The sequence below is a fragment of the Streptomyces sp. NPDC023541 genome, from assembly GCF_055559995.1.
Genome location: NZ_JBVHJO010000011.1, coordinates 82,659 through 139,666 on the forward strand (window position 1 = coordinate 82,659; position 57,008 = coordinate 139,666).

Below are 57,008 nucleotides of genomic sequence, written 5' to 3' on the forward strand. Positions count from 1 at the left end.
CACGACGCGGCCCTGGCGGCCGGCCGGTACCTGTGCGCGGGAACCCGGGACCTGCGCGTCGACGCGGACCTGGACCGGGCCGTGCTCTCCTACAACCGGTCGACGGAGTACCTGCGGACGGTGCGCTCCTGGTTCGCGTACTACCTCAAGGGCGCGCACGGAGTCCCGGACACGGGCGGCACGGCGCCGACCCCGCCGGCGAAGCCGAACCCGAGGCCCACGCCGACGCCGATGCCCACCCCGACGCCGAAGCCCACCCCGTCTCCGACGCCGGACCCGAAGCCCACCCCGACGCCGACGCCGGACCCGAAGCCCACCCCGACGCCGACGCCGGACCCGAAGCCCACCCCGACGCCGACGCCTACACCCACTCCCACGCCGGATCCGAAGCCGACCCCGACGCCGGCCCCCACCCCCACCCCGACGGGAAGTCCGGCGCCGACGCCGACCCCGAAGCCCTCCCCGAGCCCGACCACCGGTGCCCGGCCCACTCCCACGCCCAGCCCCACGGCTTCCGCGAAGCCCGGGTCCGCTCCCGGGCCGAGCCCGACGGCGACGCGCGCCGCGTCCGCCGTCCCACTGGGGTGATGACCGACAGCGGCGACCCCGCCGCGTGCGAGACACCCCTCATGCGTCGGCCGGTCCTTCCCGACCTGGCCGCCGCGCGCCTGCTCGGACGGGCGGAGTTCGTCGAGGCGAGCTGGTAGGCGCTGTTGCTGGGCCGGCGGGCGGCCCGGGACCACTACCAGGTGCGTCGCCCCGACCGCCCGTACCCGCCCGTCGGCCCCCTCCTGGAGGCGGCGTACGCGCACCCGCGTCTGCGTCGGCTGTTTCCCTTCACCAGTCACTACAGCCTGAACCTCAGCAGCTGCACGGAGCACCCCTACCTCGTGCAGGTACCTTCCGTGGACCCCATGGCCGACGGGCGGTTCCGCGTCCGCAGCGTCCGCAGCGCCCACGTGATCGGCTGGGCCGACTCCGCCGGGGAAGCGGTCGCCCTCGTCGCCGCGCACATTCCGCCCGGCCTCGGTCGCCCACCGACATCACGCAGGCGGTCGCTTCCGGATCCCGCCGGCCCCCTTCCCCGTAGGGGACGCGAGACGGTTCTCATCTCGGCCTCCCGTTGCTACGGTGCCCCATCCCTGACGCCTCATCAGATTTCGGAGCCCCGGCATGCGCGCATTCGTCGCCGCCGTCATCGGCCTCGCGGCCGCGCTGGCCCTCGTGTTCGCCATCACGGCGTTCGGGGTGCCCGAGGGCGAGACCTCACCCAGGCCCCTGCTCACCACCGCGCCCCCCGCGCCCGGAAAGTAGAGGAGGGCCCGGCCGTGCGACGCAGAGCGAGCCTTGTCCTGCTGGCCCTGGCCGTGTTCTGCGCGGCCCTCGCCCCGCTGCTGCGCTGGTACGCGTACCCGCGCCTCGCGAAGATCCCGCCGAACCAGTACCAGGAGATGGTCCTGGAGGCGAAGGACGCGACCCTCCTCGACTACACCGGCGGTATGCAGCCCAAGAAGGTCGACAAGGTCACGATCGTCCAGACCCTCAAGGGCAACGTCGAGGCGTCGAAGGAGATAGAGGCGAGCGCGGGCAAGGACGTCGTGGTCTGGGACACCCTGTCCTACATCATCGGCCCCGACGGCAAGATGGTCTCCCAGATCCCCGAGCGCTACATCTTCGACGCGCACACCCAGGACCCGGTGCACGCCACCGGCGAGATGGTCGACGGCGACGCGGTCAAGCGCGAGGGCATCGAGTTCAAATGGCCCTTCTTCACCGAACCGCGCGACTACCTCTACTTCGACGCCCAGACCCGTACCTCCTCGCCGATCCACTACGTCGGACCGCGCCGCTTCAAGGGCATTGACGTCTACTACTTCGAGCAGACCGTCCCGTGGACCAAGGTGCCCATGCCGAAGAAGATGCCGATCGAGGGCATCGACCCGGCGACGATCGAGGCGGCGACCGGCACCACCCTCTGGTACACAGCGAAGGTGCGCTTCTGGGTCGACCCCGTGACCGGGGCGCCCGTCAACGCCGAACAGGACATCCAGCAGGAGATGCGCGGCGGCATCGCCTCCGGCGGACCCGACGGCAAGCTCACCGCCTTCGCCGGACACGTGACCATGCGCGAGGACTACTCCGACTACACCGTCGACCTGGTCAAGGCGAACCGTACGAAGGTCCTCGTGCTCCACACCTACGCCCCGGCGGGCCTGGCCGCCGGCGGCCTCGCCCTGCTCGTGCCGGCGCTGTGGCTGGAGGCCCGCGGCCGCCGCGCCCGCGAACCGCGGGACACCCCTTAGATCAGCGGCGCAGCCGGGCGTTGGTGTGGCGGGTGGGCTCGGCGGTGGCCGGGTCCTCCGGCCAGGGGTGCTTGGGGTAGCGCCCCCGCAGCTCCGCGCGGACGGCGCGGTAGCCGCCCTGCCAGAAGGAGGCCAGGTCGGCGGTGACGGCCGCGGGCCGGCCGGCGGGGGACAGCAGGTGCACGAGCACCGGTACACCCGCCACCCGCGGGGTCTCGGCCAGCCCGAACAGCTCCTGGAGCTTCACCGCGAGCACCGGCTGCCCGTGCTCGGCGGAGTAGTCCAGCCGGATACGGGACCCGCTGGGCACTTCCAGCCGTTCCGGAGCCAGCTCGTCCAGCCGGACCGCCTCGCCGGTGGCCCACGGCAGCAGCCGGTTCAGGGCCTGGCCGGCGTCGATCCGGGCGAGGTCCGCGCGCCGCCGGGCCCGGGACAGCTCGGGCTCCAGCCAGTCGTCGGCCCGCTCCAGCAGCACGGCGTCGTCGGCCACGTCCGGCCAGGCGCCGCCGAGCGTGCGGTGCAGGAAGCCGAGACGGGCCCGCAGGGCCCGCGCGTCCGGGGTCCAGCGCAGCAGGGCGAGGCCCTCGGCGCGCAGCCCGTCGAGCAGCGCGGCCCGGACGAGCGCCGGGCCGGGAGCGCGCAGAGGGCGCACGGCGAGCTCGATCGCCCCGAGCCGCTGGACGGCGCGGGCGACCACGTCGCCGTCTTCCCAGTGCACTTCGTCGGCGTCCGCGCGCAGGTGCGCGGCGGCGGTCAGGGCGGTGTCCTCGTCGACGACCGCGGCCAGCCGGATCCGCGCGGCGGCGGAGTGCGGCGGCCGGTCTGCGACGGCCACGGCCAGCCAGGGCGCGTGGCGCAGCGCTGACCCGTCGCCGAGATCGGCCCCCGTCCCGGAGGCCATGAGGAAGGCCCCCGATCCCTTGCTCCTGGCGATCCGCTCGGGGAACGCGAGTGCGGCGATCAGCCCGGCCGCGGCGTCGTCGGGGACCCGCCCCGCGCCCGGGGGCGGAGCCGCCGCCGGGGTCGGGGCGGAACCCGGGACCGGAGAGCCGGAGGCGGAACCCCCGGTGTCGGAAAGGGGCGGTGCGGCGGAGAGCCCCGCAGGGTCCTGGAGAGCCCGCTCCAGGCGGTGGGCCTCCGTGCGCCAGCGGGCGGTGTACGCGTCGCCGCCCGCGCGGGCCCGCCGCCAGGCCGCCGCCAGGTCGTCCCCGTACTCCCGCGGCGGCTCCTCGCTCAGCAGCGCCACCACTTCCGCCGCCCGGCGGGCGCCGAGCGCGGCGCTGCCGTCCAGCAGGGCCCGCGCCAGCCGCGGGTGCAGCCCGAGCCGGGCCATCCGCTGCCCGCGGGGGGTGACCGCGCCGGCCGCGGACACCGCGCCGACGGCCACCAGCACCTCCCGCGCCGCGGCCATCGCACCGGCCGGCGGCGGATCCAGCAGTGCCAGCCCGGCTGCGTCCGGGTCGCCCCAGCAGGCGGCCTGCAGGGCGAACTGCGCCAGGTCGGCGATCCGGATCTCCGGGGAGGGGAACGCGGCCAGCCGGCCGTCCTCCGCCTCGGCCCAGCAGCGGTACACCGTGCCCGGCGCCTCACGCCCGGCCCGGCCCGCCCGCTGGCGCCCGGCCGCGCGGGACGCCCGTACGGTCGCCAGCGCCCCCAGCCCGCGGGCGTGGTCCACCCGGGGCTCGCGCGCCAGCCCCGAATCGACCACCACGCGCACGCCGGGCACGGTCAGGCTCGATTCCGCCACCGCCGTCGCGAGGATCACCCGGCGGTGGTCCGAGGCCGTCAGCGCGGCGTCCTGCACGGCCGCCGGGGCCCGGCCGTGGACCTGCAGCACCTCCGCGTCCACGCCGCCCAGCTGCCCCGCCACCCGGGCGATCTCGCCGACGCCGGGCAGGAAGCACAGCACGTCACCGGAACGTTCCGCCAGCGCCCGCCGCACCACCGAGGCCACGTGTGCGAGCTGCGCCGGATCCACCCGCATCCCGTGCGGGGGCCGCACCGGGCGGGCCGCAGGCGCCCAGACGGTCTCCACCGGGTACGAGACGCCCGCCGCCTCCACCACCGGCGCACCGCCCAGCACGCGCGCCCAGCCGGCGGAGTCCGTCGTCGCCGAGGCCGCCACGAGCCGCAGCTCCGGCCGCAGGGTCTCGCGTACGTCGAGGAGGAACGCGGCGACCGTGTCGGCGTCCAGGTGCCGTTCGTGGCACTCGTCCAGGACGACCACGTCCACGCCGGCCAGCTCCTGGTCGCGCTGGAGCCGCTGGAGCAGCACACCGGTGGTCACCACCTCCACGACGGTGCCGGGGCCGGCCACCCGCTCGCCGCGCACCGTGAACCCGACCGCGCCGCCGACCCGCTCGCCCAGCAGCCAGGCCATCCGGCGCGCCGCCGCCCGGGCGGCGATCCGCCGGGGCTCCGCCACGATCACCCGGCGCCGCGGCCCGCCGCCCACCAGGCCCGCGAGCACCAGCGGGACCAGCGTCGTCTTGCCCGTCCCGGGTGGCGCGCACAGCACCGCGGCGCCGTGTCCGTCGAGCGCGGAGACGAGCTCGGGCAGGGCCTCGTGTACGGGAAGGGCGTCGAGGGCGGCCTGGCGGATCAAGGCGTCAGGCCCTCTCGCAGACGAAGATCGCGGTGCCGGGGATCAGGTTCCCGCGCAGCGGGGACCAGCCGCCCCATTCCTGGCTGTTCCATTCGGGCCACTCGGGTTCGACGAGGTCGACCAGGCGGAAGCCGCCCGCGACGACGTCGCGGACGCGGTCGCCGAGGGTGCGGTGGTGCTCGACGTACACGGCGCGCCCCTCCTCGTCCTGCTCCACGTACGGGGTCCGGTCGAAGTAGGAGGCGGAGACGGACAGGCCCTCGGGGCCGGGCTCGTCGGGGAAGGCCCAGCGCAGGGGGTGGGTGACGGAGAAGACCCAGCGGCCGCCGGGGCGCAGGACGCGGTGCACCTCGCGCATGACGTTGACCGGGTCGGCGACGAAGGGGACGGCGCCGTAGGCGGAGCAGGCGAGGTCGAAGGAGCCGTCGCGGAAGGGGAGCCGGCCGGCGTCGGCCTCGACGAGCCGGACCCCCGGCACGTCACCGCCGCCGATGCGCAGGGCGTGCTGGAGCTGGCGGTGCGAGAGGTCGAGGGCCACCGGGCGGGCGCCCTGGGCGGCCAGCCAGCGGGAGCACTGGGCGGCGCCGGCGCCGATCTCCAGCACGTCCTTGTCCTTGAGGGAGGCGGCGGGGCCGAGCAGGGCCGCGTCCGCTTCGTCCAGCCCCTCGGGCCCCCATACGAAGCGGTCGTCGCCGAGGAAGGTGCCGTGCTCGCTCTGGTACTCGTCGGCGTTGCGGTCCCACCAGCTGCGGCTCGCCCGGCTGCTCTCCGCTTCCCCGGCGTCACGGCGCGTGGCCTGGGCGTCGTCCGAGGAGTCCGGATCGGCCGCGTACGCGTCTTCGGGGGCGTAGTCCTCTTGGTTCATGGGGCCCGTCGTCGTAGTCTGCGAGTGTCTTGGGAATGTGGCAGGAAGCGCCATCAGGGCCTTCCCGCCCATGAATTGTGCCGGTTGTGCGGTGATCCGCCCGGGGTGTGGGGCTTCGCGCATTGACCCTGTCCGGCTGCCCCCGTATGCTACAAGTTGCGCTGCGAGCCTGTGCTCCTCAGACCTAGCAGGCTGCGCTTGCATCTGTTGATGTCCCCTCGGTTTTCGAGGCCCTCTCCGCTTGTGCGGATCATGGGCTTCCTTGGCTGTCCGGCTTCTTCGGCAGATGCCGATAAGGGCTCCCGGCGTAGCAGTACCTACGACTTTCTGTCCGTAACCGGAGCCCTTTCCCACATGACGAGCAGCACCGAGACCACCTCTACCACTCCGCAGGTAGCGGTCAACGACATCGGTAACGAGGAAGCCTTCCTCGCCGCGATCGACGAAACGATCAAGTACTTCAACGACGGCGACATCGTCGACGGCGTCATCGTGAAGGTCGACCGGGACGAGGTCCTGCTCGACATCGGTTACAAGACGGAAGGCGTGATCCCGAGCCGCGAGCTCTCGATCAAGCACGACGTCGACCCGAACGAGGTCGTCAAGGTCGGCGACGAGATCGAGGCCCTGGTTCTCCAGAAGGAGGACAAGGAAGGCCGTCTGATCCTGTCCAAGAAGCGCGCTCAGTACGAGCGTGCCTGGGGCACGATCGAGAAGATCAAGGAAGAAGACGGCATCGTCACCGGTACCGTCATCGAGGTCGTCAAGGGTGGTCTCATCCTCGACATCGGCCTCCGCGGCTTCCTCCCGGCCTCCCTGGTCGAGATGCGCCGTGTCCGCGACCTCCAGCCCTACGTGGGCAAGGAGCTCGAGGCGAAGATCATCGAGCTGGACAAGAACCGCAACAACGTGGTCCTGTCCCGCCGTGCCTGGCTGGAGCAGACCCAGTCCGAGGTCCGCCAGACGTTCCTCACCACCCTGCAGAAGGGTCAGGTCCGCTCCGGCGTCGTTTCCTCGATCGTCAACTTCGGTGCCTTCGTGGACCTGGGTGGCGTCGACGGTCTCGTCCACGTCTCCGAGCTGTCCTGGAAGCACATCGACCACCCGTCCGAGGTTGTCGAGGTCGGCCAGGAAGTCACCGTCGAGGTCCTCGACGTCGACATGGACCGCGAGCGTGTCTCCCTGTCGCTGAAGGCGACGCAGGAGGACCCGTGGCAGCAGTTCGCCCGTACGCACCAGATCGGTCAGGTCGTCCCGGGTAAGGTCACCAAGCTGGTTCCGTTCGGTGCGTTCGTCCGCGTGGACGAGGGCATCGAGGGTCTGGTCCACATCTCCGAGCTGGCCGAGCGCCACGTGGAGATCCCGGAGCAGGTCGTCCAGGTCAACGACGAGATCTTCGTCAAGGTCATCGACATCGACCTCGAGCGTCGCCGGATCTCGCTGTCCCTGAAGCAGGCCAACGAGTCCTTCGGTGCCGACCCGGCGTCGGTCGAGTTCGACCCGACCCTGTACGGCATGGCCGCGTCCTACGACGACCAGGGCAACTACATCTACCCCGAGGGCTTCGACCCCGAGACCAACGACTGGCTCGAGGGCTACGAGAAGCAGCGCGAGGCCTGGGAGAGCCAGTACGCCGAGGCGCAGGCTCGCTTCGAGCAGCACCAGGCTCAGGTCATCAAGAGCCGCGAGGCCGACGAGGCCGCTGCTGCCGAGGGCGCTGCCGCCCCGGCCGCCGGTGGCAACGCCGGTGCGGGCATCTCGGGTGGTTCCTACTCCTCGGAGTCGGACGAGACCTCCGGCGCCCTGGCGTCGGACGAGGCCCTGGCCGCGCTCCGCGAGAAGCTGGCCGGCGGCCAGAGCTGATCGCAGCGCGCATCGCACTCCGGTGTGAGCAGAGCTGACTGAGTACGACGGTGAGGCCCGTCCCCTTCGGGGGGCGGGCCTCACCGCGTTCCCGGCGTTCCCGGTGATCCCGGCGTTCTGGTGTTCGGCACCCGGTGTTCCCGCCCGTCCCGTCCCGTCCCTCCCCACCCGTCCCGCCCGTCGCGACGTGATCCATTGCGGTCCTGTGAAGGGGGCCAACTGGGGAATGACGGCGCCGCCTTGGACGTTCTTGGCAGAGAACGAGGCGAGGAGGAGTGGTGGCGGTGCTTGATCCACAGGGTTTGTACGAATGGGATGCCAAGGGTCTGGCGGTGGCCGACCTGGCGGTCGCCCAGGACTCGGCCGGGCTGGTCATGCTGTACCACTTCGAGGGGTACATCGACGCGGGAGAGGCCGGGGAGCAGATCGTCGAGCGGCTGCTGGACACCCTGCCCCACCAGGTCGTCGCCCGCTTCGACGCGGACCGGCTCGTGGACTACCGGGCGCGCCGTCCGCTGCTGACCTTCCAGCGCGACCACTGGGCGGAGTTCGAGGAGCCCCGGCTGGAGGTCCGGCTGGTCCAGGACGCCACCGGAGCGCCGTTCCTGCTGCTGTCCGGCCCGGAGCCGGACGTGGAGTGGGAGCGCTTCGCCGTCGCCGTCCGGCAGATCGTCGAACGCCTCGGGGTCCGGCTCTCGGTCAACTTCCACGGCATCCCGATGGGCGTCCCGCACACCCGGCCCGTCGGCATCACCCCGCACGGCAACCGGACCGACCTCATGCCGGGCCACCGCAGCCCCTTCGACGAGGCCCAGGTGCCCGGCAGCGCCGAGTCCCTGGTGGAGTTCCGCCTGTCCCAGGCCGGACACGACGTGCTCGGCGTCGCCGCGCACGTCCCGCACTACGTGGCGCGCTCCCCGTACCCGGACGCGGCGCTGACGGTGCTGGAGGCGATCACGGCGGCGACCGGCCTGGTGCTGCCGGCCGTGGCGCACGCGCTGCGGACCGAGGCCCACCGTACGCAGACGGAGATCGACCGGCAGATCCGCGAGGGCGACGAGGAGCTGGTCGGCCTGGTGCAGGGGCTGGAGCACCAGTACGACGCCGCCGCCGGGGCCGAGACCCGGGGCAACATGATCGCCGAGCCGGCGGAACTGCCGTCGGCGGACGAGATCGGCCGCGAGTTCGAGCGGTTCCTGGCGGAGCGCGAGGGCGAGGGCTGAGTCCCCCGTCCCGGGGGCCCGGCCCCGCACGGCTGTGCGGGGGCCTAAGCTGCGGGGCATGTTGAAGGTAGGCCTGACGGGCGGAATCGGTGCCGGCAAGAGCGAGGTCTCGCGCCTGTTGGCGGGGTACGGGGCGATCGTCGTGGACGCCGATCGGATCGCACGCGAGGTCGTGGAGCCCGCTACGCCGGGGCTCGCGGCCGTCGTCGCCGCCTTCGGGGAAGACGTACTGACCCCCGAGGGCACGCTGGACCGGCCGAAGCTGGGATCCATCGTGTTCGCGGACCCGGAGAAACTCCGTACGCTCAACGCGATCGTGCACCCGCTGGTCGGCGCCCGGTCCGCCGAGCTGGAGGCCGCCGCGGGCCCCGACGCCATCGTCGTGCACGACGTACCGCTGCTCACCGAGAACGGCCTGGCACCGCTCTACGACCTGGTCGTCGTGGTCGACGCGGCCCCGTCGACGCAGCTCACCCGGCTGACCGGGCTGCGCGCGATGGCCGAGGAGGAGGCCCGGGCGCGGATGGCCGCCCAGGCCACGCGCGAGCAGCGGCTGGCGGTGGCCACCCTCGTGATCGACAACGACGGGCCGCTGGACGCGCTGGAGCCTCAGGTCCGCAAGGTGTGGGAAGAACTCACGGCGCGGGCGTCGGCGGCGCCGACGGCGGGCGACGGCGCCGCCTGACGTGTGCATGGAATACCGCGCGGGGCTCGGGCGTTGAAGGCGCCGGTAGAGGGAAGGATCCATACCGTGTCCGAGACCACGCGCCCCACGCCGTCCAGCCCGGAAACACACGTCATCGACTTCCGGGCGGCGGAGCAGCTGCTCGCCGCACGCGACCCGCGCGGTGCGGTCAAGCTCCTCGACTCGGTCGTGGCCGCCCACCCGGAGAACACGGCGGCCCGGCTGCTGCGCGCCCGGGCCTTCTTCGCCGCAGCCCAGCTGCGCCCGGCGCAGCTGGAGTTCGAGCTGGTGCTGGAGCGTGAGCCGGACAACGCCTTCGCCCACTTCGCGCTGGCCCGTACGCACGAGCGGGCGGGCCGGCCCGAGCAGGCGCGCAAGCACTTCCGGCTGGCCGCGGCCCTCGACCCGCAGCCGGAGTACCGGGCGGCGGCCCGCTTCGAGGAACAGGCCTGATCCGGAGGGACCCTGATCCGGAGGGACCGGCGCTCCACCCCTCAGCGGCTTTCGGGCGGCTCGTACGGGGGGACGTCCCGGCCGGGCTGGTAGTGCGGGCCCTGCCGGATGTGGCGCACGATCATGAACAGGTCCACGCCGACGACGACCGCCAGCGCACCGCACGCCGCCGCCCATCCGGGACGGCCCGCCAGCGCGAAGGCGGCCGTGCCGGCGGCGGCCCAGACCAGCCCCCAGACGCCCAGCCAGAACCGCAGCCGCAGCGGACTGCGCGCTGTCACCGGCTCGTTTCCGGAACGCATGGCATCGCCTCTCCTGTCCATGGTCCCACTCGGCCGGCCGGTCCCGTCAGGGGTTGAGCCTGTTCACGGCCTTGGCGGTCGACTTCTTGAAGGCGGCGACCGGCGCCTGGGAGAGGTCGCCCATCTGCCCCCACTTGACGACGGTCACGGTGGAGCCGTCGCGCCCGATCCCGTAGAGGTGCACGCCCGGCTCGGACTCCGGGACCGAGGTGTGGACCCCGTAGACGTGCGCGCCCTCCTCGACGGGCAGGGTCCCGTAGTCCTGCCAGGACGCCGTGCCGCCCGGGGCCGTGCGCAGCCAGTCGGCGGCGCAGGAGGCGACCTTGCGCTCCAGCGTGCCGACGAGCTTGGCGGCCGCGGAGGGCGAGGCGGACCGCACGGAGACCTGCACGGCGCCGGTGTCGTACTCGGTGCCGAACGTGCGGTGCCAGCTGCCCGCCGCCGGAAGCACCCCGTCCAGGCAGAACGTCTCCGTCTCGGGCAGTCCCTTGGTGATCTCGCCCGCGTACCAGGCAGACGCGGGGTGCGGGGGCAGGTCGGTGCCGTTCAGGAATCCGGGCGCGGTGGCGGCCGCGGCGGAGGTCGAGGTGGTGAGGACGAGCGCGGCGGCCGCCGCGACCAGTGCGGTGGCCAGGGTGGCGGCGGTGTCGGTACGTCGGAACATGTCGGTTCTCCCCGGGGACGCTGCATCGGTGTGCCTGCCAAAGCTGTTCCCCGGCGGGGGCGCGGGGCCACGGTTCGGGGCGAAATCGGGACACTGGAACGCCCGTACGCCCTGTCACCTGGGGGAACACCCCAGGCATGGAACGGAGCCGTGGGACACGGACGGGGGACACCGTGAGTGAGGCCGAGGATTTCGCGCGGCGGATGCGGGAGCTGAAGGAGCGCGGCGGGCTGAGTTACGGCGTCCTCGCGCGCCGGCTGCACACGAGTACGTCGACCCTGCACCGGTACTGCAAGGGGGAGGCGCTGCCGGTGGAGTTCGCGGTGGTGGACCGCTTCGCGCGGGCCTGCGGGGCCTCGGCGCCGGAGGCGGTGGACCTGCACCGGGCCTGGCTGCTGGCGGACGCCCGGCGGCGCGCGGGGGCGCCCGCGCCGGACCCGCTACCCGCCGCCGGTGAGCCGGAGCCGGCCGTCGTGGAGCCGCAGTCGGCCGTCGTGGTGGGGCCGCCTGCCGTGGCGGGCCGGGGCACGGGGGCCGGACCGACGGCAACGGAATCCGGAGCGCGCTCGTCCTGGTACCGGCGCAGGGCGGTCGTGGTCGCGGCGGCGGGGCTGACGGCCGGGGCGGTGGCCGTGGCGCTGCTGGCGGTGACCGGCCCCGACCGGGGTGCGCCGCACGCCGGAGCGGGGACGCGGGCGGGGGCGGGCGCCGGCACGGGCGGACCCGGGGGCTCCGCCTCCGCCGCGGCGACCCCGTCCGCGCCGGGTGCCGCGCCGACGGATCCGCCGACCGGTCCGGCACGGCCTTCGGCGTCGTCCGGGGGACCGGCCACCGCGCCGGCCCAGACCTCCGCCCCACCGCCCGTGCCGCCCGGCCGGGCACCGGCGGCGCCCCTCAAGGCGGCAGTGCGGTCGCACGTGTGGGCCGCGGGCTGCGACCACGCCTACCTGGCCGCTCGGGGCCCCGGATCGGTGCCCCCGCCGCCCGTGCAGGCGGACGCGTCCGCCTGGGCGACGGCGCAGTCCGCCGTGCACGCCGGGAGCCAGATCGTGGAGGTCACCCTGCACGGCACGGGCGCGGGCGCGGTGGTCCTGGAGGGGCTGGAGGTGCGGGTGGGGGCGCGACGCTCACCGCCCGCCTGGAACGTCTACCAGATGTCGCAGGGGTGCGGCGGGGGTCTCACCCCGGCCGTCTTCGCCGTCAACCTGGACGCGCCGCGCCCGCTGGCCCGCCCCGTCGCCGGGAACGACGCCGGGAACCGGCTTCCGGCCCCGGCCTTCCCGATGCGGGTCACGGCCGACGAGCCGGTCGTCCTGAGGGTGGAGGCCGTCACCACGGGCTGCGACTGTGACTGGTCCCTCGATCTGCGGTGGACCTCTCCGGCCGGGTCGGGCACCCTGCGCGTCGACGACGGCGGCCGCCCGCTGCGCACGAGCGCCGCCACCGGCCGGCCCGTCTACGGGTACGCCCTGGAACAGGGCCGCTGGGCCCGCTGAAACCACAGGCCAGGGGCGATGTCAGTGGCCGCACCTAAACTCGTGGGCAAGGGGCCGGCAGGTCCGGGAGGACGAGCGTGAGGGAGGGGGACACCATGACAGCACAGGCCCAGACACAGGCGCAGACACAGTCACAGGGGCAGACGCAGCCGCTGCGGCAGCCGGAGTCGCTGAGACAGCTGCAGCCGCAGCCGCAGGCATCCGCGCTCCTGCGCCATGCCGCCGTCTTCCTGCCCGCCGCAGTCCCCCGGGAGGGGCGGGTCGCCTTCTGGTCGCCCGACGGCGACGCTCTGCCCGAAGCGGGCACGCCCGGTCCGCTCACCGTCGTACGGCCGCACGGCAGCGGGGTCCGCAGCCGGCCCGTGCCCGCGGTGACCTTCTCCGTCACCGACGCCCTGCCCCTGCTCGCGCGGGCCCCCCGCAGCCCCGTCGCGCACCCCGCCACCCGGGCCTGGGGCACCGCCGCCACGCAGGCCCTCACCCTGGCCGCACGCGGCCGGCTGCTCCCCGGGCTCACCCCCGAGGGCGTCGACGCCTGGCGCGTGGGTCCGCTCGACGCCGACGACATCGCCCACCTCCGGGCGGTCGCCGCCGCCCTGCCCCACGAGGGGCACGCGACGCCCCTCGCCGGGCGCCGCCCGCTCCAGCTGCCCGAACCGGAGGCGCTGGTCCGCGCGTTCCTCGACGCCGTCGCCGACAGCCTGCCCCGCACCCCGGCGGCGCCCGTGGCGGCCGGGCGGCCGTTCGCCGCGCGGGAACCGCAGCAGGTGCCCGGGATACAGGAGTGGGCCGCCCAGGTCGCGGCCGGGGCCGACACCGGAGTCGGGCTCTCGCTCCGGCTCGACCTGTCCTCCTTCCGCCTCTTCGACGAGGCCGAGGGGGAGGAGACCCGGCGCGCCGGCGCCGCCGTCGTCCAGGTGCACAGCCTCGCCGATCCCACGCTCGTCACCGACGCCGGACAGCTGTGGGCCGGCACGGCGGGGGCCGGCTTCGGTCCCCGAGCCCGGATCGACGCCGTGCTCGCGCTGCGCCGGGCAGCGCGCGTCTGGCCGCCGCTGCTGCGGCTGCTGGACCAGCCCGTCCCCGACGCCCTCGCCCTGTCCGACCCGGAGCTGGAAGACCTGCTGGGGGTCGCCGCGAACCGGCTGGCCGCCGCCGGGGTCGTCGTCCACTGGCCGCGCGACCTGGCCCGTACGCTGTCCGCGACCGCCGTCGTACGGTCCACCGCGCCCGGGTCGGCCACCGACGGGACCGCCTTCTTCGACGCGGAACACCTCTTCGCCTTCTCCTGGGAACTGGCCCTCGGCGGTGACCGGCTCACCCCGGGGGAGATGGACGCCCTGGCACAGGCCCACCGGCCCGTCGTACGGCTGCGGGACCAGTGGGTGCGGGTCGACCCCGAGCTGGTGCGCAAGGCGCGCAAACGGGAGCTGGGCCTGCTGGACCCGGTGGACGCGCTGGCCACCGCCCTTTCGGGGACGGCCGAGGTCGACGGCGAGCCGGTCGAAGCGGTACCGGTGGGGGCGCTGGCCGCCCTGCGGGAACGGCTGACGGGCGAGTTCGCCCCGCTCCCGCAGCCCGCCGCGCTCCGGGCCACCCTGCGCGACTACCAGGCGCGCGGCCTGGCCTGGCTCGACCTGATGACCTCCCTCGGGCTCGGCGGCTGCCTCGCCGACGACATGGGCCTGGGCAAGACCGTCACGCTGATCGCGCTGCACCTGCACCGGGACCGCCGCGAGCCGACGCTCGTGGTGTGCCCCGCGTCCCTCCTGGGCAACTGGCAGCGGGAGATCGAGAAGTTCGCGCCCGGCACGCCCGTGCGCCGCTTCCACGGCGGCGGCCGCAGCACCGAGGACCTGACGTCCTGCGCGGGCGGGTTCGTGCTCACGACCTACGGGACGATGCGGGCCAGCGCCGCCCTCCTCGCCGAACAGCACTGGGGCATGGTCGTCGCCGACGAGGCGCAGCACGTCAAGAACCCCCACTCGGCGACCGCGAAGGCCCTGCGCACGATCCCGGCCCCGGCCAGGGTGGCGCTGACCGGCACCCCGGTGGAGAACAACCTCTCCGAGCTGTGGGCGCTGCTCGACTGGACCACGCCGGGGCTGCTGGGGCCGCTGACCACCTTCCGGGCCCGCCACGCCCGCCCCGTGGAGCACCAGCAGGAGGAGGACGGCGGCAACGAGGCGGCGGTCGCCCGGCTGGCCGCGCTCGTCCGGCCGTTCCTGCTGCGGCGCAAGAAGTCCGACCCTGGCATCGCGCCCGAGCTGCCGCCGAAGACCGAGACCGACCACCCGGTGTCCCTCACCCGGGAGCAGGCCTCCCTCTACCAGGCCGCGGTGGACGAGGCGATGGCCGTCATCGGGGAGAGCGAGGGCATCGAGAGACGCGGCATGATCATGAAGCTGCTGGCCTCGCTCAAGCAGATCTGCAACCACCCCGCGCAGTACCTGAAGGAGGAGCAGCCCCGCCTCCCGCACCGCTCGGGCAAGCTCGCCCTGCTCGACGAGCTGCTGGACACCATCGTCGCCGAGGGCGGTTCGGTGCTCGTGTTCACGCAGTACGTGACGATGGCCCGGCTCATCGAGCGGCACCTGGCGGCGAGGGGGATCGCCACACAACTCCTGCACGGCGGGACCCCGGTGGCGCGCCGCGAAGAGCTCGTGGACCGCTTCCAGGCCGGCGAGGTCCCCGTCTTCCTGCTGTCCCTCAAAGCGGCCGGCACCGGCCTGAACCTCACCCGCGCCGGACACGTCGTCCACTTCGACCGCTGGTGGAACCCGGCCGTCGAGGAACAGGCCACCGACCGCGCCTACCGGATCGGCCAGACCCAGCCCGTACAGGTCCACCGGATCATCGCCGAAGGCACCGTCGAGGACCGCATCGCCGAAATGCTGGAGGCGAAGCGGGCGTTGGCCGACGCGGTCCTCGGCTCCGGCGAGGCGGCGCTGACCGAGCTGACCGACCGCGAGCTCGCCGACCTCGTCTCGCTGCGGAGGCCCACATGATCACCGCGCGGGACGACCGCCGCCGCACCTTCGAGACCGTGCCCGCCGGGGCGGCGGCGGTGAGCTGGTGGGGCCGGGCCTGGGTGTCGGCCCTGGAAGAGGTCTCCGGCGATCCGGCCCGCCTGGCCCGGGGCCGCACCTACGCCACCGCCGGGCACGTCGACGCCGTGACCGTCACCCCCGGCCGCATCGTCGCGTACGTCCGGGGCAGCAGGCCGCGCCCGTACCGCACCGAGCTGACCCTGCCGGCTTTCGCGGACGCGGAGTGGGGCGAGCTGCTGGAAGACGTCGCCGCCGACCCGGCGGCGCTCGGCGCGCTCCTGGAGCGGGAGGTCCCGCGGTCGCTGGCGGGGACCGTCCTGCCCGGCGCGGGCGAGCTCGTCCCGCACTGCTCCTGCCCGGACGTCGGGCGTCCGCCGTGCAAGCACGCCGCCGCCCTCTGCTACCGCGCGGCCCGCCTCCTCGACGAGGACCCCTTCGTCCTGCTGCTCCTGCGCGGCCGCGGCGAGCGGGAACTCCTCGAAGACCTCACCCGCCGCAACGCCGCCCACGCCGCACGTGAACAGCCAGGTACGGCACCGGACTTCCCCGCAGTCGCCGCCCGGGCAGCGCTCGCCCGCACGGTCCTGCCGCCGCTGCCCGCGCCGCTCGCCCCACCCGCGGCGGCCGGCCTTCCGCCCGCCTACCCGGCCGACCCGGCGGCACCGGACCCGCTCGCCCTCGACCAGCTCGCCTCCGACGCGGCCGCCCGCGCCCTCACCCTGCTCACCACAGGCGAGGACCCGATCGCCGGGCTCTCCCTCTGGCACGACGCCGTACGGCTGGCCTCCGCGCACCCCACGGCCGGCCTGACGGGCGCCGCCCGCACCCTCTACCGGGAGCTGGCCCGCGCCACCGGGCGCACCACCACCGACCTCGCGCGGGCAGCGGCGGCCTGGCGCCAGGGCGGCCGCCCGGCCCTCGCCGCGCTCGAAGAGGCCTGGGATCCGCCGGCCGGCCCCTTCGACCGGGCCCGCCCGGCGCTCCTCGCCGCGTCCCAGGGTGCCTTCCGCCCCGACCGCAACCGCCTGACCGCCCACACCCGCCAGCTGCGGCTCGGCCGCGACGCCCTCTGGTACGCCTACGAGTCCCGCCCGGGCGACGACGACTGGTGGCCCACGGGCCGCCCCTCACCGGACCCGGTCACCGCCCTGCGGGGCTGAGACCCTCCGCCCAGCGCGTCAACGCGGTGAAGTCGCGGTCCCTCAGGCCGTGGCGCGGGTGGATGCGCAGCAGGAGGGCCGGTGCCGGATGGTGGGCGGCGATCCAGGCCCGGTCACGGGGGGTGATCATGTCGTCGACCCAGGCGAACGGGCGGCCGGCCGCCCAGTCCCGCAGATGGCGGGTCTTCCAGGAGAGACCGTCGGGGTCCTCGGCGAACAGGTCGGGCCATTCGACGACGGACAGGTCGCCCGGCAGCCCGATGTGAGGCGAGATCAGGGTGTTGGCCTGGTGCGTCCAGGCGGTTGCCCAGGCGAGCTCGAAGGGCAGGGCCAGCAGCCGGGAGCCGTGGGACGGATGGAGGCGGATCCGCGCGCCGCGCCGGGCCCTGCGGGATTCCGGGTCGCGGTAGGAGAGCCAGACTTCCGGCCACATGCGGTGGCTCTTGTAACCGCGCAACCCGGCGAAGGGCGCACGGAAGGGGTTCAGCGGACCGTCCACGTCGAGGAGGAGCAGCGGGCGTTCAGTCATGAAGTAGCCAGTACCCAGCACACGATTGAGTGAAATGCGTACCGCCTCTATAACCCGTACGGGTTTGGAGGCGTTGTTTCCGGTGCGGGGCAAGGCCTCGAAATCCACCGGAAGGCAGGAAAGTGATGCGTCACAGTCGTCGAAATGGCTTGATCGCGGCGGTCGTCGCGGGCGGCGGTCTGGCGGTCGCGGGCGTGAGCGGGCTCGCCCACGCCGATGCGGACGCGGGCGGCAGGGCCGAGCGCTCGCCGGGTCTGCTGTCCGGGAACCTCGTGCAGCTGCCGGTGAACGTGCCGGTCAACGCGTGCGGCAACACCGTGAGCGTCGTCGGCCTGCTCAACCCGGCCGCCGGCAACCGCTGTACGAACGTGTCGCAGGGCGGTGGCGCGCACTCCGGCCAGAGCACCTCACACCGGTCGGCGCCGGCGGCGGGCAACGGCGGCGGAGCGGTCGCGAGCGGTCAGACGAAGGATTCCCCCGGAGTGCTCTCCGGCAACGGTCTCCAGCTCCCCGTCGACCTGCCGGTCAACATCAGCGGCAACTCCGTCAACGTGGTCGGCATCGGAAACCCCTCGCACGGCAACACGTCCGTCAACGTCGAGCAGCCCGGCCCCGGCAAGCCCGTTCAGCCGCCCGTCGTCGAGAAGCCGGTCACCCCGGTCACCCCGGTCGTCCCGGCCGTCCCGACCCCGCCGACCTCACCCGTCACCAGGGTCACCCCGCCCGAGCCCCCGCGGCACAGCGAGGCCCTCGCCCACACCGGGGCGGACGGCGTCGGCTACCTGCTGCCCAGCGGCGGCGCCCTGCTGCTCGGCGGCCTCATGCTCTACCGCCGCTTCCGGGTCAACTAGCCTGATCCCGGTTCATGGTGCGCCATCCATCCAGGATGGCGTCGATCCGCGGGGCCAGCCGGGCGCGGGCCGCGAAACGGGGAACGCCCGCCATCAGCAGGGCGTCGTACTCGGTGTCGGTGTGCCGGACCGCCGCCCGCACCGCCACCGAGACCGCCGTCTCGTCCAGGGCCCGACCGGCCGCGGTGCGCCCCACCCGGCCGCTGCCGCGCACCGAGGCATGGGTGGCGATCGCCACGGCCCGGTCGGCCGGGCAGCCGGGGAACAGCCGCACTATCTCGGCGGCGAAGGCCGCCGTGAAGCGGACGTCCTCCGCCGCACGACGCAGCCGGTCGCGCTCCCGGCGACGCGCCCGCGCCTCGGAGTCCGCGAGACAGGCGCGTTCCGCGCCGGCCAGGGCGGCATCCTCCACGAACAGCCCCAGGCGCTCGTACCGGCGGCGCCGCTTGTGGAAGCGGACCAGGACGGCGGACAGCGAACTGGCCTCACGGGCACGGCGCGTCAGCGCGGCGTCCCCGCGCGGAAGGTAGACGAGGTGCCCCAGGTCCGCACAGTCCAGGCAGCGGGGCACACCGGCCTCGCGCACCAGGTGCGGGAGCGGGCCGCGCCGGCACTCCGCGCAGTGGATCCGCTTCACGGACTCGAAGACGACCAGGCTCATACAGGTGTGATACCGCCCTCCACCCCTCATATCACCTGATGGGGAAGGCAGGTTGGGGTTTCACCGACTCTTCCTGGATCGGCCTGATCGCTCCTACGGTGGGCCGTGGACCCCATGGACCGCGGGGCCGGTCCACGGAGGAGGAGAACATGGGCGTACGGCGGACGGCGACGGCACGGCCGCAGGTGACCGGCTTCGGCTTCGGGATCGGCACCGGCAGAGCACGCGTCACCACGATCCCCGCGGGCCGGGAGATAGTCATCCCGCCGGGCGGCTGCACCGGCTGGCACTTCCACCGGGTGCGGCTCGAAGCCGTCGTCCTCTCGGGCACCCTGACCCGGGTCCTGCACGACCTCACCGTCGAGGTGCACCGGCCGGGGACCACCTTCGTGGAGCCCGCCGGCATCGGGCACATACACCTGGGCCACAACCTCGGCACCGAGCCGGTCGTGCTCCACGTGACCCCCCGGCTGCCCGAAGGGACCCCCTTCTCCATACCCACGCCCGCCCCCGCCGGTGCCGGCCCGCAGGTGTGCCGGCAGCACACCACGGAGCCGCAGCCAGAGCCCGTCGGCAGTACTCACACCAGTCGGCGTATCTCCCCGCGGACCCGGTAGAAGCCCCCGGAGGCCGCGTGCAGGCCGTCCACCACGTACCGGGCGCCGGCCTCCCGGATCCCCCGCGGGAACTGCACGTTCCAGGACGGCTCGAAGCCGCTCGACACCACCTGCACCCGCATCCGGCCACCCTGCTGGACGCACTCCACCACCACACCGCCCGCCGGATCCGAGGCCACCGCGGCCATCGAGACCGTCGCCACCGCCGAAGCCGACGCGGCCGGCGTGAACACGGGCAGCGCGGCCGCCGACTTCACGTCCATCGGCGCGGGCACCGAACCCTGCTGGGCCGCCGCGATCGCCTGCTCGCTCGCGTCCACGCACACCAGGGAGCCGTCCGTGGTGACGAGGTACAGCCGCCCGTCCAGGTACTGCATCGACAGCGCCGAACCGCCGCCCGTCCCCAGCTTCCACAGCCGGTGCCCGTCCGCGTCGAAGCAGTAGACCGACGAGGAGGAATCGCCGGCGAAGACGTGGCGGCCGTCGGGGGAGGTCGCGCACGAATACACCGCCGCGTCACACAGGTAGGCGGCCTCCGTCGCCCCCGAGGCCTTCGACAGCCGTTGCACGGTGTTGCGGACCGTACCCGCGTACACCGAGTGCTCCTCCTGCCAGCCGAACAGGACACCGCCGGGGGTCGCGCTGTGCCACAACTGCCCGGTGCCGTCGGCCGCGTAGGCCGTCACTCCGCCGCTGTGCCCGTGGTAGACCGCCCGCTCGTCGGCCCGGACCATCCACGCACCCGTCCCGGCGGACTTCCGCGACCACTGGTGCTCGTCCTCGTGGTCGATGACCGTCAGGCCGCCGTTCGCGTCCGAGACGTCGAGCACGCCCTCGTGGATGTCCAGCCAGTAGATGTCCACGTCCGGGGCGATGGTGTAGGCGCCGAACGGGACCTTCGAGGACAGGTCGTACACCGTGCCGTCGTCGCAGCCGGCATATATCCAGAACTCGTCCGCCACCAGGCACTTCACCCCGTCCGGCAGCGAATAGTGCGCCAGCACCTCACCGCCGTGGCTCAGCGTGTAGACGTCACCGGCCTGGTTGCCGACCCAGCAGCGGTCCTCGTCGACATGGATCCCGAAGGCCGAGGAACCGGTACGGAAACGCCACAGCACCGGCGCGACGGCACGCGCCGTCGACGGCGCCGACGTCACCTGGCGGCGCGTCACCGCACGGGAGGCGCGCTGCCCCTGCACCGCCGGGGCGTACCCCTTGCGGACCTTCTCCCCGATCTTCTTCGCGGCGGCCGCGCGGGCCTTCTCGACGGTCGGGAACGAGGAGCTCTGCAACTGGCCCGGCGCGCCGATGCGTCCGTAGCGCACGGAGACGGCGGTGCCGTCCACGATCACCTCGTAGAACTTGTGCGCCCCGCCGCCGTCCTGGGACAGCTCCAGATACGTCGTCTCCCGAGCCATGACAGACCCCTCCCCGAAAGCCGGGCCACCCGCGCCCTTTCCGCGGTGATCCCTCGTGAAAAAAGCTACGGCCGACCACTGACAATGGGCCGGTGCAGTGGGAAGCGATCACATGGCAGCGGATGGCCGAGCGTCTCGCCGGTCACCTCGACGACCCCGGCAACGCCCCCGGGCCCGGCGGCCGGCAGCGCGTGGGCATCGACGGCGCGCCCGCGGCGGACACCGGCACCCTCGCCGGGCGGCTCGCGGAGGAGCTGCGGCTGCGCGGACGCTCGGTCCTGGTGGTCCCGACCGCCGGCTTCCTGCGGCCGGCCTCCCTCCGCTTCGAGTTCGGCCGGCAGGACGTGGACGCGTACCTGGACGGCTGGTACGACACGGCCGCGCTCTGGCGGGAGGTGTTCGGCCCGACCGACCCCGGCGGCACGGGGCGGGTGCTGCCGGACCTCTGGGATCCGGTGACCGACCGGGCGACCCGCAGCCCCTACGCCCAACTCCCGGCCGGAGGTGTGCTGCTGGTGCACGGACCGCTGCTGCTGGGGCGGTGGTTCCCCTTCGACCTGAGCGTCCACGTCCGGCTGTCGGCGGGGGCGCTCGCACGGCGGACCGAGGAGTCAGAGCGGTGGACGGGGGCGGCGTTCGCCCGGTACGAGGCCGAGGTGGACCCGGCTTCCGCCGCCGATGTGGTGGTGCGGGCGGATGATCCCAGGCATCCCGCCTGGACGGGGATCCGGGGGAGCTGACCCCCGGGCGGGGCCCGGCATGGCATGGGTGCCGCTGCCCGGAGCCCTCTCCCCGCCCCGCCCCTTCTCCGGTTCCCGGGCCCTGCCCGGCTCTGTGCTGCGGACGCCGGCGGGGCCGGGTGGGGCGTTGCCCGGACCCGCGGCTCCAGCGACGGGCGTTGGCCCGGACCCGGACCTGCGCCTCGGACGTCGGTGGGGGCGGGGCCAGGTCGTGTCGTCAAGGCCCCGCCTGACCGGCGGGGCCCGCCCTTCGGGCGGACGACGCCACTTTGACGACACTCCCGCTAGGGGCGGCCGCCTGTTCGCGTTATGGCCCGGGCTGCCGCCCGGGAGCCCGCTCGGGTGGATTCCGTCGGGTCCGCGCCCTCCAGGCGGGAGGCGAGGAAGGCACCGGTGAAGGCATCGCCGGCGCCCGTGGAGTCCACCACCGGTTCGGCCGGCTGCGCGGCCGCCACCTCCGCCGTGAGCCGGCCCCGCTCGGCCACCAGTGCCCCCGCCGGGCCCCGGGTCACCACCACGAGCGGCACCCGCCGGCTCAGCGCCATCGCCGCCCGGGCCGCCCCCGACCCTTCCGGCAGCCCCGCCAGCAGCCGGGCCTCGTCCTCGTTCGGCAGCAGCAGGCCCGCGCCCGCCACGGCGTCCAGGAAGCGCTGCGGGCCCAGTGCCGCCAGGAATCCGGCCGACGCGGGATCCACGCTCACCGGCACCCCCCGCGTCCGCGCCGCCCGCAGCGCGACCAGCGCCAGCTCCCGGCTGCTGTCGGCGAAGAACAGATAACCCGACAGGTGCAGGTGCGCCGCACCGTCCAGCAGGGACGGAGCCCAGTCGGCCGGGCACAGCCGCAGCGAGGCCCCGCTGTCGGTCAGGAAGGTCCGCTCCGCGTCCTTTCCGACGAGGGCCACCACCGTCCCGGTCGGCTCCTGCGGATCGATCACCAGCCGGGGCCGCACCCCCGCGTCCACGAGCGCCCGTTCGTGCCACCGCGCCGATTCCGTGCCCACCCGCGCGAGGAGGCGCACCTCCGCGCTCCCCGTACGGGCGGCCCAGCACGCCGCGTTGGCCCCCGCGCCGCCCGGCAGGGTGCGGATGCGGGCCGCGGTGTCGGTGGCCGGAGCCAACGGCTCCGTGTGGACGGCCACCACGTCCGTCACCACGTCCCCGACGACGAGCAGCGCCCCCGCCGCCGTCATGCCCGCGCCGCCCAGGCCCCGGCGATCCGGGCACCGAGCCGCACGTTGCCGCGTACCGCCGCCAGGTTCGCCTCCAGCGAGGCCCCGCCCGTCGCCCGTACCAGGAACCCCAGAAGGAACGGCGTCACCGCCTGCCCCGTGATGCCCTGCTCGCGGCACTCGGCGAGCGCCTCGGCCAGGACCCGGTCGTGCAGCTGCGGATCCAGCTGCTCCGCGGCAGCCACCGGATTGGCCACGAGCAGCGCCGCCTCAGGTCCGCCGAGTGCGTCCTGAGCGGCCATCACCGCCGCGACCTCCTCCGGCCGGTGCACGGTCCAGTCCACCGCCTCACCGGAGTCGGCCAGGTAGAACCCGGGGAAGCGGTCCGTCCCGTAGCCGAGCACCCCGACGCCCAGCGTCTCCAGCCGCTGCAGCGTGGCCGGCACGTCAAGGATCGACTTCACCCCCGCGCAGACCACCGTGATCCGGGTGCGGGCCAGCAGGGAGAGGTCCGCCGACTCGTCCTGCGTCTGGACCCATTCACGGTGTACGCCGCCCAGGCCGCCCGTCGCGAAGACGCGCAGGCCCGCCCTGGCCGCGAGGAACGCCGTCGCGGAAACCGTCGTCGCGCCGGTCGCGCCCGTCGCCAGCGCGGGTGCCAGATCCCGGTGCCCGAGCTTGCGCACGCCGTCGCCGGCCGCGATCCGCTCCAGCTGCTCCTTGTCCAGGCCCGCGTGCGCGACGCCGTCCAGGACCGCGACCGTCGCCGGAACCGCCCCCTCCGCGCGGACCAGCTCCTCCAGTTCCAGGCCCACCTCCAGGTTGCGGGGGCGGGGCAGGCCGTGCGCGACGATCGTCGACTCCAGGGCCACCACGGGCCTGCCCCGGTCGAGCGCCTCGCGCACCTCGGCCGACAGGACCGGCCCACCGGACGGGGATTCAGTTGCTCTGTGCTGTGACATGTCCCCATCCATGGCACGGGATCGGCGGCCCCAAACGCACTCCTGTCACACCCGTCCCGAGCTGTCCGAGTAGCGTTCCCCCTGGACACGCGCGGCTACTACGACGGCTCGCCGACCGCTACGACCTCGTCCACGCGGACCGGGACGCGTCCGTCACCCGGCAGGCCGGGCCCTCTACACCCTGCTCACCGCAGCATCGGGCCCGGACCGCACAAGTCCTCGACAACGCCGGCGCCACCGGCGCCCACGCCCTCGGCGACGACGTCACGGGATCGACCTGAGCCCCCCCTGCGCCGCCCGCACCGCGAGGGAGGCCGCCGGCCGCGGACTCGCCCTGCCCGTCGCCGCGGCGCGCTGCCCCACCTGCTGACCGCACGGGACGTGCGCGTCGAACTGGCCGAAACCCTGCGGGTCCCGCGCCCCGGCCCGACTGGACAGGGTGACTCGTAGGCCGGTCCGTTCCTGGACGCTGTGGTCACCGCGCCGCGCGGGCGGGCCGATCTAGGCTGGCGGGCCATGAGCACCAGTGATCACTCCGCCGCCCCCGCAGCCGCCCCCGCCTCGTTCGCCGTCGACGTGGCGGACGTGGAGCTGGAGCCCGACGACCTCGACCCCGCGCAGATCGTCTCCGGGGATCCGGTCGTCACGGGCAAGGTCCTGTGGGAGTCGGCCGACGGCAAGCAGGTGCGCGGGATCTGGCAGATCACCCCGGGCGTCGTCACCGACGTCGAGGCGAACGAGCTGTTCGTGGTGGTCAGCGGCCGCGCCACCGTCGAGGTCGAGGGCGGCGGGACGCTGGAGGTGGGTCCGGGCTCGGCATGCGTCCTGCGCGAGGGCGACAAGACCGTATGGACCGTCCACGAGACCCTGCGCAAGGCCTACCACATCAGCTACTGACCCCCGGCGGGGGCGTCTTGGCGTCCACGGGGTGGCGGCGGGCGGTGAACAGGGCGAGCGCCGCCATCGGCAGCAGCAGCGAGGCACCGACGGCGTTCAGCCAGCCGTAGCCCGCCTGGGACATGATCACGCCGGCGGCGGCCCCGCCCACGCCCGCGGCCGTGTTCATCGTGAGGTCGCTCAGACCCTGTACGGCGGCCCGCGCGGGCTGCGGAACCGAGTCGGTCAGCAGGGCCGAGCCGGACACCATCCCCGCCGACCAGCCGAGGCCGAGCAGGAAGAGCCCGAGCGCGCTCTGGCCGTGGCTCGGCCCGGCCGTCCCGGCGAGCAGCGCGGCGGCCGACAGCAGTCCTGCGGCGAGGCCGATCACGGAGAGCCGTCCGAGACGGTCCGCGAGCCAGCCCATGAGCGGGGAGAAGGCGAACATCCCCGCGATGTGACCGCTGATCACAAGACCGACGAGCTCCAGCCCGGCACCGTGGTGGCCGAGGTCCATCGGCGTCATGACCATGATCGAGACCATGGTGGTGTGGGACACGGCGACGGTGAGGAGGGCGAGCCGGGCCCGCGGCGAGGCCCGCACGGCGGCGATCCCGGCGCGGATCGAGCGGCCCTCACGGCTCCGCTCCTCGGGTGCCGCGAGCGCCCGCGCCGTCAGCAGGGGGTCCGGGCGCAGGAGTACGGCGATCAGCGCGCCGGTCAGCACGAACACGACGGCGGCCCACACGAAGGGGCCCGCCGTCTCGGGTATGGAGGTCCCGGCGAAGCTGCGGCTCGCCGGAGCGGACAGGTTGGGGCCGAGCACCGCGCCGAGGGTGGACGCCCACACGACGACCGAGATGGCCCGGGCCCGGTGGTCCGGGGCGGCGAGGTCCGCGGCGGCGAACCGGGCCTGGAGGTTGGCGGAGGAGGCGGCGCCGAAGGCGGCCATGCCGAGCAGCAGCAGCGGGAAGCTCCTGATGGTGGCGGCGAGGACGACGAGGCCCGCCCCGACGGCGCCGATCCCGTAGGCCAGGACCAGCCCGGGGCGCCGGCCGCGCGCGGTCATCAGGGCGGCGAGCGGCAGCGAGACGAGGGCGGTGCCGATCACCGAGGCGGTGGAGGCGAAGCCGGACAGCGCCTCGGTGCCGCTGACCTCGGTGGCGAGTACGGGGGCCAGGGCGATGCTGATGGGCACGCCGAGGCCGCCGAGTATCTGGCCGGCCATGAGCACCCGGGAGGTGCGCTTGCGCAGCCGCGCGAGCTCCGGGAGGCCGAGCGGCGGGGCGGGCCGGTCCGTGCCGGGCGAGGCGGTCACGCCGTACCCCGCACTCGCGGGTGCGCGGCGCGGGGCGCGGGGGAGGCGATGGGGCCGGGTGCAGCGGCTGCAGTAGTCACCGCCGCAGTGTGCCACCCCTTACCGTCGGGCGGAACCGCGCCGTCGGCGCGGTCGGACCCGCAGGTCACAGCCGTCACAGCCGCCCGACCCGGCGGGTGCGCCCCGCACGGCGCGGGGCGGGGCGCACCCGGGGCACGCGGCGCTCAGAACAGCGGCTGCGGGAGCACTCCCTCCAGCGCGAGCAGCTGCCGCTTGGTCTCCACGCCGCCGCCGAACCCCCCGATGCCGCCGTCGTTCTCCACGACCCGGTGGCAGGGCACCACCACCGGCAGCGGGTTCGAGCCCATGGCGTTGCCCACGGCCTGGGCGGCGCCGGGCTGTCCGGCGCGGGCGGCCAGCTCCCCGTAGCCGACGACCGACCCGTAGGGCACGGAACGGTCCAGCTCCTGGAGCACCTGCCGGTTGAAGCCGGAGCTGAGGCGCCAGTCCAGCGGCAGGTCGAAGCGCCGCAGCGAACCGGCGAAGTAGGCGGCCACCTGGCGCACCGGCTCGGCCAGCAGCACCTCCTCGCCCGGCGCGGGCCTGCGGGCGTCGGCGCCCAGCCGGGAGACCAGCGGGCCCATCATCCGGTCGACCCGGTCCGGCCCGGCATGGAACTCGACCCGGACCAGCCCCTCCGGGGTCGCGGCCAGGAGCAGGGGGCCGATGTCGCTGGCGACGACGGTCCATTCGAGGTGCGGCCCGCGGGGCCGCTCGGTGCTGTCCACGCGTCCACGGTACGACCCGCCTCCGACAGACCGCTCAGAAGCCCCCGACCGCCTCCCGGACCACGTCCGGGGCGTTCGTGATGATCCCGTCCACGCCCATCTCCTGCACCTTCCGGGCGGTCGCGGCGTCGTCCACGATCCAGGTGTCCACCTCCATCGCCCTGCCGTGGGCTCCCAGCAGGCCGTGCACCGCCGCGACCCAGTCGGCCGAGATGGTGGTGTGCCACGGGTTGATCCGGTCGGTGAACTCCGCGTACCGCGGCAGGTCCGCCACGGGAGGGGTGCCCAGGAAGGCCGTCACCAGGTCGGGGCGCAGCCCGTGCACGACGCGCACGCAGTCGGCGCTGAAGCTCTGCACCACGAGGCGCCGCGCGACGTGGCGCGGGTCGAGCCAGCCCGCCTCGCCCAGCACCTTCAGGGTCTGCTCCTCGATCCCCGGGTACAGCTCCGGCCTCTTGATCTCCAGCAGCAGCCGCTGTCGGTTGCGCTGCACACGGTCGAGGTACTGCCGCAGGGTCGGCACAGCGGCGCCCGCGTACTCCTCGCCGAACCAGCTGCCCGCGTCCAGCCGGGCGATCTCGGCCGCCGTGAAGTCCTTGACCTTCCAGGGCCCCCGGTCGGGGAAGAGCTGTTCGACGTCCGTGGTCCGGGCCAGGGTGTCGTCGTGGATCACGACCAGCTCGCCGTCCTTGGTGCGCTGCACGTCGTTCTCGACCCAGGCGAAGCCCAGGCGCATCGCCAGGTCGACCGCTGCGAGGGTGTTCTCCGGGGCGTACGCCGAGGCCCCCCGGTGGGCGTACACGACGGGACCCCCCAGGCCCAGCGGTCCGGCGGCGGATCCGGGGCCGGTGGCGGCGTACGACGCCGTCCCGCCCAGCAGGGTGAGGGTGAAGCCCAGGAATGCGGCGGCGGCCGCGGCGGCGGGTCGTACGTGCATGTGCGTTCTCCTCGGGTCGTGAGCCCTGTTCCTGCGTCAGACGGGTGCGGAGCGGCAGACGTTGCGGCGATGCACTTCACCGCGATCATGGGGTTGAAGATCACAGAGCCGCCACCGAACTACGACAAACGGACCAGAACGGATGACGCCGGCCGGGCCCGGCGGGGCAGCCCGGAGCGTGCCGGGGCCCGGCGGGGAGACGTGAGTGTCGGTGGAGGGTCGTACGGTGGACTCATGCGGCCCGTATCGAAGATCGAACGCACGGTGGCGCCTTTCGAGGTCGTCAGCCCCTACCAGCCCAGCGGCGACCAGCCGGCGGCCATCGCCGAGCTGGAGAAGCGCATCCGTGCAGGTGAGAAGGATGTCGTCCTGCTGGGTGCGACCGGCACCGGCAAGTCGGCGACCACCGCCTGGATGATCGAGAAGCTCCAGCGCCCAACGCTGGTCATGGCGCCGAACAAGACGCTGGCCGCCCAGCTGGCGAACGAGTTCCGCGAGCTCCTGCCGAACAACGCCGTCGAGTACTTCGTCTCGTACTACGACTACTACCAGCCCGAGGCCTACGTACCGCAGTCGGACACGTACATCGAGAAGGACTCCTCGATCAACGAGGAGGTGGAGCGGCTGCGCCACTCCGCCACCAATTCGCTGCTGACCAGGCGGGACGTGATCGTCGTCGCCTCCGTGTCCTGCATCTACGGCCTCGGCACCCCGCAGGAGTACGTCGACCGGATGGTCGCGCTCAAGGTGGGCGAGGAGATCGACCGGGACCAGCTGCTGCGCCGCTTCGTCGACATCCAGTACACGCGCAACGACGTCGCCTTCACCCGCGGCACCTTCCGGGTCCGCGGCGACACCATCGAGATCTTCCCGGTCTACGAGGAACTGGCCGTCCGCATCGAGATGTTCGGCGACGAGATCGAGGCCCTCTCCACCCTGCACCCGCTGACCGGCGAGGTCATCAGCGAGGACCGCGAGCTCTACGTCTTCCCCGCCAGCCACTACGTCGCCGGCCCGGAGCGCATGGAGAAGGCGATCGCCGGCATCGAGGCCGAGCTGGCCGAGCGCCTCGCCGAGCTGGAGAAGCAGGGCAAGATGCTGGAGGCGCAGCGCCTGCGCATGCGCACCACCTACGACCTGGAGATGATGCGCCAGATCGGGTCCTGCTCCGGCATCGAGAACTACTCCCTGCACATGGACGACCGCGAGCGGGGATCGGCGCCCAACACCCTCATCGACTACTTCCCGGAGGACTTCCTCCTGGTCATCGACGAGTCGCACGTCACCGTGCCGCAGATCGGCGCCATGTACGAGGGCGACGCCTCCCGCAAGCGGACCCTGGTCGACCACGGCTTCCGGCTGCCGTCCGCGCTGGACAACCGGCCGCTGAAGTGGGAGGAGTTCCAGGAGCGCATCGGCCAGACCGTCTACCTGTCGGCCACCCCCGGGAAGTACGAGCTCTCCCGCGGCGACGGCTTCGTCGAACAGATCATCCGCCCCACCGGCCTCATCGACCCCGAGGTCGTGGTCAAGCCCACCGAGGGCCAGATCGACGACCTGGTGCACGAGATCCGCCAGCGCGTCGAGAAGGACGAGCGGGTCCTGGTCACCACCCTCACCAAGAAGATGGCCGAGGACCTCACGGACTACTTCCTGGAGCTCGGCATCCAGGTCCGCTACCTGCACAGCGACGTCGACACCCTGCGCCGCATCGAGCTGCTGCGCGAGCTGCGGTCCGGCGAGTTCGACGTCCTGGTCGGCATCAACCTGCTGCGCGAGGGCCTGGACCTGCCCGAGGTCTCCCTGGTGGCGATCCTCGACGCCGACAAGCAGGGCTTCCTGCGCTCGGGCACCTCCCTGATCCAGACCATCGGCCGCGCGGCGCGCAACGTCTCCGGCCAGGTCCACATGTACGCGGACATCATCACCCCGGCGATGGCCCAGGCGATCGACGAGACGAACCGGCGCCGCGAGAAGCAGGTCGCCTACAACACGGCCAACGGCATCGACCCGCAGCCGCTCCGCAAGAAGATCAACGACATCGTCGCCACCATCGCCCGCGAGGAACTGGACACCGAGCAGCTCCTCGGCACCGGATACCGGCAGGCGAAGGAGGGCAAGGGCGCCAAGGCGCCCGTGCCGGCGCTCGGCGGTCTCGCGGGCCACGCCCCGGCGGGCGCCAAGGGCGGCAGGGGCGGCAAGGGTGCGAAAGCGGCCAAGGGGGCCACGGGCACCGAGGTGCTCACCGACCGGCCGGCCGCCGAACTCGCCTCGCTCATCGAGCAGATGACCGAACGCATGCGCGCCGCCGCGGCGGAGCTCCAGTTCGAGGTCGCGGCCCGGATCCGGGACGAGGTCGGCGAGCTGAAGAAGGAGCTCCGGCAGATGAAGGAAGCGGGCCTCGCCTGAGCCGGGGGCTGTCAGTAGGGTTGGGTCACAGCCGCAGGAACACGCTGCGCACCAGTCAGCTGGGGCGGGCTATGGAGAGGGGACGCGCGTGACGGTCAACATGACCAAGGGTCAGGCCATCAGTCTGCAGAAGTCGGACGGAGGGACGCTGACCGCGGTCCGGATGGGCCTGGGCTGGCAGGCGGCCAAGCGCCGCGGACTGTTCGGCTCGCGGACGCGGGAGATCGACCTCGACGCGTCGGCGGTGCTCTTCGCCGACAAGCAGCCGGTCGACGTGGTCTTCTTCCGCCACCTGCAGAGCGACGACGGCTCGGTGCGCCACACCGGCGACAACCTCGTCGGCGGCGTCGGCCAGGGCGGGGACGACGAGGCGATCCTCGTCGACCTCCAGCGCGTGCCGGTCCACATCGACCAGATCGTCTTCACGGTGAACTCCTTCACCGGCCAGACGTTCCAGGAGGTGCAGAACGCCTTCTGCCGCATCGTCGACGAGACCAACGGCCAGGAGCTGGCCCGCTACACCCTCGACGGCGGCGGCGCGTACACCGCCCAGATCATGGCGAAGGTGTCCCGCGCGGGCACCGGCTGGCAGATGACGGCCCTGGGCAACCCGGCCAACGGCCGGACCTTCCAGGACCTGATGCCGGCGATCCTGCCGCACCTGTAGCAGTACCGGAAGAAGAGAAGAAGGCACGGGGGAGGGGCTGCACGATGACGGCCGAACTGGTCCGGGGGCAGAACCACCCCGTGTCCCAGAGCCGGGTGGAGATCAGGGTATCGGCGGGCACGCCCGTGCTGGCCCTGGCCTCACTCGCCGACGAACAGGGCCGGTTCTCCGGCAGCGAGGTCCTGGCCCACCCGGGCGCCAGGTCCCTCCCCGGCGTCCGGGCGCCGGCGGAACCCGCCGACCGGCACACCTTCGCCGTGGACCTCGAAGCCGTCGCGGCGGACGTCCACCGCGTCGGCGTGCTGCTCGTACTGCCGCCCGGCGGCCCGGTCCGCTTCGGCGCGGTCCCGGCCTCCCACGTGGCCGTGGCCGCCCCCGACGGCGGCACCGAGATCGCCGGCTACACCCTGACCGGGCTGGACGCCGAGACCGCCGTGATCGCCCTGGAGCTCTACCGCCGCCAGGGCGCATGGAAGGTCCGCGCCGTCGGCCAGGGCTACGCCGCCGGCCTCGGCGCGCTGCTCGCCGACGGCGGACTGCCCGCACCGGCCGCCGGGGAGCTGGCCGCCGCCGCGCTGCGCACCGCCGCCCCGGTGAAGGAGACGGACGCGACGCTCGCGGCCCTGCCCACCCTCGTCGGCGACCTGCGCGCCCCGCAGACCCCGCCGGCCGAGGCCCCTGCGGCCGCCCCGGAACCGGCGGACCCGCTCCCGGTCTCCGCCGTCCCGTACGCCGGCACGCCCGGCCCCGCGCCCGCCGGCGACGGCTCCCCTCCCACGATCAGCTACACCCACCCGCGCCGCCGGCGCACCAGCAGCGAGCCGCCCGAGCCGGCCCCCCGGCCCGCCGCCGCGGCGGAGCCCGGGCAGCCCCCGCGGCCGGTCGCCGGCGACGCCGGCGGCTGGTCCATGGACGAACGGCTCTACAACCAGGTGTGGGGCATGTTCGAGGACCTGGCCCGCACGGTCGCCGCCTACCGCAGCGCCGTGGAGTTCGCCGACTCCCGCATGGACCGAGAGCTCGACGACGCCCTCTCGGACCCACGCCACCGCCTCGGCGGCTCCGGCAACGGCGCCCGCGACACCGCCCGGGCCCGCCGCGAAGAACTGGTCGCCCAGGCCCAGGCCGTCCTCGACCGGGACCTCGCCCAGCTGATCGCCGAGTCGGAGGTCGTCGAGCCCGCGCTGCCGGCCCCGTACGCCCGCTGGGACAACCCGGTCTGGCACGGCCACCGCACGCCCGAGGAGGGCCCGCTGGCCCTGCGCCTGGGCGACCTGCACCTGCCCGAGCGGCCCGACCTGCGCATCCCCATGCTGGTCCGGCTCCCTCTGGAGCGCGGCCTGTGGATCGACAACGGCCGTACCGGGTCCGAGGCCGCGATGGCCATGGACACCGACCGGCTGCGCCGTGCCGCCATGGACATGGCCGTCGCCCACGCGGTCCGGCTTCTCGCGGTCCATCCCGCCGACCGGTTCTCCGTCCACGTCATCGACGCGGCCGGGGCCGCCGCCGCCTCCCTGGCGCCGCTGGTACGGGCCGGGGTGCTGGCAGCGCCGCCCGCCGCCGGGGCCGCGGGAGTCACCCGGACGCTGGCCGAGCTGACCCGGCGGGTGGACCTCGTACAGATGGCGCTGCGGGCCGGGGCCCCCCAGGACCTGCCGCCGGACGTGGACACGGCCGAGCAGCTGCTCATCGTGCACGACTTCCCGCACGGCTTCGACGACCGGGCCGTCACGCAGCTGCGCTACCTCGCCGACGAGGGCGCGGCCGTCGGCGTGCACCTGCTGATGGTCGCGGACCGCGACGAGGCCTCCGCCTACGGGCCGCTGCTGGACCCGTTGTGGCGCTCCCTGATGCGGCTGTCGCCGGTCCCGGACAACCACCTCGCCGACCCCTGGGTGCAGCACGCCTGGACCTTCGAACCGAACCTCCCGCCGCAGGGCAGCCGGGTCCTCGACCAGGCACTCGACCGGGTGGCGGAGGCCCGGCGCACTACCCGTCCGTGACCATCCTTTGGCATTCCCTTTACCTTTTCCGCCTTCGGCGGGTAAGCTCGTCAGCGCGGAGGGGAGTATTCCTGCTTTCCTGCTACGGCGTACCCGTCAATACGGACCACTGCGACACCACGAGCGCGGTCGGTCCCGGGGCGCCGGCCCACGGCCTCCAGGCCGCCCGGGTGGAAGAGACCTCCGGCAGCGATGACGCTGACGAAGTGCTGAGCCATCCGCCGGAGGCGTGTTCACCATGGAAGTTTCCTGGGCCCTTTGGGTCGCGACCATTCTCGGTCTGTCCCTCCTCATCGGTGCCGACTTCTTCATCGGCCGCAAGCCCCACGACGTGTCGATCAAGGAAGCCGGCACCTGGACGGTCGTCTGGATCGTCCTCGCCGCACTCTTCGGCCTCGGCCTGTGGTTCTTCGGGACGCCGCAGGCGTCGCAGGAGTTCTTCGCGGGCTTCATCACCGAGAAGTCCCTGAGCGTCGACAACCTCTTCGTCTTCGTCCTGATCATGGCGAAGTTCGCGGTGCCCTCCCACCTCCAGCAGCGGGTGCTGCTCGTGGGCGTGCTGATCGCGCTCGTCCTGCGCGCGATCTTCATCGCCGCCGGCGCCGCGATCATCGCCAGCTTCAGCTGGGTCTTCTACATCTTCGGCGCGTTCCTGATCTACACCGCCTGGAAGCTGATCCAGGAGGCCCGCAAGGACGAGGACGACGAGGAGTTCGAGGAGAACCGCCTCCTCAAGTCCGTCGAGAAGAAGTTCGGCGTCGCCGACCAGTACCACGGCACCAAGCTCTTCATCATCAACAACGGCAAGCGCGTGCTGACGCCGCTGATGATCGTCATGCTGGCCATCGGCACCACCGACGTGCTGTTCGCGCTGGACTCGATCCCCGCCATCTTCGGCCTCACCCAGGACCCCTACATCGTCTTCACGGCCAACGCCTTCGCGCTCATGGGTCTGCGCCAGCTGTACTTCCTCATCGGCGGCCTGCTGGAGAAGCTGGTCCACCTCAGCTACGGCCTGTCGATCATCCTGGGCTTCATCGGCGTCAAGCTGGTGCTGCACGCCCTGCACGAGTCCGGGGTGCACGTCCCGGAGATCTCGATCCCCGTCTCCCTCGGCGTCATCTGCGGTGTCCTGGTCATCACCACCATCACCAGCCTGATCGCCTCGAAGAAGCAGGCGGCGGCCGAGGCCGCCGCCCGCACCGAGAGCATCGACGCCTGACCCGGCCCGCGGAGCTCTCCGCGGGGCTACACGGGGGCGGCCGAAGCGGCCGCCCCCGTTTCCGTCTCCATTCCGTCGAAGCCCGTGCCCGTCCGCTTCTGCACCACCAGCGGGCTGGTCTCGGGCAGCAGCGCGAAGCACGCGAGGCTGACCAGGGCGATCGCGGTGAGGTACGTCGCGACGCCCCACGGCGGACCGGAGCCGTCCGCCAGCGCCGTCGCCACGATCGGGGTCAGCGCCCCGCCCAGCACCCCGCCCAGGTTGTAGCCGACGGCCGCACCCGTGCACCGGATCCGCGGGGCGTACAGCTCCGGCAGGTACGCGCCCACCACGGCGAACATCGTCACCATGCCCAGCAGCGCCACCGCGAAGCCCAGCGTCATCAGCAGCGGGTCGGCCGTCCGCATCAGCGCCACCAGCGGGAACATCCACGCGGCGCTGGCCGCGCACCCCGCCAGGCACAGCGGCCGCCGACCGTAACGGTCGCCGAGCATCGCCATCAGGGGGGTCATCAGGCCCTTGAACGCGACGGCCGCCATGATGCAGGCCAGCATCGTCGTGCGGCTCACCGAGAGGTGCTCGGTGGCGTAGGCGAGGGACCAGGTGGTGACCGCGTAGAAGACGGCGTAGCCGACGGCGAGGGCCCCGCCGGTCAGCAGGAGCAGCCGCCAGTGGCCCCGGAACACCTCGGCGAGCGGGGCGTCGGCCCGCCGCCCGGTCGCCGCGAGCGCGCGGAACTGCGGGGTCTCCTCCACCGAGCGGCGCAGCCACAGGCCCGCCAGGGCCAGCAGGCCGGCCGCCCAGAACGGCACGCGCCACCCCCAGGAAGTGAACTGGGCGTCGGTCAGCGAGGCGGAGAGCCCCAGCATCAGGCCGTTGGCCAACAGGAATCCCACCGCCGGGCCGATCTGCGGGAAACTCGCCCACAGTCCGCGCCGGCGTTCCGGCGCGTGCTCGGCGGTCAGCAGCACCGCACCACCCCACTCCCCGCCGAGCCCGAGGCCCTGGAGGAAGCGCAGCAGGAGCAGCAGCACCGGCGCGGCAATGCCGATCGTGCCGTACGTCGGTACGCAGCCGACGGCGACCGTGGCGAGGCCGGTCAGCAGCAGTGAGGCCAGCAGGACCGGGCGCCGGCCGTAGCGGTCGCCGATGTGGCCGAAGAGGGCGGATCCCAGCGGGCGGGCGAGGAAGCCGACGCCGAAGGTGCCGAAGGCGGCGAGGGTCCCGGCGAGCGGGGAGAAGGACGGGAAGAAGAGCGGCCCGAGCACGAGCGCCGCGGCCGTGCCGTAGACGAAGAAGTCGTAGAACTCGATGGCGGTCCCGGCGAGCGCGGCGGAGGCGAGCCGCAGTATGCCGGGCCGCCGGGCGGGGCCGCCGTCGTCAGCGGCCCGCGGGGCCGGAGCGGGGGCGGCGGCGGGGGCGAGGGGCGGGGAGGGGTCCTGTTGCATGCCGCACCAGATACCGCCTCCCCGTCCGCCGGGACAGGAGTTCGGCCGTCAACGACCGGAAGGAGTGCTCCGCGTCGGGAAGTTGACGCGTTGCGGTCCCTACCAGCCGCGCTCGCGCCACTCCGCCAGGTGCGGACGCTCCGCGCCGAGCGTGGTGTCGTCGCCGTGGCCCGGGTAGACCCAGGTCTCGTCCGACAGCTGCTCGAAGAGCTTGTGCTGGACGTCGTCGAGGAGGCTCTTGAACGCTTCCGGGTCGTCGTGGGTGTTGCCGACGCCGCCCGGGAACAGGCAGTCGCCGGTGAACACGTGCGCGTGGCCGTGCGGGTCGTCGTAGACCAGCGCGATCGAGCCGGGGGTGTGGCCGACCAGGTGCCGTGCGGTCAGCTCGACCCGCCCGACGCGCACGGTGTCCCCATCCGCGACCGGGACGTCGGTCGCGACCGGAATGCCTTCGGCGTCGAGGGCGCCCGCGTAGGTCCTCGCCCCGGTGGCCGCCACGACCTCCGCCAGCGCGCCCCAGTGGTCGCCGTGCCGGTGGGTGGTGACGACGGAGGCGATGCCGTCGTCGCCGATCAGGTTCAGCAGCGTCTGCGGTTCGGCGGCCGCGTCGATGAGCAGCTGCTCGTCGGTGGCCCGGCAGCGCAGCAGGTACGCGTTGTTGTTCATCGAACCCACCGCGACCTTGGAAATCATCAGGTCCGCGAGCTCGTGCACGTCGGCCGGACCGCCGACCTTGACCTCTCCGGTGTACGTCATGTCTTGATCCTAGAGGTGTCTTCCTACAACGGCGGGAGCTCGGGCAGGGGGCCGCCCGCGGTGGTCAGGGAGGCGCCCTTGTCGCCGCGGCCGGCGAGCCAGGCGAGCAGTGCGGCGGGGGAGCCGGAGACGGTCACGACCGGGTCGCCGGCGGAGCCGGTGCGCCAGGTGCGCCCGTCGGCGGTGGCCAGGGCCGTCGCGGGCACCTCCGGACGCCCGGTCCAGCGGTCGGCGAGGAAGGTGATCTCGCGGTCGGTGAACTCCTCCGGGAGGTCGGAGAGCTCGTAGCCGATGTTCAGGTCGACGTGGTGCAGGTCCACCTCGACCCAGCGGCGGAAGGGCACGTTCGCCGCGAGGTCCGTGACGCCGTTGCGCAGCTCGACGGTGCGCGACCAGTCCTGGTCGTGCTCGGTGGTGGCGAGGAAGCGGGCCGCGGAATCACCGAGGTCCGTCAGGTGTTCTTCCAGGGACCGGCCGGCGTCGCGGGCGATGTCCGCGTCGCGCGTCTCGCCGCTCTCGTACATCGGGCGGCCCTCGAAGACGTTGACGAGGGCGTCGGCGTTGCGCGCGAGGTGGGCCAGGATGTGGCCGCGGGTCCAGCCGGGGAGGTGTGACTCCTCGGCGAGGGCGCCGTTGTCCATTTTCGCGACCGCGGTCAGCAGTCGGTCCGTGGCTTCACGTACAGATCGCAGGTCGTGCACATGATCAGTCATGACTTCGAGCCTAGTGGCTCGGGGACGGCGGCCACACGATCGGGTGAAGAGGTTTGCGGAGTGCCGTAAATCGAATGTGCGTGCTATACGCTCGAAGTCCAAGCTCCATCTCCACCGCAGAGGCGCCCCCCATACCCTGGGACGGGGGCCGTGCCCCCCGCTCTCTCAAGAAAGGTGCGGACCGGCGTGACCGACCGTCTCATCGTTCGTGGCGCTCGCGAGCACAACCTGAAGAACGTCTCGCTCGACCTGCCCCGCGACTCTCTCATCGTCTTCACCGGACTCTCCGGGTCGGGCAAGTCCTCCCTGGCCTTCGACACGATCTTCGCCGAGGGGCAGCGCCGCTACGTCGAGTCGCTCTCGTCGTACGCCCGTCAGTTCCTCGGGCAGATGGACAAGCCCGACGTCGACTTCATCGAGGGCCTCTCCCCGGCCGTCTCGATCGACCAGAAGTCCACCTCGCGCAACCCGCGCTCGACCGTCGGCACCATCACCGAGGTCTACGACTACCTCCGCCTGCTCTTCGCCCGCATCGGCAAGCCGCACTGCCCCGAGTGCCGCCGGCCCATCTCGCGCCAGTCGCCGCAGGCGATCGTGGACAAGGTGCTCGCGCTCCCCGAGGGCAACCGCTTCCAGGTGCTCTCGCCGCTGGTGCGCGAGCGCAAGGGCGAGTTCGTCGACCTCTTCGCCGACCTCCAGACCAAGGGCTACAGCCGGGCGCGGGTGGACGGGCAGACCATCCAGCTCTCCGAGCCGCCGACCCTGAAGAAGCAGGAGAAGCACACGATCGAGGTGGTCATCGACCGCCTCACCGTCAAGGACAGCGCCAAGCGCCGGCTCACCGACTCCGTGGAGACGGCCCTCGGTCTCTCCGGCGGCATGGTGATCCTGGACTTCGTCGACCTCGCCGAGGACGACCCCGAGCGTGAGCGGATGTATTCCGAGCACCTCTACTGCCCGTACGACGACCTGTCCTTCGAGGAACTGGAGCCCCGCTCCTTCTCCTTCAACTCGCCCTTCGGCGCCTGCCCCGAGTGCACCGGCATCGGCACGCGCATGGAGGTGGACCCGGAGCTGATCGTTCCCGATGAGGACAAGTCCCTCGACGAGGGCGCGGTCTCGCCGTGGTCGCTCGGTCACACCAAGGACTACTTCCAGCGGCTGATCGGCGCGCTGGCCGGGGAGCTGGGCTTCCGCACGGACATCCCGTGGGCCGGGCTGCCGGTGCGTGCGAAGAAGGCCCTGCTCTATGGTCACCGGACGCAGATCGAGGTCCGCTACCGCAACCGCTACGGGCGCGAGAGGGCCTACACGACCGCCTTCGAGGGCGCCGTGCCGTTCGTGAAGCGGCGGCACTCGGAGTCCGAGAGCGACGCCAGCCGCGAGCGCTTCGAGGGCTACATGCGCGAGGTGCCCTGCCCGACCTGTGAGGGCACGCGCCTCAAGCCGATCGTGCTCGCCGTCACGGTGATGGAGAAATCCATCGCCGAGGTCGCCGCCATGTCGATCAGCGAGTGCGCGGACTTCCTGGGGCGGCTGCGCCTCGACGCCCGCGACAAGAAGATCGCCGAGCGGGTCCTGAAGGAGGTCAACGAGCGGCTCCGCTTCCTCGTGGACGTCGGCCTGGACTACCTCTCCCTCAACCGCGCCGCCGGCACCCTGTCGGGCGGCGAGGCCCAGCGCATCCGGCTCGCCACGCAGATCGGCTCCGGCCTCGTCGGCGTGCTCTACGTGCTGGACGAGCCCTCCATCGGCCTGCACCAGCGTGACAACCACCGGCTGATCGAGACACTGGTGCGGCTGCGGGACATGGGCAACACCCTCATCGTCGTCGAGCACGACGAGGACACCATCAAGGTGGCCGACTGGGTCGTGGACATCGGTCCGGGCGCGGGCGAGCACGGCGGCAAGGTGGTCCACAGCGGTTCGCTCAAGGAGCTGCTGAAGAACACCGAGTCGATGACCGGGCAGTACCTGTCGGGCAAGAGGTCCATCGAGATCCCGGACATCCGCCGGCCCGTGAACGGCGAGCGCAGGCTGACCGTCCACGGAGCCAAGGAGAACAACCTGCGGGACATCGACGTGTCCTTCCCGCTGGGCGTGCTCACGGCCGTGACCGGTGTCTCGGGCTCCGGAAAGTCGACCCTGGTCAACGACATCCTCTACACCCACCTGGCGCGCGAGCTGAACGGCGCCCGGTCGGTGCCGGGCCGCCACACCCGCGTGGAGGGGGACGACCTCGTCGACAAGGTGGTCCACGTCGACCAGTCGCCCATCGGCCGGACGCCCCGGTCGAACCCGGCCACGTACACCGGCGTCTTCGACCACGTGCGCAAGCTCTTCGCGGAGACGATGGAGGCGAAGGTGCGCGGCTACCTGCCGGGCCGCTTCTCCTTCAACGTCAAGGGCGGCCGGTGCGAGAACTGCTCCGGCGACGGCACGATCAAGATCGAGATGAACTTCCTGCCCGACGTCTACGTCCCGTGCGAGGTCTGCCACGGCGACCGGTACAACCGGGAGACGCTGGAGGTCCACTACAAGGGCAAGTCCATCGCGGAAGTCCTGAACATGCCGATCGAGGAGGCGCTGGGCTTCTTCGAGGCGGTTCCGACGATCGCGCGGCACCTCAAGACGCTGAACGAGGTCGGCCTGGGCTACGTCCGCCTCGGCCAGTCCGCGCCGACGCTGTCGGGCGGCGAGGCGCAGCGCGTCAAGCTGGCCTCCGAGCTGCAGAAGCGCTCGACGGGCCGGACGGTGTATGTGCTGGACGAGCCGACGACGGGTCTGCACTTCGAGGACATCTCGAAGCTGATCAAGGTGCTGTCGGGGCTGGTCGACAAGGGCAACTCGGTGATCGTCATCGAGCACAACCTGGACGTCATCAAGACCGCGGACTGGGTCATCGACATGGGCCCCGAAGGCGGTTACGGCGGCGGCCTGGTGGTGGCCGAGGGTACGCCCGAGCAGGTGGCCTCGGTGGGCGCGAGCCACACGGGCAAGTTCCTGCGGGACATCCTGGGCGCGGACCGGGTCTCCGACGCCGGGGCGTCCCCGGTGCGGGCCACGGCGAAGAAGGCCCCGGCCAAGAAGGCGGCCGCGGCGAAGAAGGCGGTGGCCGCGACGAAGGCGGCTCCGGCGAAGAAGGCGGCGGCCAAGAAGACGGCGACGCGGGCCCGCAAAGCCTAGGCCGTCTCTTTCGGATCGTGCCGGGCCCGGCGGGCCCGGCGCCGCGCCCCGCCGCGTTGTCGGGGCTCCCGCGTACGCCCATCCGGTTCACGGGAGCTCCTGCGCCTTGCGAGGCACGGCACCGGACGACGCGGGCTCGGCCGACACGATCCGAAAGGGACGACCCCCCGCACGGCCGCCGCGCTGCTGCTCGGCGCCTGCTTCCAGCGGGCCTTCTTCCTGCACTTCTCCGGAGCCCATGTGGTCCAGCCGGTCGAGCAGTTCGCCCCGGCCGTGGCCCGCAGCGTCTGGGCCGCTATCCGCTGAGCTCCGCCGCGTACGGGGGCTCCGCCCCCGGGCGGGTGCAGGTCAGGGCCGCCGCGTGGGCGGCGTAGGCCAGGACGTCCGGCCAGTCCACCGGGCCGCCCGGGGCCGCGGCGAGGCGGTGCAGGAGGGCGGCGTTGACGGTGTCGCCCGCCCCGATCGTGTCCGCCACCGCGACCGGGCGGGCCGCGGCCGAATACTCTGCGCCCTCCCGCGTCCAGACCGTCAGGCCCGCCGCGCCGCGGGTCAGCACCACCGCCGAGGGCCCGGCCGCCAGCCAGTCGCCGACCCGCCCGCCCAGCCAGGCCGCGTCCTCCTCCGACACCTTCAGGACGCCCGTGTGCGGCAGGAGCCGGTCAGTGAAGCGGGCGCGGTAGCCCGCCGGGTCCGCGATCAGCGCCGGCCGGATGTTGGGGTCCAGCAGGGTCAGGAGCCCGCGCCGCGACTCCCGGCGCAGCAACGCCTCGTACGCGCTCGCGCCCGGCTCCAGGACGAGCGAGCAGGTGCCGAGCGCGAGGGCGCGCACCCCCTCCGGGAGGGCGGGCGGCAGGCTGAACAGTCGGTCGGCAGTGCCCTCGACGTAGAACCCGTACGAGGCCGAGCCGTCCGGGGCCAGCGACGGCACGGCGAGGGTGGTCGGCTCCGGCCCGCGCTGGACCAGCGACACGTCCACCCCGGCCGCCCGCAGGCCGGCCAGCAGGCTCTCGCCGAAACCGTCCGTCGAGACCCGGGAGCAGAAGGCGACCCCCGCGCCGAGGCGCCCGAGGGCGCGCGCGGTGTTGTACGGGCCGCCGCCGGGGCGGGGCAGCAGTGCGCCCGGCGGACCGGCCGCGGGCACCAGGTCGATGAGGGCTTCTCCGCCGACGACGATCACGCGGAGGAAGGTACTCCATGGGGCGGCGGTATCGTCGGGTGGGCCGTCCGCCCCATGGCCCCCGTCCGTGCACCTCAGGAGAACCGCATGCCCGCGCCGCAGTCCGCCGCCCGCCGTACCGTCCTCAAGGGCGCCGCCGCGCTCGCGGGAGCCGCCGGCGCCGGAGCGGCGCTCACGGCCTGCTCCACCGAGACCAACAGCGGCGGCAGCACCCCCGCCACCCCCACCGCACCCGTCGAGCTGGGCGCCGCGGCCGACGTCCCGGTGGGCGGCGCGAAGCTCTACCGGGAGCGGAAGCTGATCGTCAGCTGTCCGGCGGAGGGCCGGTACAAGGCGTTCAGCGCCCAGTGCACACACGCGGGCTGCGTCCTCGACAAGATCGACGAGGGGGAGGGGAACTGCCCCTGCCACGGCAGCCGTTTCGACGTGTCGACGGGCAAGGTCCTTCGCGGCCCGGCCGACCGGCCGCTGCCGGAGGTGCCGGTCCGCGCGGAGAACGGCAAGCTCGTCGCGGGCTGACCCGCGCCGGGCACCGGCAAGGCCGTCGCGCGTCAGTCCCAGTCCCAGGCGATCCCGAGGATCCCGCGCCGCACCGCCTGCTCCACCAGGTGCACCGCCCGGTGCCGGCCGCTCGGCGTCAGATCCGCCAGGCCGGTGCGCGGGGCGTCCGGCCCGCTGCGGGCGAAACGCCGGCAGCGCACCGGGAGGGCCGCCTCGTCGAAGCGGACCTGGAGCACGTACTGGCCGCCCGCGTAGCTGAAACCGCGCACGTACTCACCGCTGCGGGGCCCCGTGCCGTCCTCGACGCCGTAGCCGAAGACATAGGTGTCGCCGCGCCGCAGCCGGGCGTCGAAGAGCAGCTCCGCGACCACCACCCCGGCCTCCGGATGGCACCGCACCCGGCCCGTACGGCAGTTCTCGTAGGCGGTCACGCGCACCCGGGAGACGTCGCAGCCCGGGTCGCCGTGGTGGACGGCGAGGTAGCGGTCGACCCCGTCCCGGTGGGCCCGGACGATCTGCTGAGACTCGCGGACCCGCAGCTCGCCCGCCGGTCCGATGCGGACCCGCTCGTGGTGGCCGAGCGAGTGCAGCCCGCCGTCCGGCGGGAGCTCCATCCCGTCCAGCAGCCGCTCCACCGTCCCGCCCCCGCTGAACAGGGCCCGGTAGGAGCGCCCGGCGGGCCGGGCGGGCCCGGAGCCGGGCACCGGGTCCGCCAGCAGCCGGACCAGGGCTCCGTCGGGCAGCTCCAGGATCCGCTCCAGGGCGGTGACGGCCCGCAGGGACTCCGGGTGGCGCGGCCTGCGGGCGCCCTGCTGCCAGTAACTGAGGCTGGTCACCCCGACCTTGATGCCCTGTGCCGCGAGCCGGTGCTGCACGCGTTGCAGCGGCAGGCCGCGGGCGGCCAGGGCGGCGCGCAGGGCGAGGTGGAAGGGGCCGCCGTGCAAGAGCCGGTTCAGTTCGGCCAGGTCCGCCGGATCCGTGGAAGGCCGCATGGCGACTCCTCTGTGAACGTTCACGCGCCGGGGTGGGGGGATCACGGCGGCAGCCCCGGGGGACCAGGTGGAACGGCAGTAACCGTTCACACCGCAGTCCCACCGTTCACACTGCAACGTCATCGCGTATTCAAGCGCGTTGACCTGATCGCGACAACTCCCTGATGCTCCTCCACAGCGTCCGGACGCGCTCCTCTACCCCCCACTCCCCACCTCGGGAGGAACGCGATGCGCAATCGAAACCGGCGGCTTTCCCCGGCCGCCGCCCTCACCGCCCTGCTCAGCGCCCTGATCCTCGCCCTGCCCGCCGGCACCGCCACCGCCGCGCAGACCCGCGCCGACTCCGCCCTCGCCCACAAACGCCTCGGCATCACCATGCAGGCGCAGGCGAAGACCAACTGGTGCTGGGCCGCAGGCGGCAACACCATCGCCACCTGGTTCGGCCGGAACTACTCGCAGAACCAGTTCTGCAACGCCGCCTTCAACCGTCAGCAGGGCACCGACTGCCCCAACAACCAGGCCACCCTCGGCAACGTCCAGACCGGACTGCGCTGGGCGGGCGTCAACCCCGGCTCGTACGTCACCGGCTGGCTGCAGTACTCCACCGTCCAGACCGAGATCAACGCGGGCCGGCCCATCGAGACCCGGATCCAGTGGTCGAACGGCGGCGGCCACATGCACGTCGTCTACGGCTACGACACCGCGAGCAGCTGGGTCTACTGGGGCGACCCCTGGCCCTCCAGCGACCGCTACAACTGGGCCTCCCACGCCTGGTACGTCAACAACAACACCTTCTCCTGGACCCACTCCCTCTACCGGATCGGGGCGTGAGCGCCATGACCCTGCGCGCTTCGGCCGCCGCGGCCGTCCTCGCCGCCACCGCCCTCCTCGGACTCGCCCCGCAGACCGTCGCGGCTCCCGTGCCGCAGCCCGTGGTGCAGCCCGGGGCGGCCACCGCCGAACACCGGGCCGCCGCCGAGCGGGCGGCCGGCGCACCCGACACCCTCGCCACGCTCTCCCGGTTCTTCGCCCGGGAGGGCAAGGTCTCCCTCGCCGCCGCGCAGCCCCGCATCGAGGGCGAGGCGGTCCCGGTCAACCACCTCTCCCCGGACTTCGTCGCGGGCCGGCCGGGCGCGTCCGTCGCCCGCCTGGAGTTCCTCGCCAGCCGGGCGGTCTCCTCCGACGGGCAGCAGGCCGCGCTGTGGACCGCGCGGACGGAGAACGGCTGGCAGGTGGTGAACATCGCCACCGGCGACGACGAATTCCGCTACGCGCGACTGGGTGCCGAGAAACTGCCCGGCGGGACCGTGTTCCGGGAACCGCAGATCGGCGCCTGGTACGTGGCCGGGGGCGGGCGGGTACTGCCGCTCGACGAGGACGGCGTGCGGGCGGTGGGCGGGGGCGGCACGACACTCGGCGCCTACCGGGCGCGGGTCGTCAAGGCGTACGGGGACAAGCTTCCCGGCTCCGCCTATGCCGAGGGCGGCATGGCGGGGGGCTACGCCGAGCCCGGCCCGGCTGCCGGGGTGCCGCTCGCGGCCGCGGCGGGGGCCGGGGCGCTCGCGCTGGGCGGGGCCGGCGTGCTGCTCCTGCGCCGCCGCCGGGCCGCCGTCGCGTAGCACCTCGCCGCCCGCAGGGTCCGGCTGCCGCCGGAGGCCGGGCCCTGCGGGCAGCTCTCCCCGCCCGCCCTGCCACCGTTTCCCGGGCTCCGCCCCCGGGCCCCGCGCCTCAAGCGCCGGCGGGGCTGGATTTCCAGCCCGTCCGGCGTTCGAGGACCAGGTCCGGGCGGAGCCCGGGAAGCCCCGTGCAGCGGGCCGGCCGCACGGTCACCCGGAGCCCGCGAGGCCATCCGCGCACCGGGCCGGAGGCCGGACGGCTGCGGGTCGTTGTCGGTGCGCGCCAGTAGGGTGGTTGGCATGGCCGACCCTTCCAGCTACCGCCCCCAGCCGGGGCAGGTCCCCGACTCCCCGGGGGTCTACAGATTCCGCGACGAGCACCGCCGGGTGATCTACGTCGGGAAGGCCAAGAGCCTGCGCCAGCGCCTGGCCAACTACTTCCAGGACGTCGCGGGCCTGCACCCCCGTACCGCCACCATGGTGACCACCGCCGCCTCCGTCGAGTGGACCGTGGTCTCCACCGAGGTCGAGGCGCTCCAGCTGGAGTACTCCTGGATCAAGGAGTACGACCCCCGGTTCAACGTCAAGTACCGGGACGACAAGAGCTACCCCTCGCTCGCCGTCACCCTGAACGAGGAGTACCCCCGGGTCCAGGTCATGCGGGGCCCCAAGAAGAAGGGCGTGCGCTACTTCGGCCCGTACGCCCACGCCTGGGCGATCCGCGAGACCGTCGACCTGATGCTGCGGGTCTTCCCGGTACGGACCTGCTCCGCCGGGGTGTTCAAGCGCTCCGCCCAGATCGGCCGCCCCTGCCTCCTCGGCTACATCGGCAAGTGCTCCGCGCCCTGCGTCGGTCGGGTCACCCCCGAGGAGCACCGCGAACTGGCCGAGGACTTCTGCGACTTCATGGCCGGCCGCACCGGCGCCTACCTCTCCCGGCTGGAGAAGGAGATGCACGCGGCGGCCGAGGAGACGGAGTACGAGAAGGCCGCCCGGCTGCGCGACGACATCGGAGCGCTGCGCCGCGCCATGGAGAAGAACGCCGTGGTGCTCGCCGACGCCACCGACGCCGACCTGATCGCCGTCGCCGAGGACGAGCTCGAAGCGGCCGTGCAGATCTTCCACGTCCGCGGCGGCCGCGTCCGCGGCCAGCGCGGCTGGATCACCGACAAGGTCGAGGCCGTCGACACCGCCGGCCTCGTCGAGCACGCCCTCCAGCAGCTCTACGGCGAGGAGAAGGGCGAGGCCGTCCCCAAGGAGGTGCTGGTCCCCGCGCTCCCCGAGGACACGCCCGCGCTGGGCCAGTGGCTCGCCGAGCGCCGCGGGTCCCAGGTCAGCCTGCGGATACCGCAGCGCGGCGACAAGAAGGCCCTGATGGAGACCGTGCACCGCAACGCGCTCCAGTCCCTCGCCCTGCACAAGACCAAGCGCGCCAGCGACCTCACCACGCGCTCCCGGGCGCTGGAGGAGATCGCCGAGGCGCTGGACCTCGACAGCGCCCCGCTGCGCATCGAGTGCTTCGACATCTCCCACCTGCAGGGAGACGACGTCGTCGCGTCGATGGTCGTCTTCGAGGACGGGCTGGCCCGCAAGAGCGAGTACCGGCGCTTCCAGATCAAGTCGTTCGAGGGGCAGGACGACGTCCGCTCCATGCACGAGGTGGTCTCCCGGCGCTTCCGCCGCTACCTCCAGGAGAAGCTGAAAACGGGGGAGTGGGACCCCGAAGAGGGCGAGGACGCCGCCGGGTCGGCCCCCGAGGACGACGGGAAGCCCAAGCGCTTCGCCTACCCGCCCCAGCTCGTCGTCGTCGACGGCGGACAGCCGCAGGTGGCCGCCGCCCAGCGGGCCCTGGACGAGCTCGGCATCGACGACGTCGCCGTCTGCGGCCTGGCCAAGCGGCTGGAGGAGGTCTGGGTGCCCGGCGAGGACGACCCCGTCGTCCTGCCCCGCAGCAGCGAGGGCCTCTACCTGCTCCAGCGGGTGCGTGACGAAGCCCACCGCTTCGCCATCCGGTACCAGCGCAGCAAGCGCGGCAAGCGCCTGAAGTCGGGGCCGCTTGACGAGGTGCCCGGCCTCGGCGAGAGCCGCAAGCACGCCCTGGTGAAGCACTTCGGTTCGGTGAAGAAGCTCAGACAGGCGACAATCGACCAGATCTGCGAGGTCCCGGGCATAGGACGGAAGACGGCCGAGACCGTGGCCGCGGCCCTCGCCGGGGCGGTCCCCGCCGGTCCTGCCGTCAACACGGCCACAGGAGAGATCATTGAGGATGAGAACCCCGCGCCAGCGGGAGCATCGTCCGAACGGGGGACCGAGCAATGACCGAGCACGAGACCACGCACGACCGAGACGGAGCACAGGTGAGTACGGGCACGACAATGGAGCCCGGCGAGACCGCCGAGGCGGCCATCCCCGAGCTGGTGATCATCTCCGGCATGTCCGGGGCCGGCCGCAGCACGGCGGCCAAGTGTCTGGAGGACCTCGGCTGGTTCGTCGTCGACAACCTGCCGCCCGCGCTGATCCCCACCATGGTGGAGCTCGGCGCCCGCTCCCAGGGCAACGTGGCCCGCATCGCGGTCGTCGTCGACGTCCGCGGCCGCCAGTTCTTCGACGCCCTGCGCGAGTCCCTCGCCGACCTCGACAGCAAGGGCGTCACCCGCCGCATCGTCTTCCTGGAGTCCTCCGACGACGCGCTGGTCCGCCGCTTCGAGTCGGTCCGCCGCCCGCACCCGCTCCAGGGCGACGGGCGCATCACCGACGGCATCGCCGCCGAGCGCGACCTCCTGCGCGAGCTGCGCGGCGACGCCGACCTGGTGATCGACACCTCCAGCCTCAACGTGCACGAGCTGCGCGCCAAGATGGACGCCCAGTTCGCCGGGGACGAGGAGCCCGAGCTGCGGGCCACCGTCATGTCCTTCGGCTACAAGTACGGCCTCCCCGTCGACGCCGACCTCGTCGTCGACTGCCGCTTCATCCCGAACCCGCACTGGGTCCCGGAGCTGCGCCCCTTCACCGGGCTCAACGAGGAGGTGTCGGGGTACGTCTTCAGCCAGCCCGGCGCCAAGGAGTTCCTCGACCGCTACACCGAGCTGCTCCAGCTCATCGCCACCGGCTACCGCCGTGAGGGCAAGCGGTACGTGACCATCGCGGTCGGGTGCACGGGCGGCAAGCACCGCAGCGTGGCCATGTCCGAGAAGCTCGCCGCCCGCCTCGCCTCCGAGGGAGTCGAGACCGTCGTCGTCCACCGGGACATGGGGCGCGAGTGACCGCACGGACCCCGCGGCTGAGCCGCCTGCGCCGCCTCACCCCGGGACGGGGAGAGGAAGGCGCGGGCCGCTCCGGCCGCCGGAGGGGCGCCACGCCCAAGGTGGTCGCGCTCGGTGGCGGCCAAGGCCTGTCGGCCTCCCTCGCCGCCCTGCGCCGGATCACCGGTGACCTCACCGCCGTGGTCACCGTCGCCGACGACGGCGGCTCCAGCGGACGGCTCCGGGAGGAGCTCGGCGTCCTGCCGCCCGGCGACCTGCGCAAGGCGCTGGCAGCGCTGTGCGGGGACGACGACTGGGGCCAGACCTGGGCCCGCGTCATCCAGCACCGCTTCCAGTCCGAGGGCGACCTGCACGGCCACGCCGTCGGCAACCTGCTGATCGTCGCCCTGTGGGAACAGCTCGGCGACCCCGTCCAGGCCCTCGACCTCGTGGGCCGGCTGCTCGGCGCACACGGCCGGGTGCTGCCGATGTCGGCGGTGCCGCTGGAGCTTCAGGCCCTGGTCAGGGGCCACGACCCGGCCCGCCCCGAGGACGTCGACACCGTACGCGGGCAGGCCACCGTGGCCCTGACACCGGGCGAGGTGCTCTCCGTGCAGGTCGTGCCGAGCGCCCCGCCGGCCGTACCGGAAGCCGTCGCGGCGGTCCTGGACGCCGACTGGGTGGTGCTGGGTCCCGGCTCGTGGTTCTCCTCCGTGATTCCGCACCTGTTGGTGCCGGAACTGCTGGACGCGCTCGTCGAGACCAAGGCCCGGCGGGTGCTGTCGTTGAACCTCGCGCCGCAGCCCGGCGAAACAGAGGGCTTCTCTCCGCAGCGTCATTTGGAGGTTTTGGCCCGACACGCCCCTAAACTCGCCCTGGACGTGGTGCTGGCCGACGAGGCCGCCGTGCCCGACCGCGAGTCCCTCGCCGATGCCGCGAAACGGTTCGGTGCCGCGGTCGAGCTGGCCCCCGTGGCCAGGCAGGACGGCTCACCGAAGCACGACCCGGAGCTGCTGGCCGCCGCGTACGACCGTATTTTTCGGATGCATGGAAGGATCGGCCCATGGCGATGACGCCAGCGGTGAAGGATGAGATCTCCCGGCTCCCCGTCACCCGGACCTGCTGCAGAAAAGCGGAGGTCTCGGCGATCCTTCGGTTCGCGGGCGGGCTGCACCTGGTGAGCGGCCGGATCGTCATCGAGGCGGAGCTCGACACCGGGATCGCCGCCCGCCGCCTGCGCAAGGACATCCTGGAGATCTTCGGCCACTCCTCGGACCTGGTGGTGATGGCCCCCGGCGGACTGCGCCGCGGCAGCCGCTACGTGGTCCGCGTCGTGGCCGGAGGCGACCAGCTCGCGCGCCAGACGGGCCTCGTGGACGGCCGCGGACGCCCCATCCGGGGTCTGCCGCCCCAGGTGGTCTCCGGGGCCACCTGTGACGCCGAGGCAGCGTGGCGCGGCGCCTTCCTGGCCCACGGCTCGCTCACCGAGCCGGGCCGGTCCTCCTCCCTGGAGGTCACCTGCCCCGGCCCGGAGGCCGCCCTGGCCCTGGTGGGCGCCGCCCGCAGGCTCTCCATCGCCGCCAAGGCGCGCGAGGTGCGCGGCGTGGACCGGGTCGTGGTCCGCGACGGCGACGCGATCGGCGCTCTGCTGACCCGGCTCGGCGCACACGAGTCGGTGCTGGCCTGGGAGGAGCGGCGGATGCGGCGCGAGGTGCGCGCCACCGCCAACCGCCTCGCCAACTTCGACGACGCCAACCTGCGCCGTTCGGCGCGGGCCGCCGTGGCCGCCGGAGCCCGCGTCCAGCGCGCGCTGGAGATCCTCGGCGAGGAGGTCCCCGAGCACCTCGCAGCGGCCGGCCGGCTGCGCATGGAGCACAAGCAGGCCTCCCTGGAGGAGCTGGGCGCGCTCGCCGACCCGCCGCTGACCAAGGACGCCGTCGCCGGCCGGATCCGCCGCCTGCTCGCGATGGCCGACAAGCGGGCCCAGGACCTCGGCATCCCGGGCACCGAGTCGAACCTCGACCTCAGCGAGGAGATGGCCGACAACATGGCCGGATAGGCCCTGTGGCCGAGACACCCCCTACGGCAGAAGGGGCTCGCGCGATCACTCGTGCGGCCCCTTTCCCGCATGCCCCATTGACATGAGCATGGGCCGGTCTTGAGTCTGGCGTCCGAACCTTTCGTGGCAGCCGACGCCCAGGGGGGCACATGAGTCACCGCGCGAGAGTCATCCTCGCCGCAAGCGCACTCGTCTTCGGAACCACACTCGCCGCCTTGCCCGCGACCGCCCAGGCGCGGCCCGGCACCGCCGCGCCCGGCCCCGCGTCCGGCGCCGAGGAGGTGCGGGTCTACGACGCCGAAATCACCCGGGAACAGGTGCCGCTGGTCCTCGCGGCCGGCCAGGACGCCCACGAGCTCACCGAGCGCGCCCCGGAGACCGGGACCGCCCGGGTCGAGCTCTTCCTGACGGAAGCACAGGCGGGCGAGCTGGCAGCCCAGGGCGTCGAGCTCGCCGAGCGCAGGATCCCGGCCCAGGCCCTGGCCCGCGCCAAGGCGGCCGGGGACGGCGTGTTCCGCCCGTACAGCGGCAAGGGCGGCCTCCAGGAGGAGATCCTGCGCACGGCCCAGGAGCACCCGGCGCTCACCAAGGTCGTCTCCATCGGCAAGACCGTCCAGGGCAAGGACATCCTCGCCCTGAAGGTCAGCAAGAACGCGAAGAAGACCGAGGACGGCGCCAAGCCCTCGGTGCTCTACATGTCCAACCAGCACGCCCGCGAGTGGATCACCCCCGAGATGACCCGGCGGCTGATGCACCACACGCTCGACAACTACGGCAAGGACCAGCGGATCACCAGGCTGGTGGACTCCAGCGAGCTGTGGTTCCTGCTCAGCGCCAACCCCGACGGCTACGACCACACGCACGCCGCCGACAGCCAGCGGCTGTGGCGCAAGAACCTCCGCGACAACAACGGCGACGGCCAGATCACCGCCGGCGACGGCGTCGACCTCAACCGCAACTTCGCCTTCAAGTGGGGCTACGACAACGAGGGCTCCTCGCCGAACCGGGCGAGCGAGACCTACCGCGGCCCCAAGGCCTCCTCCGAGCCCGAGACCGCCGCCCTCGACGCCTTCGAGAAGCGCGTCGGCTTCGACTACGCCATCAACTACCACTCGGCCGCCGAGCTGATCCTCTACGGCGTGGGGTGGCAGGTGGCCACCCCCACCCCCGACGACGTGGCCTACAAGGCCCTCGCCGGCACCCCCGAGAACCCGGCCGTCCCCGGCTACTACCCCCAGGTGTCCTCCGAGCTGTACACCACCAACGGCGAGGCCGACGGCCACGCGTCCAACGTCAACGGCATCATGATGTTCACGCCGGAGATGACCACCTGCCAGACCGCCTCGGCCGCCGACCCGGCCGACCAGTGGAAGCCCGAGGACTGCGCATCGGGCTTCAACTTCCCGGACGACGAGAAGCTCATCCAGGCGGAGTTCGCCAAGAACGTCCCCTTCGCCCTCGCGGTCGGCGAGAGCGCCGCGCACCCGGACCGCCCCTCGTCCCCCGTCGGGCTGAGCGCGGCCGACTTCACCACCGACCCCTTCACCACCTCCTACGCGGCCCGGGGCCAGGACCAGGAGGTCGCCGTCACGGCCCGCAAGGCGCTGAAGGGCAAGGAACTCAAGTACCGGATCAACGGCGGCCGCACGCACGACGAGGACCTCAGGGCCTGGAAGGGCGGTGACGTCTACGGCGGCGAGGACAACAACTGGTTCGACGAGTACCGCGCCGAGGTCGAGGGCGCCGGGCCCGGCGACAAGGTCGAGGTCTGGTTCACCGGCCGCGACCGCTCCGGCAAGCAGGTCTCCAGCGAGCCCTTCACGTACACGGTGGCCGAGCGGCCCCGCGCGGACGTCCTGGTGATCGCCGAGGAGGGCGCCGCGGCCCAGCACGCCCAGAAGTACGTCGACGCGCTGCGCGCCAACGGCAGGTCCGCCGCGGTCTGGGACGTCGCCGTCCAGGGCGTCCCGCACCACCTCGGGGTCCTCTCCCACTTCGGCACGGCCGTCCACTACACCGGAGCCAAGACGCCCGGCGGAGAGACGCAGTTGGCGGTCCGCGACTTCCTGAACGAAGGCGGCAGGCTGATCGAGGCCGGCGAGCCGGCCGGCGGCAACGCGCAGGTCGGCCGCGCCGTGACCAACGACTTCAGCCAGTACTGGCTCGGCGCCTACAGCCGCAACAGCACCCCCGGCGCCACCGGCTTCACCGGCGCCGGCGCCCTGCAGGGCGCGAACGGCGGCCTCGGCGACGCCGCGGGCAACCCGCTGAACGCCCCCGGCGCCTACACGGTGACCTCCGAGACCCTGGCCCCCGCGCAGTTCCCGCAGTTCAGCAGCGCACAGGCCGGCCGGTACACCGGGATCACGAACCCGTACGCCCCCTACGCCGGCGCCGGGATGGCCTCGGCGCTGCACACCGACAGCGACTGGAAGCGGCTCGTCCGCACCATCGACCTCACCGGCGTCACCGCGGCCGACCGGCCGCAGCTGAAGCTCGCCCTCAACTGGAACCTCGAAGAGGGCTACGACCACGCCGCGCTGGAGGCCCGCAGCGCCGGCGGCGACGACTGGACCATGCTGCCGGAGGCGGGCGGCCTGAGCAGCCCGGCCGTCCCCGAGGAGTGCGCGGCCGGCTTCTTCATCAACGGCCACCCGTTCCTTCGCCGCTACCTCACCCTGGAGGGCGGCGGCTGCACCCCGCACGGCACCAGCGGCCAGTGGAACACCTTCACCGGCTCCTCCGGCGGCTGGAAGCAGGTCTCCTTCGACCTGAGCGCCTACGCGGGCCGGTCCGTCGAGCTCTCCCTCTCCTCCATCACCGACCCGAGCACGGGCGGACGCGGCGTCTTCGCGGACGAGGTGCGCCTGTCGACCGGCGGCGGGGAGCAGGCGGCCGAGGGGTTCGAGGCCTCGCTCGGCGCCTGGGCGGCCCAGGGCGCACCGGCCGGAAGCCCCGACGTCCCGGGCGACTGGTCCCGGACAGGAGAGCTCTTCCGGTCCTACGCCTCGGTGACCACGCGTGACACCGTACTTCTGGGCTTCGGCCTGGAACACCTGCCCGCGGCGGCGGATCGCGCTCTACTCGTCGGTAAGGCGCTCCGCTCGCTCAACCGCTGAACAGCGCCACCTTCGACGCTCACCCAGAGTGACCGGGGCCAAGGTCCCCGGGGCCCGCGCAGGAGCGTCCGGGGCGGGCCCCGGCGGGGGTACCCCGCGAAGTGGGGGGAGTGTCAGCCCTCGACCGATGTCACCCAAAAGCTCACGGAGAGGTAGGGTCGTAAGCGGTCGGGGACATCCCATTTACAGCTCGCCGGCGCTCTCACCGGCGCACCAACGAGGAGATCGGTTCGTGACGATCCGCGTAGGCATCAACGGTTTTGGCCGCATTGGCCGCAACTACTTCCGGGCCCTCCTGGAGCAGGGAGCGGACATCGAGATCGTCGGTGTCAACGACCTGACTGACAACGCCACCCTGGTGCACCTTCTCAAGTACGACACCATCCTGGGCCGCCTCAAGGCCCAGGTGTCCCACACCGACGACACCATCACCGTCGCCGGCAACACCTTCAAGACCTTCGCCGAGCGCGACCCCGCGAACCTCCCCTGGGGCGAACTGGGCGCCGACATCGTCATCGAGTCGACCGGCATCTTCACGAAGAAGGCGGACGCCGCCAAGCACATCGCGGCCGGCGCGAAGAAGGTCCTCATCTCGGCTCCCGCCAAGGACGAGGACATCACCATCGTGATGGGCGTCAACCAGGACAAGTACGACGCGGCCAACCACCACGTCATCTCCAACGCGTCCTGCACCACGAACTGCGTGGCGCCGATGGCCAAGGTCCTCGACGAGAACTTCGGCATCGTCAAGGGGATGATGACGACGGTCCACGCGTACACGAACGACCAGCGCATCCTGGACTTCCCGCATTCGGACCTGCGCCGCGCCCGCGCCGCCGCCGAGAACATCATCCCGACCTCGACGGGTGCCGCCAAGGCCACCGCGCTGGTCCTGCCGCAGCTCAAGGGCAAGCTGGACGGCATCGCGATGCGCGTCCCGGTGCCGACCGGCTCGGTCACGGACCTCGTGCTGGAGCTCGACCGCGAGGTCACCAAGGACGAGATCAACGCCGCCTTCCAGAAGGCCTCCGAGGGCCAGCTGAAGGGCATCCTCGACTACACCGAGGACGCGATCGTCTCTTCCGACATCGTGAACTGGCCGGCGTCCTGCACCTTCGACTCCTCCCTGACCATGGTTCAGGGCAAGCAGGTCAAGGTCGTCGGCTGGTACGACAACGAGTGGGGCTACTCCAACCGTCTCGTGGACCTGACGGTCTTCGTCGGCGGCCAGCTCTGAGTTCCAGGGCTGACACCACGATGTGAAGCACAGGGTCCGGGCCGCGCGACGATGCGCAGCCCGGACCCTGTAGCTTGCCAGTCGTTCTTCGCCCCCGACACGGGCGCCCAAAGGAGTCAGAAACACATGAAGACGATCGACGAACTGCTCGCCGAAGGCGTCAAGGGCAAGCGGGTCTTCGTCCGCGCGGACCTCAACGTTCCGCTCGCCGAGGGCACGATCACCGACGACGGCCGCATCCGCGCCGTCCAGCCCACGATCGCGAAGCTCGCCGAAGCCGGCGCCCGCGTCGTCGTGGCCTCGCACCTCGGCCGCCCCAAGGGCGCCCCGGAGCCGGCCTTCTCGCTCGCGCCGGCCGCCGCGCGCCTCGGTGAACTGCTGGGCGCGGACGTCGCGTTCGCCACCGACACCGTGGGTTCCTCCGCCAAGGAGACCGTCGCCGCCCTCACCGACGGCCAGGTGGCCGTCATCGAGAACCTCCGCTTCAACGCCGGTGAGACCTCGAAGGACGACGCCGAGCGCGGCGCCTTCGCGGACCAGCTCGCGGAACTCGCCGACATCTACGTCGGCGACGGCTTCGGCGCCGTCCACCGCAAGCACGCCTCGGTCTTCGACCTGCCCGCGCGGCTCCCGCACGCGGCCGGCCAGCTCATCGCCACCGAGGTCGGCGTCCTGAAGAAGCTGACGGACGAGGTCAAGCGCCCGTACGTCGTGGTCCTCGGCGGCGCCAAGGTCTCCGACAAGCTCGCCGTCATCGACGAGCTGCTCGGCAAGGCCGACCGCCTCCTGATCGGCGGCGGCATGGCCTACACCTTCCTCCACGCCCAGGGCCACGAGGTCGGCATCTCCCTGCTCCAGAAGGACCAGGTCGACAAGGTCAAGGAGTACATGGCCCGGGCCGAGTCCACCGGCGTCGAGCTCGTCCTGCCGGTCGACATCCTGGCCTCGACGGACTTCCCCGACCTGAAGACCAAGGCCCCGGCCGAGTACACCACCGTCGACGCGGACAAGATCCCCGCCGACAAGGAGGGTCTGGACATCGGTCCGAAGACCCGTGAGCTGTACGCCTCGAAGATCGCCGACGCGGAGACCGTCTTCTGGAACGGCCCCCTGGGCGTCTTCGAGCACCCCGACTACGCCGGCGGCACCCGCGCGATCGCGCAGGCCCTCGTCGACAGCGACGCCTTCACCGTGGTCGGCGGCGGCGACTCTGCCGCCGCGGTCCGCACGCTCGGCTTCGACGAGAACGCTTTCGGCCACATTTCTACCGGCGGCGGCGCCTCCCTCGAGTACCTCGAGGGCAAGACGCTCCCCGGCCTCGCCGCCCTGGAGGGCTGAAGCCGTATGACCACCCGCACCCCGCTCATGGCGGGCAACTGGAAGATGAACCTCAACCACCTCGAGGCCATCGCCCACGTCCAGAAGCTCGCCTTCGCGCTCACCGACAAGGACCACGACGCCGTCGAGGTCGCGGTCCTGCCGCCCTTCGTCGACCTGCGCTCCGTCCAGACCCTGGTCGACGGCGACAAGCTGAAGATCAAGTACGGCGCCCAGGACATCTCCGCGCACGACTCCGGCGCCTACACCGGCGAGATCTCCGGCCCGATGCTGTCGAAGCTGCGGTGCACGTACGTGGCCGTCGGCCACAGCGAGCGCCGCCAGTACCACGGCGAGACCGACGAGATCTGCAACGCCAAGGTCAAGGCCGCCTTCAAGCACGGGATCACCCCGATCCTGTGCGTCGGCGAGGGCCTGGACATCCGCAAGGCCGGCCAGCAGGTCCCGTACACGCTCACCCAGCTCGACGGCGGCCTCAAGGACGTCCCGGCCGAGCAGGTCGAGTCCATCGTGATCGCCTACGAGCCCGTCTGGGCCATCGGGACCGGCGAGGTCGCCACCCCCGAGGACGCCCAGGAAGTCTGCGGGGCGATCCGCGGCCGCCTCGCGGAGCTGTACTCGCAGGAGCTGGCCGACAAGGTCCGCATCCAGTACGGCGGCTCCGTGAAGTCCGGGAACATCGCGGCGATCATGGCGCAGCCCGACGTCGACGGCGCCCTGATCGGCGGCGCGGCGCTCGACGCGGACGAGTTCGTCAAGATCGTCCGCTTCCGCGACCAGTGAGTATGCGGTAGGGCCGATCCGTCGTACCCTTGCGGGGGCCAGAGGCTGAACCACCAGCCGCTGGCCCCCGCGCACATCTCGCAAAGCCGGAAAGCCTGAAAAGCCAGAAAGTAGGAATCAGCCGTGATTATGGGGTTCTCGATCGCCCTGATCGTCTTCAGCGCCCTGCTGATGCTGCTCGTGCTGATGCACAAGGGCAAGGGCGGCGGCCTCTCCGACATGTTCGGCGGCGGCATGCAGTCGTCGGTCGGCGGCTCCTCCGTCGCGGAGCGGAACCTGGACCGCATCACCGTCGTGGTGGGTCTGCTCTGGTTCGCGTGCATCGTCGCGCTCGGCCTCGTGATGAAGACGGGCAGCTGACCGTTCTCGCCATTCCGGCAGTCCGGTCGGCATCGCCCGGCCTATCATGAGGCTGGCGTTCACGACGTGGAATCAGTAACTCCGCTCACTGGACGTGCGTTGGGCCTTACGTAGACTTGGGCGCTCCGCGGCGGAAATTCCACTCACACTCCGCGGCACCATCACGCAGGGAGTTACGACCGTGGCAAGTGGCAACGCGATCCGTGGTAGCCGGGTCGGAGCGGGGCCGATGGGTGAGGCAGAGCGCGGGGAGTCCGCGCCCCGCCTGCGCATCTCCTTCTGGTGCTCGAACGGGCACGAGACGCAGCCGAGCTTCGCCAGCGATGCGCAGGTGCCGGACACCTGGGACTGCCCGCGCTGCGGGTTCCCGGCCGGCCAGGACCGGGACAACCCGCCCGCGCCGCCGCGCACCGAACCGTACAAGACGCACCTGGCGTACGTGCGCGAGCGGCGCTCCGACGCCGACGGCGAGGCGATCCTCGCCGAGGCGCTCGCCAAGCTCCGGGGCGAGATCTGACCCCGCCCGGCGAATGTGACGTGTGGCCCGGCCCCGCAGGAACCTCTCCTGCGGGGCCGGGCCTCTTTGTGTGCGTTGCGCCGCTTGTGATCCCTTAAGTTGGTGGACGGCGGGGCACGACAGGA

49 protein-coding genes and 1 pseudogene (1 of these 50 only partly in view) are annotated in these 57,008 nt (G+C 72.9%); 33 read left to right on the top strand and 17 right to left on the bottom strand.

Going from position 1 to position 57,008, the window contains the following annotated elements; genetic code table 11:
- From ACZ3X1_RS25665 to pgfA, 4 genes and pseudogenes are all read left to right on the top strand, one after another.
- Positions 1–588 carry the final stretch of a lytic transglycosylase domain-containing protein gene (locus tag ACZ3X1_RS25665; RefSeq protein ID WP_467281107.1) on the top strand. 681 nt of this gene lie to the left of the window's left edge, so the window shows 588 of its 1,269 coding nt (coding positions 682–1,269); the start codon falls outside the window, past its left edge; its stop codon occupies positions 586–588.
- 161 nt (positions 589–749) lie between these two features.
- Positions 750–1,019 (top strand): annotated as a pseudogene (locus tag ACZ3X1_RS25670) (DUF6193 family natural product biosynthesis protein); the annotation flags it as partial.
- Between the two features lie 154 nt (positions 1,020–1,173).
- Positions 1,174–1,314, top strand: a complete 141-nt coding sequence (locus ACZ3X1_RS25675; RefSeq protein WP_107089658.1) for an SPW_0924 family protein — start codon at positions 1,174–1,176, stop codon at positions 1,312–1,314.
- A 14-nt stretch (positions 1,315–1,328) separates the two neighbouring features.
- Positions 1,329–2,303: a cell envelope lipid trafficking protein PgfA gene (gene pgfA, locus ACZ3X1_RS25680; RefSeq protein WP_467281177.1), complete on the top strand. Its 975-nt coding sequence runs from the start codon at positions 1,329–1,331 to the stop codon at positions 2,301–2,303.
- Position 2,304: 1 nt separating this feature from the next.
- Here the strand turns inward: pgfA and ACZ3X1_RS25685 are convergent, their stop codons facing one another.
- Both ACZ3X1_RS25685 and ACZ3X1_RS25690 read right to left on the bottom strand, forming a co-directional pair.
- Positions 2,305–4,908, bottom strand: coding sequence for an ATP-dependent RNA helicase (locus ACZ3X1_RS25685; protein ID WP_467281108.1), 2,604 nt, complete (start codon positions 4,906–4,908; stop codon positions 2,305–2,307).
- A 4-nt stretch (positions 4,909–4,912) separates the two neighbouring features.
- On the bottom strand, positions 4,913–5,773 hold the full coding sequence (locus ACZ3X1_RS25690) for a class I SAM-dependent methyltransferase (protein ID WP_467281109.1): 861 nt from the start codon (positions 5,771–5,773) through the stop codon (positions 4,913–4,915).
- Between the two features lie 354 nt (positions 5,774–6,127).
- Between ACZ3X1_RS25690 and rpsA the strand changes: the two genes are divergently transcribed.
- The 4 genes from rpsA (at position 6,128) to ACZ3X1_RS25710 (ending at position 9,997) form a co-directional block, all read left to right on the top strand.
- Positions 6,128–7,636: a 30S ribosomal protein S1 gene (gene rpsA, locus ACZ3X1_RS25695; protein WP_356815742.1), complete on the top strand. Its 1,509-nt coding sequence runs from the start codon at positions 6,128–6,130 to the stop codon at positions 7,634–7,636.
- Positions 7,637–7,920: 284 nt separating this feature from the next.
- Positions 7,921–8,859, top strand: a complete 939-nt coding sequence (locus ACZ3X1_RS25700) for a PAC2 family protein (RefSeq protein ID WP_076044002.1) — start codon at positions 7,921–7,923, stop codon at positions 8,857–8,859.
- Positions 8,860–8,917: 58 nt separating this feature from the next.
- Complete coding sequence (gene coaE / locus ACZ3X1_RS25705; RefSeq protein ID WP_467281110.1) at positions 8,918–9,544, top strand: dephospho-CoA kinase; 627 nt, start codon at positions 8,918–8,920, stop codon at positions 9,542–9,544.
- Between the two features lie 66 nt (positions 9,545–9,610).
- Positions 9,611–9,997 carry a tetratricopeptide repeat protein gene (locus ACZ3X1_RS25710; protein ID WP_356815744.1) on the top strand — a complete coding sequence of 129 codons (387 nt, stop codon included), beginning with the start codon at positions 9,611–9,613 and terminating at the stop codon, positions 9,995–9,997.
- 41 nt (positions 9,998–10,038) lie between these two features.
- Here the strand turns inward: ACZ3X1_RS25710 and ACZ3X1_RS25715 are convergent, their stop codons facing one another.
- The gene (locus ACZ3X1_RS25715) at positions 10,039–10,299 is read right to left on the bottom strand and encodes a DUF6343 family protein (protein WP_356815745.1); all 261 of its coding nucleotides are present in this window, start codon (positions 10,297–10,299) and stop codon (positions 10,039–10,041) included.
- 46 nt (positions 10,300–10,345) lie between these two features.
- Positions 10,346–10,963 carry a hypothetical protein gene (locus tag ACZ3X1_RS25720; protein WP_356815747.1) on the bottom strand — a complete coding sequence of 206 codons (618 nt, stop codon included), beginning with the start codon at positions 10,961–10,963 and terminating at the stop codon, positions 10,346–10,348.
- Positions 10,964–11,136: 173 nt separating this feature from the next.
- Here ACZ3X1_RS25720 and ACZ3X1_RS25725 point away from each other — a divergent pair, with 173 nt between their 5' ends.
- The 3 genes from ACZ3X1_RS25725 to ACZ3X1_RS25735 all read left to right on the top strand — a co-directional run bounded on the left by ACZ3X1_RS25725 (position 11,137) and on the right by ACZ3X1_RS25735 (position 16,669).
- Entirely contained in the window at positions 11,137–12,459 is a 1,323-nt protein-coding gene (locus ACZ3X1_RS25725; RefSeq protein ID WP_467281111.1) for a helix-turn-helix domain-containing protein, read from the top strand.
- Positions 12,460–12,554: 95 nt separating this feature from the next.
- Positions 12,555–15,467, top strand: a complete 2,913-nt coding sequence (locus ACZ3X1_RS25730) for a DEAD/DEAH box helicase (RefSeq protein WP_467281112.1) — start codon at positions 12,555–12,557, stop codon at positions 15,465–15,467.
- Positions 15,464–16,669 carry an SWIM zinc finger family protein gene (locus ACZ3X1_RS25735; RefSeq protein ID WP_467281113.1) on the top strand — a complete coding sequence of 402 codons (1,206 nt, stop codon included), beginning with the start codon at positions 15,464–15,466 and terminating at the stop codon, positions 16,667–16,669. Before ACZ3X1_RS25730 ends, ACZ3X1_RS25735 begins: the two co-directional genes overlap by 4 nt.
- Here the strand turns inward: ACZ3X1_RS25735 and ACZ3X1_RS25740 are convergent.
- Positions 16,650–17,198 (bottom strand): hypothetical protein, encoded by a 549-nt coding sequence (locus tag ACZ3X1_RS25740; protein WP_356811953.1) that lies wholly within the window; start codon positions 17,196–17,198, stop codon positions 16,650–16,652. The genes ACZ3X1_RS25735 and ACZ3X1_RS25740 overlap by 20 nt on opposite strands.
- Before the next feature lie 149 nt (positions 17,199–17,347).
- Between ACZ3X1_RS25740 and ACZ3X1_RS25745 the strand changes: the two genes are divergently transcribed.
- Positions 17,348–18,049, top strand: coding sequence for a chaplin (locus ACZ3X1_RS25745; protein ID WP_467281114.1), 702 nt, complete (start codon positions 17,348–17,350; stop codon positions 18,047–18,049).
- Here ACZ3X1_RS25745 and ACZ3X1_RS25750 read toward each other — a convergent pair.
- Complete coding sequence (locus ACZ3X1_RS25750) at positions 18,042–18,710, bottom strand: DUF2293 domain-containing protein (protein ID WP_467281115.1); 669 nt, start codon at positions 18,708–18,710, stop codon at positions 18,042–18,044. The genes ACZ3X1_RS25745 and ACZ3X1_RS25750 overlap by 8 nt on opposite strands.
- A 149-nt stretch (positions 18,711–18,859) precedes the next feature.
- Here ACZ3X1_RS25750 and ACZ3X1_RS25755 point away from each other — a divergent pair, with 149 nt between their 5' ends.
- The gene (locus tag ACZ3X1_RS25755) at positions 18,860–19,327 is read left to right on the top strand and encodes a cupin domain-containing protein (protein ID WP_467281116.1); all 468 of its coding nucleotides are present in this window, start codon (positions 18,860–18,862) and stop codon (positions 19,325–19,327) included.
- Here the strand turns inward: ACZ3X1_RS25755 and ACZ3X1_RS25760 are convergent.
- Positions 19,291–20,745, bottom strand: a complete 1,455-nt coding sequence (locus tag ACZ3X1_RS25760) for a WGR domain-containing protein (protein ID WP_362631772.1) — start codon at positions 20,743–20,745, stop codon at positions 19,291–19,293. The genes ACZ3X1_RS25755 and ACZ3X1_RS25760 overlap by 37 nt on opposite strands.
- A gap of 92 nt (positions 20,746–20,837) precedes the next feature.
- On the opposite strand from ACZ3X1_RS25760, the gene ACZ3X1_RS25765 reads away from it, so the two are divergent.
- Entirely contained in the window at positions 20,838–21,485 is a 648-nt protein-coding gene (locus ACZ3X1_RS25765) for a nucleoside/nucleotide kinase family protein (RefSeq protein WP_356811958.1), read from the top strand.
- A gap of 284 nt (positions 21,486–21,769) precedes the next feature.
- Here ACZ3X1_RS25765 and ACZ3X1_RS25770 read toward each other — a convergent pair whose 3' ends face one another.
- The gene (locus tag ACZ3X1_RS25770) at positions 21,770–22,675 is read right to left on the bottom strand and encodes a carbohydrate kinase family protein (RefSeq protein WP_467281118.1); all 906 of its coding nucleotides are present in this window, start codon (positions 22,673–22,675) and stop codon (positions 21,770–21,772) included.
- Positions 22,672–23,616 carry a pseudouridine-5'-phosphate glycosidase gene (locus tag ACZ3X1_RS25775; protein ID WP_467281119.1) on the bottom strand — a complete coding sequence of 315 codons (945 nt, stop codon included), beginning with the start codon at positions 23,614–23,616 and terminating at the stop codon, positions 22,672–22,674. The genes ACZ3X1_RS25770 and ACZ3X1_RS25775 overlap by 4 nt, the downstream gene beginning before the upstream one ends.
- Before the next feature lie 516 nt (positions 23,617–24,132).
- Here ACZ3X1_RS25775 and ACZ3X1_RS25780 point away from each other — a divergent pair.
- Complete coding sequence (locus ACZ3X1_RS25780; protein ID WP_362631766.1) at positions 24,133–24,513, top strand: cupin domain-containing protein; 381 nt, start codon at positions 24,133–24,135, stop codon at positions 24,511–24,513.
- Here the strand turns inward: ACZ3X1_RS25780 and ACZ3X1_RS25785 are convergent.
- From ACZ3X1_RS25785 to ACZ3X1_RS25795, 3 genes are all read right to left on the bottom strand, one after another.
- Positions 24,503–25,720, bottom strand: a complete 1,218-nt coding sequence (locus ACZ3X1_RS25785; protein WP_467281179.1) for an MFS transporter — start codon at positions 25,718–25,720, stop codon at positions 24,503–24,505. The two genes, ACZ3X1_RS25780 and ACZ3X1_RS25785, sit on opposite strands and share 11 nt — an antisense overlap.
- A gap of 314 nt (positions 25,721–26,034) precedes the next feature.
- Complete coding sequence (locus tag ACZ3X1_RS25790) at positions 26,035–26,598, bottom strand: methylated-DNA--[protein]-cysteine S-methyltransferase (RefSeq protein WP_467281120.1); 564 nt, start codon at positions 26,596–26,598, stop codon at positions 26,035–26,037.
- Positions 26,599–26,632: 34 nt separating this feature from the next.
- Positions 26,633–27,535 carry a glycerophosphodiester phosphodiesterase gene (locus ACZ3X1_RS25795; RefSeq protein WP_467281123.1) on the bottom strand — a complete coding sequence of 301 codons (903 nt, stop codon included), beginning with the start codon at positions 27,533–27,535 and terminating at the stop codon, positions 26,633–26,635.
- A 234-nt stretch (positions 27,536–27,769) separates the two neighbouring features.
- Here ACZ3X1_RS25795 and uvrB point away from each other — a divergent pair, with 234 nt between their 5' ends.
- The 4 genes from uvrB to ACZ3X1_RS25815 all read left to right on the top strand — a co-directional run bounded on the left by uvrB (position 27,770) and on the right by ACZ3X1_RS25815 (position 33,839).
- Positions 27,770–29,944, top strand: coding sequence for an excinuclease ABC subunit UvrB (gene uvrB, locus ACZ3X1_RS25800; protein WP_356811964.1), 2,175 nt, complete (start codon positions 27,770–27,772; stop codon positions 29,942–29,944).
- A gap of 88 nt (positions 29,945–30,032) precedes the next feature.
- Positions 30,033–30,611 (top strand): TerD family protein, encoded by a 579-nt coding sequence (locus ACZ3X1_RS25805; RefSeq protein ID WP_356811965.1) that lies wholly within the window; start codon positions 30,033–30,035, stop codon positions 30,609–30,611.
- Between the two features lie 44 nt (positions 30,612–30,655).
- Positions 30,656–32,617 carry a TerD family protein gene (locus ACZ3X1_RS25810; protein WP_467281124.1) on the top strand — a complete coding sequence of 654 codons (1,962 nt, stop codon included), beginning with the start codon at positions 30,656–30,658 and terminating at the stop codon, positions 32,615–32,617.
- Between the two features lie 238 nt (positions 32,618–32,855).
- Positions 32,856–33,839, top strand: coding sequence for a TerC family protein (locus ACZ3X1_RS25815; protein WP_356811967.1), 984 nt, complete (start codon positions 32,856–32,858; stop codon positions 33,837–33,839).
- A gap of 26 nt (positions 33,840–33,865) precedes the next feature.
- On the opposite strand, the gene ACZ3X1_RS25820 is transcribed toward ACZ3X1_RS25815, so the two are convergent.
- From ACZ3X1_RS25820 to ACZ3X1_RS25830, 3 genes are all read right to left on the bottom strand, one after another.
- Complete coding sequence (locus ACZ3X1_RS25820; RefSeq protein WP_467281181.1) at positions 33,866–35,191, bottom strand: MFS transporter; 1,326 nt, start codon at positions 35,189–35,191, stop codon at positions 33,866–33,868.
- 195 nt (positions 35,192–35,386) lie between these two features.
- Positions 35,387–36,043, bottom strand: a complete 657-nt coding sequence (locus ACZ3X1_RS25825) for an MBL fold metallo-hydrolase (protein ID WP_356811968.1) — start codon at positions 36,041–36,043, stop codon at positions 35,387–35,389.
- 23 nt (positions 36,044–36,066) lie between these two features.
- Positions 36,067–36,756 (bottom strand): maleylpyruvate isomerase family mycothiol-dependent enzyme, encoded by a 690-nt coding sequence (locus ACZ3X1_RS25830; protein WP_390075080.1) that lies wholly within the window; start codon positions 36,754–36,756, stop codon positions 36,067–36,069.
- 186 nt (positions 36,757–36,942) lie between these two features.
- Here ACZ3X1_RS25830 and uvrA point away from each other — a divergent pair, with 186 nt between their 5' ends.
- Complete coding sequence (gene uvrA, locus ACZ3X1_RS25835; protein ID WP_356811970.1) at positions 36,943–39,942, top strand: excinuclease ABC subunit UvrA; 3,000 nt, start codon at positions 36,943–36,945, stop codon at positions 39,940–39,942.
- 295 nt (positions 39,943–40,237) lie between these two features.
- Here uvrA and ACZ3X1_RS25840 read toward each other — a convergent pair whose 3' ends face one another.
- Positions 40,238–41,119 carry a carbohydrate kinase family protein gene (locus ACZ3X1_RS25840; RefSeq protein ID WP_356811971.1) on the bottom strand — a complete coding sequence of 294 codons (882 nt, stop codon included), beginning with the start codon at positions 41,117–41,119 and terminating at the stop codon, positions 40,238–40,240.
- 87 nt (positions 41,120–41,206) lie between these two features.
- Between ACZ3X1_RS25840 and ACZ3X1_RS25845 the strand changes: the two genes are divergently transcribed.
- The gene (locus ACZ3X1_RS25845; RefSeq protein WP_356811972.1) at positions 41,207–41,638 is read left to right on the top strand and encodes a Rieske (2Fe-2S) protein; all 432 of its coding nucleotides are present in this window, start codon (positions 41,207–41,209) and stop codon (positions 41,636–41,638) included.
- 32 nt (positions 41,639–41,670) lie between these two features.
- On the opposite strand, the gene ACZ3X1_RS25850 is transcribed toward ACZ3X1_RS25845, so the two are convergent.
- A complete protein-coding gene (locus ACZ3X1_RS25850; RefSeq protein WP_356811973.1) occupies positions 41,671–42,612 on the bottom strand; it encodes a hypothetical protein in 942 nt (313 codons plus the stop codon).
- A 228-nt stretch (positions 42,613–42,840) separates the two neighbouring features.
- Here ACZ3X1_RS25850 and ACZ3X1_RS25855 point away from each other — a divergent pair, with 228 nt between their 5' ends.
- The 12 genes from ACZ3X1_RS25855 (at position 42,841) to ACZ3X1_RS25910 (ending at position 56,883) form a co-directional block, all read left to right on the top strand.
- Positions 42,841–43,443, top strand: coding sequence for a papain-like cysteine protease family protein (locus ACZ3X1_RS25855; RefSeq protein ID WP_362631750.1), 603 nt, complete (start codon positions 42,841–42,843; stop codon positions 43,441–43,443).
- 5 nt (positions 43,444–43,448) lie between these two features.
- Positions 43,449–44,231 carry a hypothetical protein gene (locus tag ACZ3X1_RS25860; RefSeq protein WP_467281182.1) on the top strand — a complete coding sequence of 261 codons (783 nt, stop codon included), beginning with the start codon at positions 43,449–43,451 and terminating at the stop codon, positions 44,229–44,231.
- A 297-nt stretch (positions 44,232–44,528) separates the two neighbouring features.
- On the top strand, positions 44,529–46,547 hold the full coding sequence (uvrC, locus tag ACZ3X1_RS25865) for an excinuclease ABC subunit UvrC (protein ID WP_356811975.1): 2,019 nt from the start codon (positions 44,529–44,531) through the stop codon (positions 46,545–46,547).
- A complete protein-coding gene (rapZ, locus tag ACZ3X1_RS25870; protein ID WP_030659985.1) occupies positions 46,544–47,491 on the top strand; it encodes an RNase adapter RapZ in 948 nt (315 codons plus the stop codon). Before uvrC ends, rapZ begins: the two co-directional genes overlap by 4 nt.
- Positions 47,488–48,543: a gluconeogenesis factor YvcK family protein gene (locus tag ACZ3X1_RS25875; RefSeq protein ID WP_356811976.1), complete on the top strand. Its 1,056-nt coding sequence runs from the start codon at positions 47,488–47,490 to the stop codon at positions 48,541–48,543. The genes rapZ and ACZ3X1_RS25875 overlap by 4 nt, the downstream gene beginning before the upstream one ends.
- A complete protein-coding gene (gene whiA, locus ACZ3X1_RS25880; RefSeq protein WP_030009075.1) occupies positions 48,534–49,529 on the top strand; it encodes a DNA-binding protein WhiA in 996 nt (331 codons plus the stop codon). The genes ACZ3X1_RS25875 and whiA overlap by 10 nt, the downstream gene beginning before the upstream one ends.
- 149 nt (positions 49,530–49,678) lie before the next feature.
- Positions 49,679–52,648, top strand: coding sequence for a M14 family metallopeptidase (locus ACZ3X1_RS25885; protein WP_467281125.1), 2,970 nt, complete (start codon positions 49,679–49,681; stop codon positions 52,646–52,648).
- Positions 52,649–52,880: 232 nt separating this feature from the next.
- The gene (gap, locus tag ACZ3X1_RS25890; RefSeq protein ID WP_356811978.1) at positions 52,881–53,885 is read left to right on the top strand and encodes a type I glyceraldehyde-3-phosphate dehydrogenase; all 1,005 of its coding nucleotides are present in this window, start codon (positions 52,881–52,883) and stop codon (positions 53,883–53,885) included.
- Between the two features lie 126 nt (positions 53,886–54,011).
- Positions 54,012–55,223 carry a phosphoglycerate kinase gene (locus ACZ3X1_RS25895; protein ID WP_356811979.1) on the top strand — a complete coding sequence of 404 codons (1,212 nt, stop codon included), beginning with the start codon at positions 54,012–54,014 and terminating at the stop codon, positions 55,221–55,223.
- 6 nt (positions 55,224–55,229) lie between these two features.
- Positions 55,230–56,006 carry a triose-phosphate isomerase gene (gene tpiA / locus ACZ3X1_RS25900; protein ID WP_356811980.1) on the top strand — a complete coding sequence of 259 codons (777 nt, stop codon included), beginning with the start codon at positions 55,230–55,232 and terminating at the stop codon, positions 56,004–56,006.
- Positions 56,007–56,135: 129 nt separating this feature from the next.
- Positions 56,136–56,366: a preprotein translocase subunit SecG gene (secG, locus tag ACZ3X1_RS25905; protein WP_356811981.1), complete on the top strand. Its 231-nt coding sequence runs from the start codon at positions 56,136–56,138 to the stop codon at positions 56,364–56,366.
- A 181-nt stretch (positions 56,367–56,547) separates the two neighbouring features.
- Complete coding sequence (locus tag ACZ3X1_RS25910; RefSeq protein ID WP_010352468.1) at positions 56,548–56,883, top strand: RNA polymerase-binding protein RbpA; 336 nt, start codon at positions 56,548–56,550, stop codon at positions 56,881–56,883.
- Positions 56,884–57,008 lie beyond the last annotated feature (125 nt).

Coding starts and splice junctions, on each gene's coding strand:
- ACZ3X1_RS25815 (WP_356811967.1), top strand. CDS start 32,856: ATGGAAGTTTCCTGGGCCCTTTGGGTCGCGACCATTCTCGGTCTGTCC.
- ACZ3X1_RS25750 (WP_467281115.1), bottom strand. CDS start 18,710: ATGAGCCTGGTCGTCTTCGAGTCCGTGAAGCGGATCCACTGCGCGGAG.
- ACZ3X1_RS25855 (WP_362631750.1), top strand. CDS start 42,841: ATGCGCAATCGAAACCGGCGGCTTTCCCCGGCCGCCGCCCTCACCGCC.
- ACZ3X1_RS25860 (WP_467281182.1), top strand. CDS start 43,449: ATGACCCTGCGCGCTTCGGCCGCCGCGGCCGTCCTCGCCGCCACCGCC.
- ACZ3X1_RS25740 (WP_356811953.1), bottom strand. CDS start 17,198: ATGACTGAACGCCCGCTGCTCCTCCTCGACGTGGACGGTCCGCTGAAC.
- ACZ3X1_RS25715 (WP_356815745.1), bottom strand. CDS start 10,299: ATGCGTTCCGGAAACGAGCCGGTGACAGCGCGCAGTCCGCTGCGGCTG.
- ACZ3X1_RS25675 (WP_107089658.1), top strand. CDS start 1,174: ATGCGCGCATTCGTCGCCGCCGTCATCGGCCTCGCGGCCGCGCTGGCC.
- ACZ3X1_RS25690 (WP_467281109.1), bottom strand. CDS start 5,773: ATGAACCAAGAGGACTACGCCCCCGAAGACGCGTACGCGGCCGATCCG.
- uvrB (WP_356811964.1), top strand. CDS start 27,770: ATGCGGCCCGTATCGAAGATCGAACGCACGGTGGCGCCTTTCGAGGTC.
- ACZ3X1_RS25770 (WP_467281118.1), bottom strand. CDS start 22,675: ATGACGGCGGCGGGGGCGCTGCTCGTCGTCGGGGACGTGGTGACGGAC.
- ACZ3X1_RS25795 (WP_467281123.1), bottom strand. CDS start 27,535: ATGCACGTACGACCCGCCGCCGCGGCCGCCGCCGCATTCCTGGGCTTC.
- ACZ3X1_RS25735 (WP_467281113.1), top strand. CDS start 15,464: ATGATCACCGCGCGGGACGACCGCCGCCGCACCTTCGAGACCGTGCCC.
- ACZ3X1_RS25845 (WP_356811972.1), top strand. CDS start 41,207: ATGCCCGCGCCGCAGTCCGCCGCCCGCCGTACCGTCCTCAAGGGCGCC.
- rpsA (WP_356815742.1), top strand. CDS start 6,128: ATGACGAGCAGCACCGAGACCACCTCTACCACTCCGCAGGTAGCGGTC.
- tpiA (WP_356811980.1), top strand. CDS start 55,230: ATGACCACCCGCACCCCGCTCATGGCGGGCAACTGGAAGATGAACCTC.
- ACZ3X1_RS25830 (WP_390075080.1), bottom strand. CDS start 36,756: ATGACTGATCATGTGCACGACCTGCGATCTGTACGTGAAGCCACGGAC.
- uvrC (WP_356811975.1), top strand. CDS start 44,529: ATGGCCGACCCTTCCAGCTACCGCCCCCAGCCGGGGCAGGTCCCCGAC.
- ACZ3X1_RS25780 (WP_362631766.1), top strand. CDS start 24,133: ATGAGCACCAGTGATCACTCCGCCGCCCCCGCAGCCGCCCCCGCCTCG.
- ACZ3X1_RS25885 (WP_467281125.1), top strand. CDS start 49,679: ATGAGTCACCGCGCGAGAGTCATCCTCGCCGCAAGCGCACTCGTCTTC.
- ACZ3X1_RS25825 (WP_356811968.1), bottom strand. CDS start 36,043: ATGACGTACACCGGAGAGGTCAAGGTCGGCGGTCCGGCCGACGTGCAC.
- secG (WP_356811981.1), top strand. CDS start 56,136: ATGGGGTTCTCGATCGCCCTGATCGTCTTCAGCGCCCTGCTGATGCTG.
- ACZ3X1_RS25755 (WP_467281116.1), top strand. CDS start 18,860: ATGGGCGTACGGCGGACGGCGACGGCACGGCCGCAGGTGACCGGCTTC.
- whiA (WP_030009075.1), top strand. CDS start 48,534: ATGGCGATGACGCCAGCGGTGAAGGATGAGATCTCCCGGCTCCCCGTC.
- ACZ3X1_RS25850 (WP_356811973.1), bottom strand. CDS start 42,612: ATGCGGCCTTCCACGGATCCGGCGGACCTGGCCGAACTGAACCGGCTC.
- ACZ3X1_RS25775 (WP_467281119.1), bottom strand. CDS start 23,616: ATGTCACAGCACAGAGCAACTGAATCCCCGTCCGGTGGGCCGGTCCTG.
- ACZ3X1_RS25895 (WP_356811979.1), top strand. CDS start 54,012: ATGAAGACGATCGACGAACTGCTCGCCGAAGGCGTCAAGGGCAAGCGG.
- coaE (WP_467281110.1), top strand. CDS start 8,918: ATGTTGAAGGTAGGCCTGACGGGCGGAATCGGTGCCGGCAAGAGCGAG.
- ACZ3X1_RS25810 (WP_467281124.1), top strand. CDS start 30,656: ATGACGGCCGAACTGGTCCGGGGGCAGAACCACCCCGTGTCCCAGAGC.
- ACZ3X1_RS25730 (WP_467281112.1), top strand. CDS start 12,555: ATGACAGCACAGGCCCAGACACAGGCGCAGACACAGTCACAGGGGCAG.
- ACZ3X1_RS25720 (WP_356815747.1), bottom strand. CDS start 10,963: ATGTTCCGACGTACCGACACCGCCGCCACCCTGGCCACCGCACTGGTC.
- ACZ3X1_RS25760 (WP_362631772.1), bottom strand. CDS start 20,745: ATGGCTCGGGAGACGACGTATCTGGAGCTGTCCCAGGACGGCGGCGGG.
- ACZ3X1_RS25785 (WP_467281179.1), bottom strand. CDS start 25,720: ATGGCCGGCCAGATACTCGGCGGCCTCGGCGTGCCCATCAGCATCGCC.
- rapZ (WP_030659985.1), top strand. CDS start 46,544: ATGACCGAGCACGAGACCACGCACGACCGAGACGGAGCACAGGTGAGT.